Origin of the sequence: Martelella mangrovi (assembly GCF_040545495.1) — a bacterium.
Lineage (GTDB): Bacteria > Pseudomonadota > Alphaproteobacteria > Rhizobiales > Rhizobiaceae > Martelella > Martelella mangrovi.
In genome coordinates this window covers 400,664-457,834 of sequence record NZ_JBEPLY010000002.1, presented here as the reverse complement: position 1 = coordinate 457,834, position 57,171 = coordinate 400,664, and the positions used below count along the sequence as shown (strand labels likewise).

Below are 57,171 nucleotides of genomic sequence, written 5' to 3'. Positions count from 1 at the left end.
CGCCAGCGGCGCGTTCGTCGCGCGCTACGACAAGATCCATCTGTTCGACGTCGATCTGCCGGGCGAGATATCGCGGCGTGAGTCCGACCGTTACGCGCCGGGCGGCGAAGCCGTGCTGGCCGAAACGCCCTGGGGCCCGTTCGGCATGTCGGTCTGCTACGATGTGCGGTTCCCCCATCTGTACCGCGACTATGCCCATGCCGGCGCCAGGATCCTGTTCATCCCGTCAGCTTTCGCCATGTCGACGGGAGAGGCGCACTGGCCGACGCTTCTGCGAGCGCGCGCCATCGAAAACGGTTGCTATGTCGTGGCGGCAGCCCAGTGCGGCCATCACGATGACGGGCGGGACACCTGGGGGCAGTCGATGATCGTCGACCCGTGGGGCACGGTGGTCGAGGACATGGGCAAGCGCATCGGGCTTGCGGTCGCCGATCTCGATCTTGCGCGCGTCGAAAACACACGCCGCTCCATTCCCTCGCTCCTCAACGAGCGTGATTACAGCTTTGAACCGGGGGCAACGCACCGGAGGCGGCAAACCGCCTGAAGCGTTGCAACAACATCGTCATGCCAAAACCGGCGGGCCTGCCGCCCGTCGCAAGAAACGACTTTCAGAGGGATCGCATACCATGTTGAAACGAAGAACGCTTCTGACGTCCGCCATGCTTTTCCTGGGGGCAGGCGTATCGCCTCTGGCCACGGCGCCGGCTTTTGCGCAGGAAGACACAAGACCGGACTTTGCCTTTGCCGTCGACAATCTCTGGTCGACGCTCGACCCCGTGATCGGCCTTTCGACCACCGGCGGCCGGGTTTACGGCAATGTCTTCGATACGCTGGTGAAGCGGAACTATTTCGAGGACCCGGAAGGCAACACCATCATCCCCGGGCTCGCCACGAGCTGGGAACAGGTGACCCCGACCACCTGGCGGCTGCATCTGCGCGAAGGGGTGACGTTCCAGAACGGCGATCCGATGACCGCCGAAGACGTCGCCTTCTCGCTTTCCGAGGAGCGTCTGTGGGGCGACGAGCCGCTGGCGCCGCGTGGCAAGAATTATGCGCGCGGGCTTGTCGGCGTCACTGTCGTCGATGACTATACCGTCGACTTGGAAACCGCCTATCCCGACGCGACCTTCGTCAACCGCCTGACCACGCCCATTGGTTACGTGCTTCCGAAGGACTATTACGAAAGCGTCGGCACCGAGGCTTTCGGTCAGATGACGATCGGAACCGGACCTTACAGGATCACGGATTTCGATCCGTCCGACCACGCCATTGCCGAAGCCTATGACGACTACTGGGGCGGCACGCCGCCGCTGAAGAGCGTCATCTGGAAGATCGTTCCCGAATTTTCGACGCGCTATGCCGGTCTGGTGTCGGGCGATTATGACCTGATCATGAGCGTTCCCGTGGATCAGCTGGAATCCGTCGAAGCCACTGACGGGATCCACCTGATCACCGATCAGATCGGCAATTACCCGATGTTTGCTTTCAATACGCTCACCATTGAAGGTATGGACGACAATCCGCTGGTCGATGCCAATCTGCGCAAGGCGATGGTGATGGCGATCGACCGCGATGCCATTACCGAGGCGCTCTGGAACGGCATGACGTTCACGCCGACGCCATTCAATTTCCCGGAATACGGCCCCTATTTCGATCCTGACCGTAAGGCGACCTATGGTTACGACCCGGAACGGGCGGCCGAGTTTCTCGCAGAAAGCGATTATGACGGCCAGCCGCTGACCTGGAACATCGTGCGCGGGTTCTATCCGAATTACGAGGTGGCGGCCGAATATATGGTCGAGATGTGGCGCGACATGGGGATCAATGTCGAGCTCAATATCGTCGACAATTTCTCGCTCGCCTATCAGCGCCCGTTCCACATGCTCAACATGTCGATGTCGTCGGAGTTCACCGGAGACCCCTACCGACCGCTCTGGCTGGACTGGGGCCCATCGTCGAGCCGCGTCACCGCCGCCCACCGCACATGGACGCCGAGCGAGGCCTTCCTCGCCGATGGCGAACGCTTCGAGCGGGCGCAGACCTTCGACGACAAGAATGCCGCCTATCTCGATCTGGTGAAAGACTGGGAGGATGTCACGCCCGGCATGTACCTCTGGAGAAACGTTCAGACATTCGCCATGAGCGACAAATATGAATGGGATCCGGGGAGTTCGCAGCTGACCATCTTCAACAACGACTTCCTGACGATCGAGCCCTAGGAAAAGCCGGTGTCTGACAACCCGTCGGAACTGCTCGATATCCGGGGCCTGACGATCACCCTGCCGGAGGGGGCGGACCGCGACCATGCTGTCCGCAACCTCGACCTTTCGATCCGGCCGGGCGAATGCGTGTGTCTCGTCGGCGAAAGCGGCTCGGGCAAGTCGATCACCGCACAGGCCTTGCTGGACATGTTGCCGCGCGGCCTCAAAAAGGCCGCCGGCGAGATCATCTTCGAGGGCGCACCGCTGCCGGCCGGTGATCCCGCAGCCATGCGCAGGCTGAGGGGAGACCGGATCGGCCTGATCTTTCAGGAACCGGCGGCCACGCTTGACCCGGTGATGACGGTCGGAAGACAGATCGAGGAGATGCTTCTGGTTCACGGCATGCGTTCGGCGCGTGCGCGCCGGGCCCGCGCTCTCGACATGATCACGGCCGTTAGGCTGGCCGATCCCGAACGGATCCACAAATCCTACCCGCATCAGCTTTCCGGCGGTCAGGCCCAGCGGATCGCGATTGCCATGGCGCTGGCGCTCAAGCCGGCACTGCTGATTGCAGACGAGCCGACGACCGCGCTCGATGTCACGACACAGGCGGAAATCCTGGCGCTTATTCGCGACTTGCAGGAAGAATTCCAGGCCGGACTGCTGTTCATTACCCACGATCTTTCGGTCGTGGCCGATATTGCCGACCGCGTGATGGTCATGCGTGAGGGCGAGATCGTCGAAACCGGCAGCCGCGACGCGATTTTCGAGGCGCCGCGCCATCCCTATACCATCCGTCTGCTCGAGAGCCTGCCGAAGCCGGGCGCCCAAAGCAGCGCGGAACATGAAACGTCGGTGGTGCTGGAAGCGCGCGATATCGCCATCACCTATCATCAGCGTGACGGTCTTTTCGCAGACCGCGCCATCGAGGCGGTGCGCGGTGTTTCGCTTTCTCTGAAGCGCGGTGAGACCCATGGTCTGGTCGGTCAGAGCGGATCGGGCAAATCGTCGCTGGTGCGCGGTATTCTGCAGCTCGAACCGCTGACCGGCGGTACCGTGATCCTCGACGGCACGGATATAGGCCAGTTCGTGACCGGCATGCCGCGCGCCATGCGCAAGCGCATCCAGCTTGTGCAGCAGGACCCGTTCAGCGCGCTCAACCCGCGCCAGAAGGCCGGGTGGAGCGTTGCCGAAGGCGCCCTCATTCACGGTGCAACAAAACGGCAGGCCGCGGATCGCGCCCGTCAGATGCTCTCGCTCGTCGGACTGCCGGAACAGGCCTTCGATCGCTTCCCGCATGAATTTTCCGGCGGGCAGCGACAGCGGCTCTGCATTGCCCGCGCGCTGGTGGTCGAGCCGGAAATTCTGGTTGCCGACGAGGCGATCTCGGCGCTCGATGTCTCGATCCAGGCACAGATCCTGGCGCTGTTTGCAGCGCTTCAGGAAAAGCTCGGCTTCGCCATGCTGTTCGTGACCCACGACCTGCGCGTCGCCGCTTCGATCTGCGATGAGGTGACGGTGATGTATCGCGGCGAGGCGGTCGAGCAGGGCCCGGCTTCAAAAGTGCTGGTCACGCCGGCCCATGATTATACCCGAACGCTGCTCAATGCGGTTCCCGACAGGGCAGGGCGGGCGACCTCGTCGCTTTCGCGGGCCGGTCAGATCGCAGCCACGGGAGGCGACAGCATATGAGCCGGATCATCCTGTTTCGCATTCTCCGTTCGCTGGCGACATTGCTGATCGCGGTGACCATCGTGTTCTTCTTCATTCGCCTTTCGGGAGACCCGGCCCAGGCGCTGGCGCCACCGGACGCGCCGCCCGAGGTGGTGGAGGCCTACCGTGTCAAGCTGGGGCTCGACAAGCCGCTGCCGGTTCAATACGCCAATTACGTTCTCGGCTTGTTTCAGGGCGATTTCGGGTATTCGATCCACACCGGCAAATCATCGCTGACGCTGTTTCTCGAGCGGCTCCCGGCGACACTGATGCTTGGCGGAACGGCGCTTGCGATTGCTGTCGTCTTCGGCATCCTGATCGGCGCTGTCGCGGCGCTTAACCGCAACAGCTTTATCGACCGGCTGGTGATGGGCTTTTCCGTCTTTGCCTTCGCCATGCCGAACTTCTTTTTCGGTCTCGTCGTGATCCTGACGGGCGCGCTGGTCTTCGGCGTTTTCTTCGGCGCGGCGGCAAACGGCCAGATTTCGCTCTTTCTGCTGTTGCCGCCGGCGGCAACGCTGGGGCTTGCCTCGATGGGCGCCTTCGCGCGCTTCACGCGGTCATCGCTGCTGGAAACGATCAACCAACCCTTCATGATGGCGCTTGAGGCGCGCGGCGTGCCGGCAGCGCGGCGTCTGTGGCGACATGCGGCGCCCAATGCGGCCATCCCGATCGTCACCATGCTGGGCCTCAGTCTCGGCAGTCTCGTGGCCGGCGCGGTGGTGACCGAACAGGTCTTCGCATGGCCGGGTGTCGGGCAGTTGCTGGTGCGCTCGGTTGCCACCCGGGATATTGCCGTGGTGCAGTTTCTGGTGCTGGCCGTTACCTTCTCGATGACCTTCGCCAACCTTGCGGTCGATATTCTCTACGCGTTTCTCGACCCGCGCATCCGGAGGGCCGCGTCATGAGGTTTTCGTTTTTCCGCGAAATGCCGCTCGCCGTGCGCATCTCCATCGGCTTCGTCATCCTGTTCGTGCTGTTTGCCCTGTTCGGCGGTTTTCTCACACCCTATGATTTCCGTCAGACGTCGCTGCTCGACCGGTACGAACCTCCCGTCTTTCTCGGCGGATCGTGGGATCATGTGCTGGGCACGGACGGGCGCGGCCGCGATCTTCTGACACGCCTTGCCATGGGCGCGAAGGTGACGCTGCTGGTCGCTGTCTTCGGTACGCTGATCGGTGCCGTGTTCGGCTCGCTGCTCGGGCTGATTGCCGGCGGCAGGCGCGGCAAGACCGATACGCTGATCATGATGGCCGTCGATGTGCAGGCCTCTGTGCCGATCATCATTGTTGCGCTGTTCGTGCTGGCGCTGTTCAAGAGCAGCCTGCTGCTGATCGTGATCATGGTCGGCTTCAGCGGCTGGGAAAACTATGCGCGACTGGTGCGCGCCTCCACGCTTTCGGTGCGCGAACGCGGCTATGTCACGGCCGAGCGGGTTCTCGGCGCGTCGGCCACCCGGATTTACTTGCGCTATATCCTGCCCAATATCTTCAACGTCATCCTGGTGCAGTTCACCATCAACCTGCCGCTGACGGTGCTTCTTGAAACCGCGTTGAGCTTTCTCGGTCTTGGCGTGCAGCCGCCGATGACGAGCCTCGGCCAGATCATGAGCGACGGGCGCGACCGGCTGATGACCTCGTGGTGGCTCACCATGTTTCCCGGCGCCATCATCTTTTTCCTCGCCCTGTCGGTTTCCATCGTCGGCGACTGGCTGCGCGACCAGCTCGATCCGACGCTTCGCAATGCGGGCCGGCAGGGAACCTGACCTGTCGGCGCCGCTCTTTCCCTTTTCGACAACAAGATAGACCGAATGAAAGACCAAACCATGCTGATCGAAGCTCTTGCCACGGGCCGGAGCCTGCCCGCCATCGAACCGCAATCGTGGGACAATACAAGCCTGAGCGGTGTTTACCGTTCGCTGCATCCGCAGAGCTACTGGAGCAACGGCATGTTCCCGGCCGGTTTCCGCCTGACGCTGACCATGCGGTTTGAGGAGAATTTTCTGGCTTACGAAGGCCTCAACGACACCAATCCCGAAAAGCTTTATGTCAACAAGTTCGATGCGACGCTGGATGACAAGCCTGCACCGATTGCCGGCAACGCCCGCTACAACGAGGTGCGTATCCGCCAGTTGAGCGCCCGCGAATTCCAGGTGCTGGAACAGCTCGACGGCGATGTGATCATCGGCCAGTACTGGTGCTTCTCCGAGGACGCCTCGACCCTGATGCGCTGGGGCGTCGGCAAGGCCCCCGACGGCACATCGAAGGCGTTCTTCGAGACATTCGGCCGCGTAGAAGAATAACCTTGCAGCCTCGTGACGATGCGCTCCGGCCGCACCAGTTCAACGTTTCCTGCCGGGGCAGTGGCCGGCATGGACGTCGAAGTCGAGCGTTAAAGGGCTTTTGGCGGGGGCGCCGTCGACTGTCTGACGACCAGTTCGGTCGGCAGGGTGATCCGGTTGCTCGGGGCATCCAGGCCACCGATGCGGGCCAGCAGGGTGTTCGTGGCCGAGCGACCGATCTGGCGCAGCGGCTGACGGATCGTGGTCAGCGGCGGATGCATCTGCTGACAGATGGCGATGTCATCAAAACCGACCAGTGACATGTCCTCCGGGATACGGAGACCCTTTTCGCGCAAGGCCTGGCTGGCGCCAAGCGCACTGATGTCGTTGGCGGCAAAAATCGCGGTCGGGCGATCCTTGAGGGCCAAAAGCTGTTTGGCGGCGTCAAATCCGCTTTTCTGCAGGAAATCACCGGTGACAATCAGTTCGGGATCCCTGTCCAGACCGAACTGGGCAACGGAATCCCTGTATCCCGCCAGCCGCTCACGCGCTGAACGCAGCCGGTTGTCGCCGGTGATAAAACCGATACGCCGATGTCCGAGATCGGCCAGATGGCGAACGGCCAGCCTAGCCCCCTGATAGCTGTCGCCATCCACCGCCGGAAACGGCGGATCATCATACAGCGTGTCGATCGTCACCACCGGCAGGGTTTCGCTGGCAATCTGCTCCAGATAGCTCGCCTCGTAAGGCAGGATCGCAACAATGCCGCCGGCGATCTGTTGAAGCAGGCTGGCAACGCTGCTCGGTGCCGTGCTGTCGCGGTCGGGCAGCGAATAGACCAGCGCCTCGTAGCCGGCGCTTTTGGCCGCACCACTGATGCCCAGCACGATATCGCTGGTAAAGGGGGCATGCAGCTCGGCCATGACGCCGATGATGCGCGAACGGCCATTGGCCAGTTTCTGGGCGAACGGATTGACCGAATAGCCCATCTCATCGGCAATGCGCAGGATATCCTCTCGCGTTTCCGCCGACACGCCGGGTTGATTGTTCAGCGCGCGTGACGCCGTCATCCGGGAGACGCCGGCAACCTTCGCAATTTCGGCCAGTGTGGCCGCCCGTTTCTTCACCGCCACAGCGTTTCTCCCCGGCGCATTCTTATCGGCATCGCATTTCGGCCCCTCGGTAAAGAACACCAGCCGGCCAACGTTAAATTCGTTCTTTAAAGGCCCATGCGCCATAAGCCGCAAAGCGAAGCTCTGGCTAGCACAAATTTGTCACAATAGCGACAAAGGCGCTTGTTCCGTTGCTGTTTGCGATTGTCCGGCTGGCTCTCTGTTGGCTCGAATTGTCCTCGTTTTTTCCAAAGGGAAAGGCGATTGACACAATGTATCGTTACCGGTAACGTAACTCGTATCAACGGATTTGTCACTGTTTTGCTTGGGAGGATACAATGCAATTCAAATCATCCGGCGTTTTCGCACGCCTTTTAGGGTCCGCAGCCGTTGCGGCGCTCGTTCCGCTTGCCGCGCAGGCACAGGACACAACAACGATCACATCATGGGATTTGCGCTCGGACACGGCGACAGCCGGCATTGTTCGTGATGCGATGGATCGTTTCGAGGAAGCCAATCCCGGTTATGTGGTCGAGGATTCGCACTTTGCCAATGACGCCTACAAGACCAAGCTGAAGATCGCTTTCGGCGCCAATGAGCCGCCTTGCGTGTTTGCCTCCTGGGGCGGCGGCCCGTTGAAGGAATATGTCGATTCCGGTCAGGTCGCCGATCTGACGCCCTATCTCGATGCCAATCCGGAGTTCAAGGATCGCTTCGTGCCGGCCAGCTTCGGCCCGGTCACCTTCGATGGCAAGATCTACGGCTTGCCGGCGGAAAACACCGCCGTTGCCGTGGTCTTCTACAACACCGAAATCTTCGATGAGCTCGACCTGACGCCGCCCGAAACCTGGGACGAGCTGATGAACGTCATCAATGTGCTCAATGAAAACAACATCGCCCCGTTTGCGCTAGCCAACAAGAACAAATGGCCGGGCTCGATGTATTTCGTCCTGCTGGCAGACCGCATCGGCGGGCCGGAGGTTTTCCGCAAGGCCGCTGCCCGCGAAGAAGGCGGTTCGTTCGAGGATCCGGTCTTCATCGAAGCCGGCGAACGCCTTCAGGAACTTGTCGAGGCGAACGCCTTTGCCCGCGGCTATAACGGTCTGGATTACGATGTCGGCGGTTCCCGCCGCCTGCTTTACGCCGACCGCGCCGCCATGGAGCTGATGGGCAGCTGGGAAATGGCCTCGATCCGCAATGAAAACCCGGCCTTTGCCGAAAAGGTCGATTTCTTCACCTTCCCGTCGGTTCCCGATGGCAAGGGCGATCCGTCCAACGTTATCGGCACGCTCGGCGACAACTATGTCAGCGTCTCTGCCGCATGCCCCGAAAAGGACAAGGCCTTCGAGCTTTTGACCTATCTCACCAATGACGATGCCGCTGCCGCCCGTCTTGCCGACCAGCGCGTCATGCCGCTCAAGGACATCACCACGGACGACCCTTTCCTGAACAAGGTTCTCGGTGTTGTCGGCGATGCGGGCAGCGTTCAGCTCTGGTACGACCAGGAACTGCCGCCGGCCCTTGGTGAAGTCCACAAGGACACGGTCCAGCAGCTCTTCGGCATGTCGATCACGCCGGAAGAAGCCGCCGCCGAAATGGAACAGGCTGCCCAGGCCGAGGCCCGGCAATAAGGCCTGCGCCTTTCCTTAGCCCAAACCTCCGAGGCGTTTGTGTAACACGCGCCCCGCATCGGCCGCCGTCCCTCCCGGCGGCGGCCGAAATGCTGCGTGTGCCGTTTTTCCCGACCTTCTGGAAAACGCGCGAGAGAAAGGAAACACCATGTCCACGGCGATAACGCGGACGGCTGCCGACCGGCAAAGGCAGCGCAAGAAATGGGTCATGGCCCAAAAGGCAGCGCCCTTCGTCTTCATGGCGCCGGCGGTCATCTTCCTGGCTGTCTATCTGCTCTATCCCCTGATCTCCAGCTTCCGGCTTTCCTTTGTAAACTGGAACGGGCTTGGCGATACCGCCGAATTCGTCGGACTGGATAACTGGGTCCGGCTGATGCATGACAGCGTGTTCTGGCATTCCGCCTTGAACAACATCCTACTGGCGCTATTCTCGATCATCATTCAACTGCCGATCGCGCTGGTTCTCGCCGTCGTTCTGGATGAGGCGAGCAAGGGATCGCGGATCCTCAAGATCCTCTATTTCATCCCGCTTCTGATGTCCTCGGTGGCGCTGGGCGTGCTGTTCAAGAACATCTACGACCCGAATTTCGGCCCGATCAATTCCATTCTCGATGCCATGGGGCTTTACGGCTGGGCGCATGACTGGCTCGGCGATCCGCGCTATGCGCTGGGCTCGGTCATCGCGGTCGTGCTGTGGCAGAACATTCCTTTCTATATGGTGCTGTTTTTGGCCGGCCTCGCCTCCTTCCCGCGCGAGATCACCGAGGCCGCAAGGCTCGACGGCGCCACCCAGACGACCATTTTCTGGCGGCTGAAACTGCCACATCTGCAGGGCACGTTCCGCACCGCCGTGCTGCTCGCGACCATCGGTTCGATGCGCTATTTCGACCTGATCTACGTCATGACCGAAGGCGGGCCGGAAAATGCCTCGCAGGTGATGGCAAGCTATATGTACAAGCAGGTCTTCGCCTCCTTCGAACTCGGTTACGGCACCACGGTCGCCGCCGCCATGTTCATCATCATCACCGTGATTGCGGCAGTCGCCTTCCGCCTGTCCAAACGGTTCGAGACGGAGGTCTGATCCGATGAAAAAGAAACAAGGCTTCAAGGTCTCGCGCGTTGCCATTCCGGTGCTCGGCACGTTCTGGCTGGCGGTCACCACGCTGCCCTTCATCTTCGTGGCTTTCATGAGCCTGAAAACGCAGCAAGAGACTTTCGTCAACCCGGTCTGGGCGCTGCCGGAAAGCTTCAATCTTTCCAACTATATCGAGGTGCTCGAAGGCTCCTTCCTGATCTATCTCAGGAACAGCCTGTTCGTGATCTCGACCTCGGTGGTCATCATCGTGCTGTTTTCATCGATGGCGGCCTATGCGCTGGCGCGGCTGAAATTCAGGTTCTCCGACAGCCTGTTCGCGCTGATCGTTGCCGGCATGATTGTGCCGCTGCATGTCACCCTCGTACCGGTCTATCTGATGACCCGCTCGATGGGGCTCTATGACACGCCAGCCGGCCTGATCGGGCCTTATGTGGCAATCAGCCTGCCGATCTCGGTGTTCATCCTGACGGAATTCATGCGGCAGGTGCCGAAGGAACTCGAGGAAGCCGCCATGCTCGATGGCTGCGGTCCGTTCAAGATCTACTGGAAGATCTTCCTGCCGCTTGCCGGGCCCGGCATTTCCACGGTCGCCATCTATAACGGCATCATGCTGTGGAACGAGTTCGTGTTCGCCTATGTGCTGACGTCTTCTGCCGACAGGCGCACGCTGCCGCTGGCGGTCTGGGATTTTCAGGGTCAGTACGCATCGAATGTCCCCGCCATCATGGCCGTCGTCACGCTTTCCGCCCTGCCTTTGATCATCGTCTACGCCATCGGTCAGGAAAAGATCGTCAACGGCATGATGGCCGGCTCTCTCAAGGGCTGACGGAACCGGAGTAACAACAATGACACAGATCCTTCTCGAAAACGTCGAAAAGCGCTTCGGCAAGCTCACCGTCCTGCACGACATCAATCTGGACATCGAAAACGGCAAATTCTGCGTTTTCCTCGGGCCTTCGGGCTGCGGCAAGTCCACGCTTCTGCGCATGATCGCCGGCATCGAGGAAATCACCGAAGGCGACATCAGGATTGGCGGCGAGGTCATGAACGATGTGCCGCCGGCCGAACGCCGCGTGGCCATGGTGTTTCAGAACTACGCGCTCTATCCGCATATGAGCGTTTATGAAAACATGGCTTTCGGCCTGAAACAGGCCAAGACCCCGAAAGCGGACATCGAACGCCGCGTCAACGAGGCTGCGCGCATGCTGCAGATCGAGCCGTTGCTCGACCGCCGGCCGAAACAGCTTTCCGGTGGCCAGCGCCAGCGTGTCGCGATCGGCCGCGCCATCGTCCGCCAGCCCGCCGTCTTCCTGTTCGACGAACCACTGTCGAACCTCGATGCGGCGCTGCGCGTTCACATGCGTTCCGAAATCGCCAATCTGCACCGCGATTATCCCGAAGCCAGCATGATCTATGTGACCCACGACCAGACGGAAGCCATGGCGCTGGCCGACAAGATCGTGCTGCTGCGCGCTGGGCCGGATGTGACGAAGAAGGGCAGTATCGCCCAGGTCGGCGCGCCGCTGGAGCTTTATCACCGCCCGGCGAACCTTTTTGCCGCGGGCTTCCTCGGCTCGCCGTCGATGAACTTTCTCAAGGTGACGCTTGAGAATGCCGATGCCGACGGCGCCACGGTGAAGCTGGAAACCGCTGAGACATTGCAGGTGCCGGTATCGACCGAGGGCCTTTCGAACGGCGCCGAACTGACGCTCGGCGTGCGGCCTGAACACATGCATCCGGTTGAAGACGACACGACCGAGCAGGTGATCCGCCGAAAGGTGCGCGCCGTCGAAAACTTCGGCGAATACAGCCACCTCTATCTCAACGAAAGCACGGAAAAGCCGATGATCGCCAAGGTCGCGGAAGATGTGCTGAAGGTGCCGGAAAAGCCGATGGCCTTCTTCGTCAAGCCTGCGGCCTGCCATCTGTTTGATGCCGAAGGCGAGGCGCTGGATTATCTGCCAAGCGTACCCGGCCCGCATGAGCTTTCCGAATCCGACGCGGTTTGAACACGAAATACGGAAATAACAAAATGACCAACGAACAGAAAAATCCCGTCTACAAGGACGCCTCGCAGCCGATCGAAGCCCGTGTTTCAGACCTTCTCGGCCGCATGACCATCGAGGAAAAGATCGGCCAGTTGCATGCCGTCTGGCTGTTTCTGGCCGAAGATGGCAATCACCAGACGCGCTCCGACCAGTTCACCGGCGAGACCAATCCCGAGACGTTGAAGGCAATGCTGTCCTCCGGTCTGGGCCAGGTCACCCGGCCGCTCGGCACCCGCAGCATCGATCCGGCCGAAGGCGTGCGCGCGTTGAACGCGCTGCAGAAATTCATGGTCGAGGAAACCCGGCTAGGCATTCCCGTCATGTCACACGAGGAGTGCCTGTCCGGCCTGATGATCAAGGGCGCGACCCTGTTTCCGTCCTCGCTCTCCTTCGGCGCGACCTTCAACCCGGACCTGATCGAAAAGGTCGGCGCGGCCATCGGCCAGGAAGCGCGCGCCATCGGTTGCCATCAGGGGCTTGCGCCGGTGCTCGATGTCGCCCGTGATGCCCGCTGGGGCCGGACTGAGGAAAGCATCGGCGAGGACCCCTATCTCGCCGGCGTGATCGCCTCGGCTTATGTCAAGGGCCTGCAGGGCGAGGATCGCGGCGTGCTGGCCACGCTGAAGCATTATGCGGGCCATTCCGCCAGCGAAGGCGGCCGCAACCATGCCCCCGTCCATATGGGCTGGCGCGAATTGAACGACACCTTCATGCTGCCGTTCGAAATGGCGGTGAAGCTTGCCAATGCCGGCTCAGTCATGCCCGCCTATCACGATATCGACGGCGAGCCGGTTCACGCCTCGCACAACCTGATGACCCGCGTGCTGCGCGATGACTGGGGGTTCGATGGCCTGATCGTTGCCGACTATGTCGGCGTCAGCCTGCTTTACCAGCACCACGGCATTGCCGAAACACGGGCGGAAGCCGCAGCGCTTTCCTTCAATGCCGGCCTCGACATCGAGCTTCCCGGCGATGACTGCGCCAAGGATATGAAGGAAGCACTCGACCGCGGCCTGATCACGGAAGCGAAGATCGACGAGATCGTCGGCCGTGTGCTGAAAGAGAAATTCCGCCTCGGCCTGTTCGAAAAGCCCTATGCGGATGACGGCGGCATCGTGCTTCAGCGTCAGGAGTTTGCCGATATTGCCCGGCAGACGGCAGAAGAATCCATCACCATCCTCGACAATAACGGCATTCTGCCGCTCGCATCGGGCAAGAAAGTCGCCGTCATCGGCCCGACCGCCGATGATCCGTTGGCCCTTCTCGGCGACTACGCTTTCCCCGTCCACCTGATCCACAACGAGGCACAGGAAGAGGTCGAAAGCGTCATCACCCCGCTTGCCGGACTGAAGGCGAAGCTTGGCGCGGAAAACGTCGTCTACGCCCGCGGCTGCAACATCCTCGACGAGCGCAAGGCCGGCGCGCCGGTGTTCCCCGGCGATGTCGATGACAGCACGTCGCTGGAACAGGCCTCCTCGCTTTCATCCCGCCTCGACATGATCCCCGAAGCCGTGGAAGCGGCGAAGAATGCCGATATCGCCATCGTCTGCGTCGGCGATCTTTCCGGCATCTTCCAGACCGGCACGGTCGGCGAAGGCTCCGATGCCGACACGCTGGAGCTGCCTGGCGTACAGCAGAAACTGCTGGATGCCGTGATCGAAACCGGCAAGCCGGTGATCGTCGTCATCTCCTCCGGCCGTCCCTATAATCTCGGCGGTGCGGAAGACAGGATTGCCGCCCAGGTGATGACCTTCTTCTCCGGTCAGGAGGGCGGAACGGCGCTGGCCGACGTGCTGACCGGCATTGTCGAACCGTCCGGCCGTCTGACGCTCTCAATCCCGCACAATGTCGGAGCCGCGCCCTATTTCTATAACCACAGCTTCAAGAGCTCTGGCACGCCGATCGCCCGCCACTTTGGCAGCCGTTATCCCTTCGGCCATGGCCTTTCCTATACCACGTTCGACTATACCGACGTTGCACTGGAAGAAGACGCCGTGGATATCGAAACAGGCACCGTCAAGCTGTCGTTCACGGTGAAAAACACCGGCAACCGCGACGGCATTGCCGTGCCGCAGCTTTACGTCCGTGACGAGATCGCCACACTGGTGCGCCCGGTCAAGGAGCTGAAAGCCTTCGGCAAGATAGCGCTGAAGCCCGGCGAAAGCACCCGCGTAACCTTCGAGGTGCCCACCGACATGCTGAACTTTACCGGCTATGAGGGCCGCCGCATCGTCGAACCCGGCTTCTTCACGCTGATGGTCGGCGCATCGAGCGGTGACATCAGGCTGAAGACGCGGGTCGAGGTCACCGGTGAACGCCGGAAACTTCCTGCCGACTGGCGGATGCTGAGCGGCTTTGCTGCCGAAAAGGCGTAACCGGCCATCGATGCCCTTGATGGCGATCGTGTCAGCCTGGCTGTTCATGCCTGAAAGCAGGGAGAGCAGGCTTTCAGATCGCCTTCGGCATCAGGCCGCGCCGGTTTAAGCGTATCGTTTGCATGCGTTCTGATCATGTATTGCGAGAGAAATATCATTTTTCATCGGGCCTCATGCGTGTTTGGCTGCGCGCATGGTATCCATAATGACGAATACGCGGCAGGCGCGTCTTACCGGTATTGGCGCCATCACCGGCGCCGTGCTTCTGCTTTCGCTTTCCGATGCGCTGGTCAAGCTTTTCAGTGACGATGTCTCGCTGGGGCAGGTTCTTGTCCTGCGTTCGGCCGTTGCGGCCATTCTTCTTGCGATAATCTTCCGGCTGACCGCAAGGAACGGGCGCGCGCTTCTGACGGTAAATCCGTGGGTCTGGGCGCGCAGCCTCAGCCTGACGCTGATGTGGGCGAGCTACTATGCAGCTCTGCCATTCATGTCCTTTTCGCTTGCGGCGGCCTGCTATTACACATCGCCGATGTGGATGGCGGTTCTGTCGGCCATCCTGCTCAGGACGCACATTGGACGGCGCGGGGTTGTGGCGATAGCCCTTGGGCTTGCCGGCGTTCTGGTGATCCTCAGGCCGGGCCCGTCGGAAGTGTCTCCGGTCATGGTCCTGCCGCTGCTGGCAGCGTTTTTTTACGCGCTGGCCGCCGTCATCACCTATGGCCGCTGTCGCGATGTCCCGCCATTGTCGATGGCGTTGAATCTCAACCTTGTCCTTGCGGCGGCCGGTGCGGCCTATGTGATGGTTCTGCTGTTTTTCGGCGCGGGCAGCGATGCAGGCTTTCTGCTTTCCGCCTGGCCAAGGCTTGGTTCCTCGGGGTGGCAGATTCTGATGGGGCTCGGTGTTCTTCTTGCCGTTATCACCGCGGCAGTCGCACTGGCCTATCAACTGGCGCCGGCGCCGGTCATTGGTCTGTTCGATAACGGATATCTTGTGTTTGCGCTGGTGTGGAGCATTCTGCTCTTTGGCGACCGGCCGGGTCTTGTCGACCTGTCCGGTATCGCGCTGATCGGCGGCGGAGCGTTTCTGGCGTCGCTCACCCCGGTAGAGACGGAAACAAGGGCGGAGAGGAGCTAGAATGTCGTTGGAAAGCTGGGTTGCCTATCTGATCGCCTGCGTGGTGCTGACCGTCATCCCCGGCCCGAGCGTCATGCTCGTGATCGGGCAATCGCTGACAAGGGGCAGGGCGGCCGCCATGATGGGAGTCCTCGGCACTGTCGTCGGCTCCATTGCGCTTCTCGGCCTGTCATTTGCCGGTGTCGGTGCCGTTCTTGCGGCGTCGGCCCTGCTGTTTCAACTCGTCAAATGGGCCGGTGTCTTCTATCTGGCATGGCTGGGCATTGAGCAGATCAGGGCGGCGCGCGGGGAAGGGGCGGTCGTCGATCTGGCCCCGGAGCAGGACACCGCAGCCGCTTGGAGCTGTTTTCGTGCAGGCGCGCTCACCGCCGTTTTGAACCCCAAATCCATTGTCTTCTACATGGCGTTTCTCGCGCAGTTCATCGCGCCGGAGGGCAATCTTGCGCTTCAGCTTGCCTTGCTGACCCTGACCTCTAGCCTTGTCGTGGTGGTGGTCCTGGGGTGTTATGCGCTTGTCGCGGCCCGGATACGCACGCTTCTTGGCAGCCGCGCTGTGCGGAGGCGGGCAGGCTATGCCGGTGGCGGGTTCATGATCGGCGGCAGTGCCTTCATGGCGGTAACGCGATAGACGGCAAACGCGCAATCAGAAGAAGGGCAGTGGTCCGGGAAAACGGCCGACCGGCACCCAGTGTGTTGCAAGGCCGCCGCCTTTGCGCCAGTGGTGCAGAAGAAAGGCCGGCGGCTCGACGAAGGAAGCCGGTGATGCATCCTCCTCCAGTCTGAGAGCGATGGCTGTCGTGGTGCTCGGCGCCGTCATCAGCTGGCGACCGCCGAACCCGATCTGCATGAAGCGGTGAATGTGACCGCACAACACGCGCTCCACATTGTCATGCCGGGCGACCAGTGCCGCCAGTCGGTCGCCGCCGAAACATTTGTAGGTATCGATGAAGCCCATGCCGCTGTCCACGGGCGGCTGGTGCATCAAGAGCATTGTCGGCTGATCCGGGCGTTCGGCCAGTCTCTGCTCCAGCCATGCGAGTGACGCCTCAGTGATCTCGCCATAGTGCTGCCCGGGGACCGTCACATCGAAACCGATCACCCTGACGGGCCATTGCGCATGGGTGTCGAAATGCAGCGGCCCTTCATCGGGAAGCCGAACAAGGTCATGAAGACAACGGCGGAAGGTTTCGCGATCGTCATGGTTTCCGGGGATGACGAAGACGGGCTGGCCAAGGCGTTGCAGGGCGGTTCGCACCGTCTCGTATTCGGCTTCCGTGCCGCCATCGACAAGGTCGCCGCCGATAATCACCAGATCGGGCGCCGGGCGCAGTGCCAGAAGCGTATCGAGCGCGAGATCGAACATGGCGTTCGAATCGACCAGTCCCTGATAAAGCTCGCCTTTGGCGCGAAGGTGGGGATCGGAGAGGTGGGCGATCAGCATGGTTTCATCCTCAGGGTTTTCCGGCGGGCACGGTATGGGGCAGTCGCAGAGTGGCGCGCAGCGACAGGTAGATCAAGAGCCGGGCAGGCCGGCACGTGCCTCGAACGCCCGGATAACGGCGATCATGTCGTCCTCCGGGTTCCCCAAAACTTCCGTTTCCGCATAAAGCGCCACACACGCCTCCATCAGCGGAAAGGCGGTGCCTGCCGAACGCGCCGCGTCAGCCACCAGCCGGCTGTTTTTCAGGACATCGGAAATTGCGGCCTGACGGGTGAAATCGCGGTGGCGGAGCTTGTCGATCTTGACCTTCGAGACGTCGCTCGCCATCGGTCCGGCATTCAGGATTTCGGCAAACCGGTCCATGTCGAGCCCGTGCCGCGCCGCGAAGTGCCCGGCTTCCGCTAGCCCCGTGACCATGGTGATCAGGAAGGTGTTGACCGCAAGCTTCATCTGCAGCGCCGCAGGAACCGCGCCGCACTCGAAGACTTGCTTGCAAACCGGTGCGAGAAGGCTGTGCAGACATTTCAGATCTTCCGGCGCGCCCGCGAGCATGCCGACAAGCTGTCCGGCTTCTGCCGGTTTGCGCGAGCCGGAGACCGGTGCTTCCACATAGCGGCCGCCTGCTGCCGCGATTTCGTCAGAGAGTGTTCGGGAATACTCCGCCGAGACGGTGCCCATCGAGACGATGCAATGGCCGCCGACCCGTTCGGCGAAGCGGTCCGTTCCACGCCCGAGGACGGCATCTGTGGCGTGCTCGTTTTCGAGCATCAGAAGCACGGTTTCGCATCGGGAGAACAAGTCGTCTGCCGTTGGCGCAACGGCGGCGCCGGCCTTTTCCAGAGGCATGCAGCGTTCCGGCGTCCGGTTCCAGACGATAACCGGCATGCCGGCTTGAACGAGGTTCAGCGCCATGGGCGTTCCCATCGTGCCGAGGCCGATGAAACCTGTCGGTCTGCTTTGCGGTGCGGGCGCGTTCTGATTGGGCATGCGCGCAAGCGTAAGGCCGATTATCCAATCCGAAAAACGAAATTTATAAAAGTCATACATTTGAAAATCAGGTATGTGGCGTTTTTCGCAGCAGGCGTTGACAAGCTCGCGCATCCGGCGCAATTTTGGCGCGCTCACCCGGGGGGTCCCGACAAGGGGCTGAGATACTGTTGGCTTATGCAGCGCAGTGACCCGATGAACCTGATCCAGTTCACACTGGCGTAGGGATGGTGCATCGGCTGCGCGGGATAAGGCCCGCTGTTCCTTTCAGGCGCAATATGCGCGGCCTCCTCCATTCAACGTCGAACTGGGTCTCCAACGCCAAGAGCTATGGAGGCTCCGACCGATGAAAGATATTTCTCCGACCGTCACCACAGGCCCGCTGCCGGCATCCCGCCGCGTCTGGCACAAGGGCATGCTGCATCCCGAGATCCGCATCCCCATGCGCGAGATCGATGTGCACCCGAGCGCCGGCGAACCGCCTGTCACGGTCTATGACAGTTCCGGGCCGTACACCGACCCGCGGGCCGATATCGCCATCGAAAGCGGCCTGCCGCGCCTGCGCGAGGGCTGGTTGGCCGCGCGTGGCGACACGCATGCCTATGATGGACGCCATGTGAAGCCGGAGGATAACGGCTTTGCCGAGGGCAAGCGGCTGGTGCCGGAATTTCCCGTGCGCCATCAGCCGCGCCGGGCAAGGGATGGCAAGGCCGTGACCCAGATGGCCTATGCCCGCGCCGGCATCGTGACGCCTGAAATGGAGTTTGTCGCCATCCGCGAAAATCTCGGGCGAAAGGCGGCGAAACAGGCGTTGATGCGCGATGGCGAGAGTTTTGGCGCCGAAATCCCCGATTTCATCACGCCGGAATTTGTCCGCGACGAGGTGGCGAAGGGCAGGGCAATCATCCCCGCCAATATCAACCATCCCGAGGCCGAGCCGATGGCGATCGGGCGGAGTTTTCTGGTGAAGATCAATGCCAATATCGGCAATTCCGCGGTGACCTCATCCATGGCCGAGGAAGCGGAAAAGATGGTCTGGGCCACGCGCTGGGGCGCCGATACGGTTATGGACCTGTCCACCGGCCGCAATATCCACAATATCCGCGACTGGATCATCCGCAATTCGCCGGTTCCGATCGGCACCGTGCCGCTTTATCAGGCGCTGGAAAAGGTCGGCGGCATTGCCGAGGACCTGTCATGGGAGGTGTTTCGCGACACGCTGATCGAGCAGGCCGAGCAGGGGGTGGACTATTTCACTATCCACGCAGGTGTACGGCTGCACATGATCCCGATGACGGTGGGCCGGGTGACCGGCATCGTTTCGCGCGGCGGCTCGATCATGGCCAAATGGTGCCTTCATCATCATCGCGAGAGCTTCCTCTACGAGCATTTTGACGAGATCTGCGATATCGCCCGCGCCTATGACGTGTCGTTCTCGCTCGGCGATGGCCTGCGCCCCGGCTCGATTGCCGATGCCAATGACGAGGCGCAATTCGCCGAGCTGGAAACACTGGGCGAACTGACCCAGATCGCCTGGGCGAAAGACTGCCAGGTGATGATCGAGGGCCCCGGCCATGTGCCGATGCACAAGATCAAGGCGAACATGGACAAGCAGCTTGCCACCTGCGGTGAGGCGCCGTTCTACACGCTCGGGCCGCTGACCACGGATATCGCGCCGGGTTACGATCACATCACCTCCGGTATCGGCGCGGCGATGATCGGCTGGTTCGGCACGGCGATGCTCTGCTATGTGACGCCGAAGGAACATCTCGGCCTGCCCGACCGCGATGACGTCAAGACCGGGGTGATCACCTACAAGATCGCCGCCCACGCGGCCGATCTCGCCAAGGGGCATCCGGCCGCCCGCATCCGGGACGATGCACTGTCGCGCGCGCGCTTCGAATTCCGCTGGGAGGACCAGTTCAACCTGTCGCTCGATCCGGAAACCGCACGTTCCATGCATGACGAGACCCTGCCGAAGGAGGCGCACAAGGTCGCGCATTTCTGTTCAATGTGCGGGCCGAAATTCTGCTCGATGCGCATCTCGCACGATATCCGCGCCGAGGCCCAGAAAGAGGGCATGGCGAAGATGGCGGAAAAATTCCGCGAGGGCGGGGCGCTTTACCTTCCGCTTGAAAGCGAAGAGGAGGCTTGAGCCATCTCGAAGCAGTTGCCGGGGAATGACTTATGCAGGTTCGGCGTGCGGCTCTGTGTCAGCCGTTGGCGTCACCTTGCTCAGCGTTTCCCGGCGCAGCACCTCGGCCAGCCGGTCGGCAATGCCTGAAATGTTCGGCGCACGCAGGAGGCGCAGTTCGATTGACGGCAGTTGCGGCAGACCAAAATCCTGCCCCACGCTGATGATATCCGCGGGCCTGCCGTGATCCGTGCGCACCGCGATGCCCAGACCCGACCGCAGCGCTGACCAGACGGCCGGGAGGCTTGGCGTCGTCAGTGCGGCGCGCCAGCGCGTCCGGCTGTCATCCAAAGCCGCCAGAGCGGCCTGCCGGAACAGGCAGGGATGGCTGAACAGCACGAGCGGAACAGGATCGCGCGACAGCGTCGCCATGACATCCTCCGTTGCCAGCCAGCGCATCGGCAGCCGGCACAGCGTTTCGCCCTCGGCGGGGCTGTCGGCGCGGAAGAAGGCGATGGCGGCATCCAGACGACCTGCGCGCACTTCCTCCGCCAGGTTATGGTTTTCGCCCGCCCGGATATCGACATGCACATTGTCGCAATTCTGCCGGAACGCCCGGAGCGTTGCGGGCATCACATCGTCGAAGAAATCCTGCGGCAGACCCAGCCGGACAGAGGCCGTCGTGGCGGCGGCGCCAACCGATAACGCGGCTTCATCGTTGAGGGCGATGATCCGGCGCGCATAGGCGATAAAGGCCTCGCCCGCCTCGGTCGGCACAAGGCCGCGGCCGTTGCGCCTGAAAAGCACGGTCCCTGTCTGCTGCTCCAGCTTCTTCAGATGCATGCTGACGGCCGACTGGGAGCGTCCAAGCTGCACCGCCGCACGCGCGAAACTGCCAAGGTCGGTTCCCACCACGATGGTTCTGAGCGCGTCCATATCAAAAGTCGTCAACATTTCCGAATTTCGCAATCGAGTTCTATGATGTATTCGATATTGAAAAGTTTATGCAGGAAATGCCTCGGGATCAAGACGGTGCTTTGCCGGGCGTCTCTGGACCTTTCGTGCGGCCGCGATTATCTATGATCCATGCCGAACACCAAATCAGAACCTGTCGCCACACGGATCAGTCGCGAACTGGCCGGTCGCATTATCTCCGGCGAGATTGCGGCGGGGACCCGTTTGCGCCAGGACCAGATTGCCGAGACCTTCAAGGCCAGCCATGTTCCGGTGCGCGAGGCTTTTCGGCGGCTGGAAGCGCAGGGGCTGGTCGAAAGCGAGCCGCGCCGCGGGGTGCGGGTTGCCGCTTTCAGCCTCGATGATCTGCGCGAAGTGGCGCAGATGCGTTCCGTGCTCGAGGTGCTGGCTTTGCGCAACGCCGCGCCGCATCTGACCACCTCCATTCTGGATGAAGCCGAAGAGGCGACGCGGGCAGGGGACCACGCACGCGATGTTCAGGTGTGGGAAGAAGCGAACCGCCGGTTTCACAGGCTGATCCTGACGCCATGCGGCATGCCGCGTCTGCTGCGGACCATCGACGATCTTCATGCGGCCAGCGCGCGCTTTTTGTTCTCCGGCTGGCGTGCGGAATGGGAGACGCCGACCGATCGCGATCATCGCGCGATCCTCTCGGCGCTGCGTGCGGGCCATATCGACACGGCCGCGGCCCTGCTTGCCCGGCACGTGACCTGGATCGGACAAAACCCGATCTGAAGCACTGCGGTCCAGAGCGCATCATCTGCCCCATTCAAGACAGACTCGCGATTGCATCCGCATCGCGCAGCCCCTTCTGCGCGGCGTTCTTGCAATGATGACGAAAGTCAGAAACAATATTAGAGATAATGAGTCGAAATTATCTATAATTTTTTGAAGGAGACTTTCATGCCCATGTCGAGCGCCGGTGCCACCGGAAAACAATCCGTCATGATCGACCTGCAGAACCGTCCGCTTGCCTGGAAAATCGGGGCTGTGTTTGTCGGTACGCTGTTTCTCGCGCTGTCCTCCTATATCGAAGTCCCGATGGTACCCGTTCCGGTGACCTTGCAGACCTTCGCCGTGGCCCTCGTCGGCGCGCTTTACGGCTGGCGGCTCGGTGGCGTCACGATCACGGCGTGGCTTGTTGAAGGGGCCCTGGGGCTGCCGGTTCTGGCCGGCGGGGCTGCCGGCATCCATCACTTCATCGGGCCGACGGGCGGATATCTGTTTGCCTTCCCGATTGCGGGCATGGTCATGGGCTTTCTGGCCGAGCGCGGATGGAACGGGCAGCGGATGGTGCTCGCCTTTGCCGGCATGCTTGCCAGCAATATCCTGTGCCTGGTGCTCGGGGCCGCATGGCTGGCTGTGCTTGTCGGCGCCGAACAGGCGATCATGCTGGGCGTGGTTCCGTTTCTTCTCGGCGCAGTCCTGAAATCCGCACTCGGGGCTGCTGTTTTGAAACTGGTTTCGGGCCGGACGGCGCGCCTTCCCGGATGACGGTAAGGCTGCGTCCGCATCATCTGTTGTGTATTCTGACCTTTGTCGGCAAGGGCTACACGCCCGCGTTCACGGCCAATATGGCGGTGATCGTGGGGCGTCTTGCCGAAGGCGAGGAAATCGAGATCATCGAGGGGCCGGATGCGATCTGCGCGCCGCTCCTCGATGAGGCAGCGCCCCACTGCCATCGCGAAAGTGTCGTCGAGCGCGACCTTGCCGCGGCGGCGGATGTCGGCGGTCTGCTGGCGCTGACCATCAAACCCGGAACACGGTTCGTGCTGGATGAAGCGCGCATTCGCCAGCTCCGTCACGCCTTTGCCAAGGGACGCACACGGTCGGCCTGTGCCGGATGCGACTGGCGTGAACTGTGTGGCGCGGTGGCTGCATCGGGATATGCCGGCTCAGCCTTTTCCTGAGCCGCCGGCCTGCACCGCGGCGGTTTGGGCAGGTCGCGACCGCTCGGGGCAGTTCCTGCCGAAGAGGGGGAACCGCCGCCGATCGGCGACCACGCAAATTTCGCGGTAGGGTTTCGCATCGACGCAAAACAGACGAGCCGACCCCTTCCGATATCCAAAGTGAATGTTGTTCAGAACTATTCGACGGTGAGCAGTCCTTGCCGTGAAAATCAGCGTGTGCTGCGTCGTGCCGCAAGCCAGGCATTGGCGTCTTCGATTTCCATAGGCTTGCCGAACAGATAACCCTGACCAAGCTGGACCCCGAGCTGGCGGAGCGTTTCGCATTCGGCTGTCGTTTCCACGCCTTCGGCAATCGTGGTGGCGCCGGTCTGGTTGGCGAAATGGACCATGCCGAGCACCAGTGCCTGTTTGGCCGGGTTGGTGTCGATATCGCGGATCAGCTCGATGTCGAGTTTCAGAATGTGCGGTTTCATCCGCAAAAGCGCGACAAGGCCCGAAAAACCGGCCCCGACATCGTCCACGGCGGTTCTCACGCCAAGCGCCTTCAGCCGGTCAAGCTCAAGGCTCAGCCGGTCATGATCCTCGACCACATCATGTTCGGTGACTTCGACAACGACCCGCGCGGGGTCGGATGTCTGGATGATATCGGCCAGAATGCCGGTCGCAATCGTTTCCGGCGCGGCGTTGACGCCTACCGTCATGTCGGGCGGGAGCTGGTCGAGAAGCGCCAGGGCCTTTGAGATCGACAGCGATTCCAGATCCACTTGCCGTCCGATGGCGCGGGCCTCCTCATACCACAGGTTCGGCGGCCGGTATGGCTCTCCGGAAAAGCGTGACAGCGCCTCGAACTTGATCGGCGCACCGTTCTGTAGCGAAACGATCGGCTGGAGCACCATGTGCAGACTGTCGCCGGTGATCGCGCTGTCAATGCGGGCCGCAGCGGCAGCCGCCTCGCTGCGTTGCCGCAAGCCGGCAGTGATCTGCTTTTTGGCAAGGTCGGCGAAGGTTTCCATGACCTTGAGGTCGCATTCGCCAAGCGCGGGATTGGGCGTTGTGCGCAGGCAGCAGAACATGCCGAAAACCGTACCGTCATCCCTGTAGACGGGAACGCTCAGATGACTGCCGATCGGTATGTTTGTTGTAATCGGCATGGAGACGGCCAGCGGATGCTCGCTCGTGTCTGCCATCACGCGCGGCAGTCTGCCATCCAGAATATGCTGGCAGTAAACTTCCTGCAGGCTGAGAACGGCACCGGGAAAGGCGATTGCTTCGAACCCCGGCGCACTGACGGCGAGGAACACGGAATTGCCGTTGATGATTTCCGACAGATAGGCGACCTGCATATCGAAATGCGTGCGTACGGTCTCGAGGATGAGGTCGAGCATATCCCAGTGTTCACTCGGGTCATCAATGTCGCGCTTCAGGGGCAGGCGGCTCATCCTGGCTGACCTTCGTACATGTGCCGGCGGTTACTGCTTGGCGGAAAGCAGCATGTCCGGCCCTCCTCCTCGATGAACCGTCTGGACAAGCACCGCTTTTGCCGGGCGGCGAATGTGTTCCGGTTCTGTTGCGGATTGATTATAGGGGACCGGAAGCGGGCGTCCAGCACCATTCCTGGTAAAACGGTGACCGCACGGATAGCGTCGATCCACTATCGGCGGCAGAAAGCCGCAATCGGATAAACAGAACTGTTTCCATTTCAGTCTGAAACGCTCTAGAAGGGCTCGGACGACAGGGTAGCAGACAGTTTCGCGTAAAAGCCGGAATTGCGGCAATGCTCTGTGCGCGATGATGACGGATGAACTGATGACGATCTTGCTGGCTGCAGCTTCTGTTCTTGCGCGGGGCAATGGCCCGGTGCTGGCGATCGGCCGGTGGACGGGCGCCGTGCTGATGGGGCTGATGGTCGTTGTCATCCTGATCCAGGTGTTTTTCCGTTATGTGCTCAATGATGCGCTGGCCTGGACGGAAGAACTGGCGCGCTTCCTGATGTTGTGGATGGTCAGCCTGATGGCGCCGACAGCCTTCCGGCATGGCGGCTTCGTCAGCATTGACACAATCAAGCGTTTTCTGCCGAAAAAGCCGGCCGCCGTGCTCAATCTGGCACTGCTTGTTATCTCCTGCGTGGTGTTATGGTGGGCGGTCAATATCGGCTGGCGCGAGGTGACCGGTATCGGCGGGCGGTTCACCATGCCGTCGCTGATGATCCCGACGGCGTTTGATTTCTCATCATGGATGAAGGTTCCGCGCGCCTGGATGATGGCCTCGCTGGCAACCGGCGTCACCATGATGCTTTCCGTCAATATCGAGCTGCTGCTGCGGCTCGTGGCCGAGCTTCTGGGCGCCGGCGACCGGCTGAAGCCGCTGCCGGTCGTCTCCGGGCTGGAGAGGGAGTGATGCTGAGCCTGTTCCTGCCTCTGTTTCTGGTCTTCCTGTTTTGCGGCCTGCCGATCCTGTTTGCGCTGATCGCGTCTCCGGCGCTGCTCCTGTGGTTCAACGGGCAGGAGCGCGACATCGTCCTGCTTTACCGCAATGTCTATAACGGCATGGACTCGTTTCCGCTGATGGCGGTGCCGTTCTTCCTGCTGGCCGGCGAGTTGATGAACCGGGCCGGCATCACAGAGCGGCTGGTGGAGTTTTCGCAGGCCGTCATCGGCCATTTCCGTGCCGGGCTTGCCCATGTGAATATTCTGTCTTCCATGCTGTTTGCGGGGCTTTCCGGCTCTGCCGTGGCCGATGTTTCGGCACTCGGGGCGATGATGATCCCGGCCATGGAAAAACAGGGATATTCCCGCAAATTCGCCGCCGCCATCACCGCCGCGTCGTCGATCATCGGACCGATCATCCCACCGTCGGGCATCATGATTATCTATGCCTATGTGATGGGGGAAAGCGTTGCCGCGCTGTTTCTGGCGGGCATTGTGCCGGGTGTTCTGATCGGCGTTTCGCTGATGGTGCTGGTGCGCGTGATGGCGGACCGCGAAGGACTTCCTGCGGCCACCGAAAAGGCAGGCTGGAAGACGCGCGGCAATGCCAGCCTGAAAGCCTTCTGGCCGCTGCTCACACCAATCATCATCATGGGCGGTATTCTCGGCGGCGTGTTCACGCCGACGGAGGCGTCGGCGATTGCCGTTGCCTATGCCTTCTTCATCGGCTTTTTCGTTCTGCGCACGCTTCATGCGCGCGACGTGCCGGGGATTTTGATGCGCGCCGGGCTGACATCCTCGGTCGTGCTGCTTCTGGTGGGCGCGGCCATGGCCTTCAAGACGGTGGCCTCGCTCTCGCACACGCCGGAGCTTCTGGCTTCCTTCATGCTGGGATTGACGGAAAATCCGCTGATCCTGCTGTTCTTGATCAACATCCTGCTGTTTGTCGTCGGCATGTTTCTCGATGCGGGGCCGGCAATCATCATTCTGGGCCCGATCCTGGGTCCGATCTTTCTCAAGATGGGCGTCGACCCGGTGCATTTCGCCATCATCATGGCGGTCAATCTCACGGTCGGCCTGTTGACGCCGCCCATGGGACTGGTGCTGTTTGTCACCTCCTCGGTTTCGCGCCTCAGCGTGGAAACCGTGGCGCGGGCGGTACTGCCGTTTCTCGCCGTCGAGGCGGCGATTATTTTCCTGATCACCTATGTTCCCGCGATCAGCCTCACCTTGCCGCGGCTGTTCGGATTTCTGGAGTAAACATGCAATATAACAAGAGCAAAGGGAGGACTGACATGCTCAAGACCATGATGAAAACGGCGCTGGTCGCCGGTGTGCTTGCCGTTTCGGCGGGCCAACTGGCGGCGGCTGCCGATATCACGCTGCGCGCCACAGCCAATTCCAACGAGAATGACGAGGACTATGACGGTCTTGTCGTCTTCAAGAACTATATCGAAAACGCCTCCAACGGCACGATGGCGGTCGATATCTTCATGGGAACCCAGATCTGCGCCACAGGTGAGGAATGCCTGCAGGGCATCGCCGACGGCACGATCGACATTTACATGTCGACCTCCGGCGGCGCGGCAGGGCTGTTTCCCTATCTGCAGATCCTCGATCTGCCCTATCTGATGAATGATGACCGTGTGGCCGAGGAAGTGCTCTCCGGCCCGTTTACCGCCGAACTGCGCGACCTGGCGCTTGCCGACAGCGGCGACACCATCCGCCTGATGACCATCGGCAATACCGGCGGCTGGCGCAACTTCGCCAATACCGAACACACCATCAAGACGCCGGCCGATATGGACGGCATGAAGCTGCGGACTGTGCCGGCGGAACTGCCGCAGGAATTGGTGCGTTCGCTCGGTGCGTCCCCGACGCCGATCGCCTGGCCGGAACTGTTCACCTCGCTGCAAACCGGCGTGGTGCAGGGCACGGCCAACGGCATCACCGACATCATGAACATGAAGTTCACCGATGCCGGGCTGAAATTCATCACGCTCGACCGTCATTCCTACATGGCCGCCTTCTGGTGGATGTCGAATGAGCGGTTCAGTGGCCTTTCGGAAGACCAGAAGAAGATCGTCGTCGATGCCTTCTACGCGTTGCAGCAGGCGACCTTTGCCAGCCCCAAGCGCAAGGAGATCGCCGCCTATCAGGATTTCGTGGAGGCCGGCGGTGAAATCTATGTGCCGACCGACGCCGAAAAGGCCGAGTTCAAGGCCGCTGTCGAGCCGGTCTTCGAATGGTTCAAATCGTCCGTACCGGGCGGCGAGGATATTTTCGCAAGCTTCACCGCTGCCGTGGAAGAGGCGGAAGCGACGGTGAATGAACAGCGCGCGGTGGAAGTCGCGAACTGATTTTTGCTGAAAATGACGCTCCGGCCTTTCGATCGGGGCGTTTATACCAAGAGTCAATGATTAGAACCCATATGACCGGAGCGATTTTGAAAGCCGGCTAGGCGAAAACCGCAGTCGTAGCCATAGCTACGGCGAGGATTTTCAACGACGCGGGCTTTCAAAAGCGCCCGGCCCTGAAAGGGTGCGGCTGGAATGGCCACCGAGGGCGTCAAAATCCTCGCGCGATGCTCCGGCATCGCTCTGCGGTATTTTCTTACTCGGACGACCATTCCAGCGCGCATCGTATGAGTCCTAATCATTGACTCTTGGTATTACTCATCCAGTGGAAACAGATGTACCTTTTCGGGCGCAAAGACGAGGGTGATTTCGCTGCCGGTTTCAAGCGGCCGGTCCTCGGCAAGGGCTGCGACGATGCGCCCGCCCCGGCTGAGTTCGACATTGATAACGGTTTCCGTGCCGAGGCGTTCGACCAGAGACACGGTGCCGTGCAGACCACCCGCCGTGCCGTCCTCGACGACATCGAGATATTGCGGGCGCAGGCCGAGCCGGGCCTTTGACGTCGTGGAGAAATCAAACCGCGTCTTGGGAATGGCAACCGGATCGAGCGCATCTGATTTGACAGTGATCGTATCACCCGCCCTTTCGACGATATCGACATCCATGAAATTCATCGACGGCGAGCCGATGAAACCGGCAACGAAGAGGTTGGCCGGTTCGTGGTAAAGCTCCATCGGGCTTCCCACCTGCTGCACCGCGCCGTCCTTCAGCACCACGATCCGGTCGGCAAGCGTCATCGCCTCGACCTGGTCATGGGTCACATAAATCATCGTCGCGCCGAGCTGATTGTGCAGCTTACCGATTTCCATGCGCATATCCATCCTCAGTGCGGCATCGAGGTTGGAGAGCGGTTCATCGAACAGAAAGACGCTGGGATTGCGGACAATCGCCCGACCGATGGCGACGCGCTGGCGCTGGCCGCCGGAAAGCTGCGAGGGACGGCGGTCGAGCAGATGCTCCATCTGCAAGATGCGCGCGGCGCGATTGACCGCCTCTTCCTTTTCCTTCTTCCCCACGCCGGCAATCGTCAGCCCGAAGGCGACGTTTTCGCGCACCGACATATGCGGAAAAATGGCATAGGTCTGGAACACCATGGCAATGCCGCGTTCCTTCGGCTGCAGATCGTTGACCCGCTCGCCGCCGATTTCAAGCGTACCGTCGGTGATGTCTTCCAGCCCGGCAATCATGCGCAGCAGCGTCGATTTCCCACAGCCGGAGGGGCCGACGAAAACCACGAACTCGCCGTCTTTGATATCGAGGTTCACGCCCTTGATGACCTCGACCTTCCCGAAGGATTTGCGGATGTCCCTGAGTGCCAGTTCAGCCATGTTTCCTCTCCTCAGCCCTTCACGCCCGTCGAGGCGATGGATGCGATGAAGGCGCGCTGCAGCACCAGATAGAACACCAGAACCGGCACGGTGATCATCGAAAGATAGGCCATCACCTCGCCCCACGGCACGTTGAGCTGGAAGAAATAGCCAAGCCCGACCATGATCGGCCGGTGCGCCTCGTCCTGCACCACGATCAGCGGCCACAGATATTGTTCATTATACATTTTCAACGCTTTCAGAATGGCGGCCGTTGCGATCACCGGGCCTGAAAGCGGCATCACCACGCGGCGGTAGATCTGCCACCAGCTTGCCCCTTCGGCCCGCGCCGCCTCGATCAGTTCGCGCGGCAGGTCCTTGAAATACTGAACGAACAGAAAGACGGTCAGCGCATCGGCAATCCACGGGATGATCTGCACCCGGTAGGTGTTGAGCCAGCCCCATGTGAGCCCGTCGAGGCCAAGCCATGGCAGTCGCGAGACGAACAGCAGCAGCGGAATGGCAATGGTCTCGAAGGGAATGATGAGGGTGGCCAGCACGATGGAAAGCACCACCGCATTGCCGCGCCAGCGCACGAAGGTGAAGGAAAACGCGCCGAGCGAGCACAAAAACAGCGATGCCAGCACGGTCAACGTCGTCACCATCACCGAGTTGAACACGAACAGGCCGATCGGCGCGCGCGCAAATGCACCGGCATAATTTTCAAGGCTGATATCGCCGACCGGCAGGAAGGCGCGCAAGGACGATGTGTCGCTCAGGAGCTGGGCATTGGGCTTGAGCGACGACATCACCATGAACAGAAGCGGCAGCAGAAAGACCAGCGCCACCAGCACCAGAACAAGGTAGCGCGTGAACAGCCTGAGGCCGTGATTATCGCCGGAAATGACCGCCATGGCTCAGTTCCTTTCCCGGGTGAAATAGCGTTGCGCCAGCGAGATCGCGAGCACCAGCACGAACAGCACGACCGAAATCGTCGAGCCACCGGAGATATCCTGGCGCCCGTAGCCGCGTTCGACCGCCTGATAGACAAGGGTTTGCGTGGAATCGAGCGGCCCGCCCTTGGTCATCACGTCGATCTGGGCGAAGACGGCGAAACACTGCATGGTGATGACCACCAGCACCAGAACGGCCGTATTACGCAGACCCGGCCATGTGACATAGCGAAAGGTCTGCCATTTCGAGGAACCTTCGATGGCGGCGGCCTCATAAAGCGTCGGCGATATGGTCTGAAGGCCGGAAAGCCAGATGACCATGTGAAAACCGACCGCCTGCCAGATCGACATGGCGATGATCGAACCGAGTGCCGTATGGGTATTGCCAAGCCAGTCGACCGGCTGGAGCAGGCCGAAGGTCATCCCGGAAAGAAGCGCGTTCAAAAGCCCGTCATTGCCGTCATAGATGAACCGCCAAAGCAGCGACACGACGACGATGGAGACCACGACCGGCATGAAGAATACGGCGCGAAAGACATTCACCCCGCGAAGCCGCTGATTGATCAGCAAGGCCAGACAAAGCGCCAGCCCCGCCTGCACCGGCGCCGTGACCGCGACAAATACGAGCGTATTGGTCAGCGCCTTCATGAACACGACATCGCGCGCCACCACCACATAGGCCGTATTGCCGGCATTGATGCGGAACCATTCGCGCATGCCGCGATATTGCGGATAGTCGTCGGAGCGGGTGAAGGAGCGAACGCGCGGATATTCGAGCGCGCCGTCATCATCGCGCACCAACACGCCGCTGTCATCGCGTTCGGGCGCGATCGCGATGACGTTGAGGCCGAGCAGGTCGCGGTAGTTTTCCATGCCGACATAGCGTGTCGGGTTGGGCGAGATCAGCCGTTGGTCGGTGAGTGAAAAGGCAATCGCCAGAAAGAAGGGCAGGATGATGAACAGGCCGATGAGCAGAACGGACGGCGCGGCAAAGGCCCAGCCCGCCCCGTTATTCTCCGTCAGTTTCCGACTCATATGCGTGTTTCCTTGTTGTCAGTTCCGGCAAGCTGCAACACCTCTCTTTCCGCGTCATGCTCGGGCTTGACCCGAGCATCCATCAGCACCCGTATGTGGACCCTCGGGTCATGCCCGAGGGTGACGCAGAGCAAAAGCGGGTATGCTCGAAGAGAAGGGACCGGCCGAAGCCGGCCCCCAGGCCCCCGCCTGATCAGTTGTGGCCATAGCCCTGATTACGCTCGATATCGGTGTCGATCTCATCGACCGCGCCGTCGAGCGTGTCGGCGACATCCGCGCCGTTGGCCATATCGGAAAGCGCCTTCTGGAACACGCTGGTTTCAACCACATAGCCCGGCGTCACCGGCCGCAACGTGCCTTGCGCATCGGAAAGACCGTAGAACACGGCCAGCGGTGCGCCTTCCTTGTAATATTCCGACATGTCGGCAGCGCCCTGCGTTGCCGGAACCAGGCCGATGGCGTTGGAGAATTCCGCCAGATATTTGTCCTGAATGGCGTATTCGATGAAGGCTGCCGCCCCTTCGGGATGTTCGGACGCGGCTGAAACGCCGAGCTGCCAGCTTGCCGCGCCGATTTTCGGGCCATTGCCGAAATCAGGCGCCGGCAGGAAGACGACATCGTCATAGGCGTCAAGCTTGGCGCGCGCCGTCCAGTTGCCGTTCCAGTCGATGGCATAATCGCCGGCGATAAAGCCGTTCTCGTGGTCGGCGGGGTCCTGGCTGGTGCCGGGCACCAGGTCACGGTCGAACAGTGACTGCCACCACTCGCCGAATGCAATCGCATCATCGCCGTTCAGAACGCCTTCGGCCGTCTGGTAATCCGAACGGTCGACCAGATCGCCGCCGAAAGACTGCAGGAAGGGCAGGAAAGCATAGGTGTACCATTCGCCCTGATCGGCCATGCCGAGGTTCAGCGGATAGTCGAAATCGCCACTGTCCTTGAGCTTGACGAGGATTTCGTCGAATTCTTCAGCCGTCCACGGCTCTTCCAGCGTTGGTTTGCGGATATCGTATTTTTCGAGGTAGGACTGGCGCGTCATCATCGCCAATGCTGCGTCCCACAGGCCGACGGAATAGATCTGGTCATCCCATCGGCCGATGGCGCCGGGCAGGAAGCCTTCAAGCGCGCTTTCGTCAATCGGCAGCGGCTGCATGTAACCGGCCCATGCCCAGTTCGGCATGATCGGCCCGTCGACATCGATAATATCCGGCAGGTTGCCCGCAAGAGCCGCCGCCGTTACGGAATCATTGTAGCTGTCTTCCGGAAAGCTTTCGAGCACGACCTCCCAGTCGTCCTGGCTGTCGTTGAAATCGGAAACGATCCCTTCAAGAATGCCCGATTCCGTCGGGTTGCCCGCGCCGTGATACCACATGGTCAGTTCCGTCGCGGCAAAAGCGCCGGCCGGCAGCGCGGTCGTTGCCATCAGCGTCGCGATTGCAATGGTCATCTTGTTCATTCTCAGTCCTCCGCTTTGAACACATGGCTTTCGCTCCAGAGCCAGTGCCTGAAGCGCGAACAGCACCGCCGCCCGCAAAAAATGCGTGTGGGGAGGGATTTGAACTGATAACAGGCCGATAGACGGCGTGAACCGGAAAGCCTGCCGGACCGGAAGGGGCAAAATGCCGGACGGGATGAAACCGGTCCTGTAGAACGGGAAAAAACGGCCCGCATTAAACTGGCGGGGGCCATCCGCCGCGCAGGACTGTCGCGTCCGCGCAAACCGGAATTGCCGCTATACCCTCCCCGTACAGGACAAAAATGGCCTCCCCGCCGTGTCCCTCATAGAGGGGACACAACTCTAGATTAACGTGGTGTTAACACATAAGTTCCGTTCTGCTCAACAGGCGGCATGAAATTGGCGACTGCGTGCCCGCGTTCTTACTGACAGCGGGCGACGGAGCGCATAGCATGTCAGCGGGCAGACGGAGGACGATATGGGAAGCGAAGATGCGATCCCGACCATCACCGGGACGATTGAGCGTTCGCCGGAAATCGATGCGCTTTATCTGAGCGGCAGTTTTGCGGTCGGCCTTGAAGACGAATACAGCGACATCGACTTTGTTCTCGTTGCCGGGGAAGGCGCGAGCGACGCGGTGGCCGCACTCTGGCGAAAGGCCGTGGAAGCGGTGGGAGAGCCTGTCTTGTGGCGGGACAGAGTGACGTTTCCCTCACTCATCAATGCCGTGACCGAAGACTGGCTGCGCATCGACGTCATCATTCTCAAACCTGAACAACTGAAGACCCGTTACAGGAACGAGCTTCGCGTATTGTTCGACAGGGCAGGGCTCCGGGACACGCTGGCAGACCGCCCGGAACAGCCTCAGCCGGACCCGAAACGCCTGAAATACCAGTTCGAGGAATTTATCCGCATTCTCGGGCTTCTCGATGTTGCGGCAGGACGCGGAGAATATATCAACGGCGTGACCGGCATTTTCCATCTGCGCAATCTTCTCGTCGATCTGCTGATACAGGAAACCGCCGCGCCCCATCGCGGCGGGGCGCTGCATCTCAACCGGCTGATCACGGAAGAACAGAAGGCGCTTATGAGGTCTCTTCCGTCACCGGCCGCCACGCGTGAAGCGATGATCGATGTGCATCTGGCCTATGCCAGGGCCTATCTGCCGCGGGCGCGCAGATTGGCAACGCGCCGGGGCGTGGAATGGCCGGAACGGTTTGAGGCCGCGACGTGGAAACATCTCCACGACCGGCTTCGGATTGAGAGGCCTTACGACCCGGCCTGATGCCATCGGGAGCAGAGACCGCCGCGCCGTTGATAGCACGGCGGGAAAGGTGTCAGCTGAAGCCGACGACCCGGTGCGGAATATAGGGCGCTTCGAGTTTTTCGATTTCGGAGTCCGTCAGTTCCAGCGCCAGCGCGGCCTGGGCATCATCGAGATGATGCGGCTTGGAGGCGCCGATGATCGGGGCCGAGACCACCGGTTTCGACAGCACCCATGCGAGCGCCACACGGGCCATCGGCACGCCGCGCTCATTGGCGATTTTGGCCACCGCATCGACCACCTTGCGGTCCGAGGCGGCCGTTTCGGCGTAAAGCGTCTTGCCGAATTCGTCGGTTTCGGAGCGCTCCGTCGTCGTATCCCACGGCCGCGTCAGCCGGCCGCGCGCCATCGGGCTCCACGGAATGACGCCGATGCCTTCGGCTGCGCAAAGCGGCAGCATCTCGCGTTCTTCCTCGCGGTAGAGCAGGTTCACATAGTTCTGCATGGTCACGAATTTCGCCCAGCCATTGGCCTTCTGGGTGGCAAGCATGGTGGCGAACTGCCAAGCATACATGGAGGACGCGCCAATATAACGCGCCTTGCCGGCCTTCACCACATCATGCAGCGCTTCCAGCGTTTCCTCGATCGGCGTATTATAGTCGAAGCGGTGGATCTGGTAGAGATCGACATAATCTGTGCCGAGCCGTTTCAGCGAATTGTCGATTTCCTGCATGATCGCCTTGCGCGAAAGCCCGGCGCCGTTCGGGCCTTCATGCATGCGGTTCATCACCTTGGTGGCCAGCACGATTTCGTCGCGGCGGGTAAATTCCTTCAGCGCGCTGCCGACGATCTCCTCCGAGGAGCCGGCGGAATAGACATTGGCCGTGTCGAAGAAATTGATGCCGTCCTCGACAGCCTTGCGGATGAATGGCCGGCTCTGTTCTTCGGTAAGCGACCAGGGGTGAGTGCCGCGTTCGGGCTGGCCATAGGTCATGCAGCCAAGGCAAAGCCGCGAAACATCAAGGCCGGTGCGGCCGAGTTTTACATATTCCATTTTTCGGATCCTCAGTTTGCGGGCTGGCCCCGAAGGTGACGCCACCGCGGCATCCTGTCAAAGAAAAATGCTGCCGGAAGTGCGGCGGGGCGGACTGTCGGCAAAGCCTTCCCTTTTTACGAGCGTCGTCCTCGGGCTTGACCCGAGGATCCAATCACGCAACCGAGCAAGCGGGGCCGGCGTGTTATAAGGAGTTGCTTCATCTGGTATTTACCCAGATCCGCCTGTCGTGCCGAGGCTTGGTTGGACCCTCGGGTCAAGCCCGAGGGTGACGCAAGAGAATTGGGTGGGCTTTGTCAACAAGCGCACGCCGCCGGAAGTGCGGCGGCGTCACTTTATCAGGCAGCCTTTGCGGCAAAGGCCTTTTTGCCTTCTTCATCGAGTGCGGCGAAATCCGCATCGGAAAGCGCGATATCGGCCGCGGCGACATTTTCCTTCAGATGCGCCACTTTCGATGTGCCGGGGATCGGCAGCATGACAGGGCTTTTCTTCAGCACCCAGGAAAGCGCAATCTGGCTCGGGGCCGCATCGTGTTTCTTGGCGATTTCGTCCAGCAGCGAGCCGGGCCGGGCGAGATCGCCGGCGGCCAGCGGGAACCACGGAATGAAGCCGATGCCGTTTGCCGTGCAGTAATCCAGAACGTCCTCGCTGGTGCGGTCGACAAGGTTGTAGCGGTTCTGCACCGTCGCAACGGGGAACACCTTGCGGGCCGCCTCGATATCGGCAACGGAAACCTCCGAAAGCCCCGCATGGGCGATCAGCCCCTCATCAAGGAATTCCTTGATCGCGCCGAACTGCTCGTCGGCGGGAACCTTGGCATCGATGCGATGAAGCTGCCACAGGTCGATCTGCTCGACGCCGAGATTGCGCAGGCTCTTGTGCACCTGCTGGCGCAGATATTCCGGCCGGCCAACCGGCAGCCAGATTTCCGGGCCGGTGCGCGCCAGTCCGCCCTTGGTGGCAATCTTCACATTGCCATAGGGATGAAGCGCTTCCTTGATGAGCCATTCGGACACATCCGGGCCATAGCTGTCGGCGGTATCGATGAAATCGATCCCGAGGTCCGGCAGCGCGGCAAGCGTTTCAAGAGCGCCGGCCCGGTCCGCCGGTTCGCCCCAGATGCCTTTCCCGGTGACCCGCATTGCCCCGAAGCCGAGCCGCGTGACCTCAAGGTCGCCGCCAATCGCAAAGGTGCCCGCCTTATCAGCAAGTGTATGAGCCATGGTAACCTCCCATGTTTGGTGATCAAAATGATGGAAAAATATGGACGCCGCCCTGCGGAAACGGGCTGCGCCTGAATGGCCGTTATTGGTGTCCCATCTGACATGGGCTGCTTTCGCGCCGGTTTCAATGCGCGGGAGAAAAATTCGGCGGGTCGCGGAAAACACCCGCGATCCGCCATCTGCAGACTGTCAGGGAAGGTGGAACATCTTCTTAAGCGGGACCTCCACCGGCGCATTGTCCGGCTTCGTCTTCATGATATCGGCCATGAAATCCCACCAGCGGCGGACGATCTCGTTATCCGGGATGCGGTCCATGCTGTGGTCGTCACTGCGTTTGAGCACCGCAAACAGATGGTGCGTTTCCTCGTCCAGCCAGATCGAGTAATCCGAAACGCCGGCCTGTTTGAGAACCGTTGCCAGCTCCGGCCAGATTTCGTCGTGCCTGCGTTTGTATTCCTCGGCCGCCCCACGGTTAAGGTTCATGCGGAAAGCAACGGTTTCCATCGGTTTCCTCCCTGTCCCGACCGTCAGACGATGCCGCCGCCGGCGCCGCTGACGGCCGGTCGTTCACCGGAAACCTTCCGGCGGTAGCCGGCTGCCCGGTACGCCGCAATCGGGGCGACCGCGCCGCCGGCGTTTTTGCGCGCCATGGCGAGGATCGGGCCGACATCGGTGCGAAAGGCGTCTTTCAGCGTTTCCGAGGCCATCATCGGATCGTTTTCCTGCTGGTAGGCGGACAATGCCGCGCGGTCGACCAGAAGCGCCTGGGCATAGGCGCGCGTAACTTCCACCGCCGAGCGCATCAGGCTTTCGATCGGGTCGGTGACATTGTGCGACTGGTCGAGCATATGGGCCGGATTGAAGTTTTCCGCGCCTTCCGCATCCACCAGTTCATTGAAGACCAGGAACAGCCGGAAGGGATCGATGGAGCCGGTGTCGAGATCGTCATCGCCATATTTGCTGTCGTTGAAATGGAAGCCGCCAAGCTTGCCGAACTGGATCAGGCGGGCGACGATCATCTCGATATTGACGTTGGGCGCATGGTGGCCGAGGTCGACGAGGCAGAAGGCCTTGGGGCCGAGTTCCTTGGCAATCAGATAGTTCGTGCCCCAATCCTGCACCACGGTGGAGTAGAACGCCGGTTCGAAAATCTTGTGTTCCGAAAAGATGCGCCAGTCATCGGGAAGGGCGGCGTAGATGCTCTTCATCGCATCGAGATAGCGCTCGAACTGTTTTGTGAAATGGCTTTGGCCGGGAAAGTTCGAGCCGTCGCCAATCCATACTGTCAGCGCCTTTGATCCGAGGGCCTTGCCGATCTCGATGCACTCGATGTTGTGGTCGATCGCCTGCTGGCGCGTTGCCGCATCGGTGTGCGAAAGCGAGCCATATTTGTAGGAATGGTCCTGACCGTCCTGATCCTGGAACGTGTTCGAGTTCATGGCGTCGAAGCCGAGGCCGAGCGCTGTGCCGCGCTCCTTCAGTTCCGTCAGATCGTCCACCTTGTCCCACGGGATATGGAGTGAAACCGTCGGTGTGGCGCGGGTCAACTGCTGGATGACGGCGCAGTCTTCCAGCTTGTCGAAGATATGGCGCGGCTCGCCGGAGCCGGGAAAGCGGGCAAAGCGCGTGCCGCCGGTGCCTACCCCCCAGGAGGGAACCGCCACGCCATAGGCCGCAACCTTGGCCGTGACGTCGTCAATGTTGACGCCGTTGCGGGCAAGCTTTTCGCCAAGCGCCGCATAGTCGGCCTCAAGGTCCTTGGCGCGCTTGTCGTTTTCGGCGGAAAGCACGCCGCTGTCGATCATCTGTTCCATCGTTTCCTCCCGTTGCAGGCAATGCCTGCTGAATTGGTTTGTTGCCGGGGTCGTCACCCCTCCACCTGCGTCATGCTCGGGCTTGACCCGAGCATCCAATCCCGTCTGTCGCGCGCGGAGCCGGCGGATGTCGCCGGGCTTCCCGCGATTGCGGCCCATGCCTGTCGCAGGGAAAGATGCCTGGATCCTCGGGTCAAGCCCGAGGATGACGCCTTTTGTATGGATGGGCAGAAGCGGGGCCCGCAGGCCCCGCAACGCACATTCTACCGCGTGAACGACTGGGCGTTGCCCGCATCCACGTTGATGATGTTGCCGGTCGACTTCGCCGACATGTCGGAGGCGAGGAAGTAGATCGCTTCTGCAATATCTTCCGGGAACACCGAGCGCTTCAGCATCGAACGGTCGCGGTAATGGGCTTCCAGCTCGTCGGTCGACATCTTGTAGGCGGCGGCGCGCTGTTCCTTCCACTCGCCGGTCCAGATTTTCGAACCGCGCAGCACGGCATCCGGATTGACGGTGTTGACGCGGATCTGGGCGCTCGCACCTTCGAGCGCCAGGCAGCGGGCGAGATGGATTTCGGCTGCCTTGGCGGTGCAGTAGGCAGACGCGCCGGGCGATGCCGCAAGACCGTTTTTCGACGAGACGAAGACCACATTGCCGCCGGCATTCTGGTAGCGGAACAGGCGGAAGGCCTCGCGCGACACCAGGAAATAGCCGGTCGCCAGAATGGCGATGTTCTTGTCCCAGAGATCGAGCGTTGTCTCCTCGATGGGGGCGGAGGAGGCAAGGCCGGCATTGGAAACGAGAATGTCGAGCCCGCCGAATTCGACTACCGCGTCGGAAAAGCCCTTGGCGACTTCCGCCTCGCTGGTGACATTCAGGTGCACGCCACGCACGATATCCTTGCTGAAGACGGATGACAGTTCCGCCTTCGCCGTTTCAAGTGCTTCGTCATCGATATCGGCCAGCACCACGCAGGCGCCTTCGCCCGCCAGCCGGAAGGCGGTTGCCTTGCCGATGCCGCCGGCGCCGCCGGTGACCAGTGCAATCTTGCCGGCAAGCGGTTTTGGTTTCGGCATGCGCTGCAGCTTGGCCTCTTCCAGAAGCCAGTATTCGATATCGAAAGCTTCCTGCTCGGAAAGGCCCTGATAGGTGGAGACAGACGAGGCGCCGCGCATGACATTGATGGCGTTGACGTAGAATTCGGCCGAAATGCGCGCCGTCGCCTTGTCCTTGGCGAAGGAAATCATGCCGACGCCGGGCACCAGATAGATGACCGCGTTCGGGTCGCGCATGCCGGGCGAATTGTCGCGCTTGCAGCGCTCGTAATAGGCGGCGTAGTCGTCGCGATAGGCGGCAATGGCATCTTCAAGCCCGGCAACCGTCTTGTCGATATCCGGGTTTTCCGGGTCGAAATCGATCACCAGCGGGCGGATCTTGGTGCGGAGAAAATGGTCGGGGCAGGAGGTGCCCAGCGCCGCCAGTTCCGCAAGCCGGTTGGAGCCGACGAATTCCAGAACGGCGGGCTGATCGTCGAAATGGCCGAGCTTGCCTTCGGTTTCCGAAATCATGCCGCGGATCTTCGGCATCAGCTTTTCGGCAACGGCGCGGCGCTCTTCGGCCGGCAAGGTTTTCACCTTCACGCCACCGAAGACATCGCCATCGATCTTGGCATCGAGCCAGGCCATCGCCTTGTTGATGATCTCCAGCGTCGTCTCGTAGCTTTCCTTCGCCGTGTCGCCCCAGGTAAACAGGCCGTGGCTTTCCAGGATCACGCCGCGCGCATCCGGGTTTTCTTCGCAGAATTTGCCGAGCCACAGGCCCAGTTCATAACCGGGCCGCTTCCAGGGCAGCCAGCCGATTTCGCCGCCGAAAATCTCCTGCGTCAGCGCCCTGGAGTCGCTCGAAGCGGCAATGGCGATAATCGCGTCAGGGTGCATGTGGTCGACATGTTTCTTCGGCACATAGGCGTGCAGCGGCGTATCGATCGAGGCGGCGCGGCTGTTCAGGTTGAAGGTGCAGTGGGGGAGGTAGCCCACCATTTCGTCCTCGTGCTCGATGCCGCGATAAAGACCCTTCAGCGCATTGAGCTTTTCCATGTAGAGGGTCGCGAAACCGTCCATCTTGATGGTGCCGACATCGCCGCCGGAGCCCTTGACCCACAGTACCTCGACCTGCTGGCCGGTCAACGGGTCCTTCTCCATCACCTTGGCCGAGGTGTTGCCGCCGCCGTAATTGGTGATGCGCTTGTCGGAGCCCAGAAGGTTCGAACGGTAGAGCAGAAGCTCGGATTCGCTCATCCCGGCAGTCTTGCCGTCATCCCACAGGTTCTCGAGCCGGGCGGCCCGGGTTTCATTCGCCATTGTTTCCTCCTTCGGGGCCTTTCGGCCGGGTTCTTCCCGGGCAAAATCTATCCGAAAGTCGGGATTGTCAATCACAAACAATCAAGTTCAATCATATTTTGCATTTTTGCAGTGCAGCATGACTATTTTTGATTGACAGTGATGGCGTTTAGCTGAAATCTGTCAAAAAGGAGGCCCCATGCACGAAAAAGAGCGACATCGCATCATCCTGTCGGCAGTACAGGAAAAACCGGTTGCGACCGTGGCGGAGCTTGTCGATCTGACGGAGAGTTCCGAGGCGACGATCCGGCGCGATATCGCGGCACTTCATGTGCAAAAGCGCCTGCGTCGCGTGCGCGGCGGTGCGGAAGCGCTGAGCCCGCCGCAATTCGTGGGCCTTGCGGGGCGTCCGTTCAGCGTCAACGAGATGATGAATGCCCGGCAGAAACAGGCGATCTCGAAGGCGGCGGTGGCGCTGTGCGAAGATGGCGATTCCATCATCGTCAACGGCGGCACCACCACGTTTCAGATGGTCCATCATCTCGCCAATCGCCGGCTGCAGATCTTCACCAATTCCTTTCCCATCGCCGAACACTTGTTGAAGCATTCCAAGAATACGGTGATGCTGTCCGGCGGCGTCATCTATCGCGAGCAGAATGTGATCCTGAGCCCGTTCGAAAACGATGTGACCCGTAATTTCTGGGCAAAACGGATGTTCATGGGCGCGCAGGGCATCGGCCCGCTCGGGCTGATGGAGGCCGATCCGCTGCTGATCCAGGCCGAACAGAAACTGATCGATCAGGCCGAGGAACTGGTGGTTCTGGTCGATTCATCGAAATTCAAACAACGGTCGAGCCTGATCCTTTGCGATCTGAAACGGATTTCGACCGTGATTACCGATTCCGGGCTGCAGGCATCCGATGCCCGCATGCTGGAGGAGGCCGGCGTTTCGGTGATCATCGCCGATACGCAGGCAATGGAGGAAACCGGTTCCGGCTGAGCTTTGAGGAAAGCCAGACGAAACCCCGTTCATCAACTGGAGGAGCAAGATGAGCATTTTGAAGAAAGCTATCGTAGGTGCGCTGATCTCGACCGCGCTTTTGGCGCAGGGGGCACAGGCCGCCGACAAGAAGATCGCGCTGGTGGTCAAGGCGCTCGGCATCGGCTTTTTCGAGGCCGCCGCCGACGGCGCCGAGGAAGCCGCCAAGGAAATTGGCGATGTCGAGCTGATCTATACCGGCCCGACCGACACCACCGCTGAAGGCCAGATCGACGTGATCAATTCGCTGATCGCGCAGAAGGTCGATGCCATCGCGATTTCGGCCAATGACCCGGATGCGCTGGTGCCCGCCCTCAAGCGCGCCATGCAGCGCGGCATCAAGGTGGTTTCGTGGGATTCCGGCGTCGCGCCGGAGGGCCGCATGGTCCACCTCAACCCGTCGTCCAATCCGCTGATCGGCAACATGATCATCAAGCTTGCCGCCGACAACCTGCCCGATGGCGGCGATGTTGCCGTGCTCTCGGCATCCGCCACGGCCACGAACCAGAACATCTGGATCGAGGAAATGAACAAGGTGAAGGGCGATTATCCGGGCGTCGAAGTCGTGGCCACGGTCTATGGCGACGATCTGTTCGACAAGTCCTATCGCGAGACCCAGGGGCTGATCCAGTCCTATCCAGACCTGAAGGCGATCATCGCACCGACCTCGGTCGGCGTCGTGGCCGCAGCCCAGGCCGTCACCGACGAGGGTAAGATCGGCGAGATCAACGTTACCGGCCTCGGCCTGCCGTCCGAAATGGCGGCCTATGTCGAAAACGGCGCGTCGAAATCCTTCGCCATCTGGAACCCGATCGATCTCGGCTATGCGGCGGTGATGCTGTCGAACGACCTGATCGAGGGCGCCGAAGCCGAACCGGGCGCGGAGCTTTCCATGGGACGTCTCGGCATGCTGACGCTTGACGACGACAATGCCGGCGCCATGGCCGATCCCTTTGTCTACGACAAGTCGAACATCGATCAGTTCAAGGACATTTTCTGATAACTCCCGGGACGGGGCTGCCGCTTGGCGTCCCCTTCTCCCCCCTTTCTGCGTCATGCTCGGGCTTGACCCGAGCATCCATCCACGCCCGTCGCGGGGAAAGGTGCATGGATCCTCGGGTCAAGCCCGAGGATGACGCCGGAGGAAGTGGGGTCGGGGCCAATGCGGCAGCCCGCCGCCGAAGCCGGCCGGATCGCCCCACAAAAAAGGGGCGGTTCGCAACCATAACCAAGGCAGAAGAACCGCAGGCCGCCGATGCCAGATGCACACAAGAAAGCCGCCATCGCCCTTGACGGCATTACCAAGACATTTCCCGGCGTCCGCGCCCTCTCGGAAGTCTCGCTCACGCTTTACCCGGGCGAGGTGACCGCGCTTGTCGGCGAAAACGGCGCGGGCAAATCGACACTCGTGAAAATCCTGACGGGGATCTACCAGCCCGACGGCGGCGAAATCACCATGGACGGCGAAACGGTCGCCTTTCCCACGGCGGAAGCGGCCAGCGAGCATGGCGTTACCGCCATTCATCAGGAAACCGTGCTGTTCGATGCGCTAACGGTCGCCGAAAACATCTTCATCGGTCATGCGCCGACAAACCGGTTCGGGATGATTGACTGGAAACGGATCTACGCCCGCGCCCGCGATATTCTCGACAGTATCGACGCACGCATCGATCCGCGCCATCGCCTCTCCGAACTCGGTATTGCCAACAGGCATATGGTGGCCGTTGCCCGCGCGCTGTCCGTCGATGCGAAGGTCGTCATCATGGACGAGCCAACGGCGGCACTCTCGCAAAAGGAAATCGAGGAACTTTACGAACTGGTCGAGGCGCTGAAAGCCGATGGCAAGGCGATCCTGTTCATCTCCCACAAATTCGACGAGATTTTCCGCATTGCCGATCGCTATACCGTGTTTCGTGACGGCGAGATGGTCGGCGAGGGGACAATCACCGATACCGACGAGAATGCGCTGGTGGAACTGATGGTCGGCCGTCCGGTCGATCAGGTGTTTCCCAAACAGGATGTCGAAATCGGCGATCCCGTGCTGACGGTCTCCGGCTATCGCCATCCGACCGAATTCGAGGATATCGGCTTCACGCTGCGCCGTGGCGAGATTCTGGGCTTTTACGGTCTTGTCGGCGCCGGGCGGTCGGAATTCATGCAGGCGCTTTTCGGCATTACCAAGCCTTCGGCCGGTGCGGTGCGCATCGATGACGAAATCGCCGTTATCCGTTCACCCTCCGAAGCGGTGAAACAGGGCATTGTCTATGTGCCGGAGGAACGCGGCACGCAAGGGGCGATCACCGCCATGCCGATCTTCGAGAATGTTACGCTGCCGTCGCTTGCCAAGGTCTCGCACAAGGGATTTGTGCGCATGGCCGAGGAATTCGCGCTGGCGCGGGAATATACCGAGCGGCTGGATCTGCGCGCCGCCGCCCTCGATCAGCCGGTCGGCAATCTGTCGGGCGGCAATCAGCAGAAGGTGGTGATTGCCAAATGGCTGGCGACCGAGCCGAAGGTGATCATTCTAGACGAGCCGACCAAGGGCATCGATATCGGTTCGAAATCCGCCGTTCATGCTTTCATGGGCGAGCTTGCGGGCAGGGGGCTTTCCATCATCATGGTATCATCTGAAATTCCGGAAATTCTCGGCATGTCCGACCGGGTCATCGTCATGCGCGAAGGGCGGATCGCCGCCGAATTTTCACGCGCCGAAATGTCGGCGGAAAAGCTGGTGCGCGCCGCCGCCGGCATCGGGGTGGCGGCATGATGGCGCGCATCTTCAAACATCGCGAAATGCTGCTGCTTGTCGCGATCCTGCTGCTTGTCGGCGCTATCGAGCTGCGCTTTCCGGGCTTCGTCGCCCCGCGCAATCTCGTCTCGATCTATAACGACACGGCGATCCTGATCATCCTGGCGCTCGGGCAGGCGGCCGTTATTCTCTCGCGCGGCATCGACCTTTCGATTGCCGCCAACCTGGCGCTGTCCGGCACGATTGCCGCCCTGCTGAATGTCGCCTTTCCCGATCTGCCGGTGATCTTCCTGTTGTTGGCAGCCACCTTCAGCGGCACGGTCCTCGGGGCCATCAACGGGCTTCTGGTCTGGCGTCTGTCGATCCCGCCGATCGTGGTCACACTTGGCACGATGACGATCTATCGCGGCATCATCTTCCTTTTGACCGGCGGAGCCTGGGTCAATGCCCACGAGATGACCGATGCCTTCAAGGCGGTGCCGCGCGCCGTCTTCCTTGGAATACCGGTGCTCGCCTGGTTCTCGCTCGCCGTCATCGCGCTGATGCTGGTGCTGTTCATCAAGACCCGGCTCGGCCGCGCCTTTTATGCTGTCGGCGGCAATCCGCATGCAGCCGTCTATACCGGCATTTCGGTCGGCCGCACGCATTTCTTCGCCTATCTGATTGCAGGCGCGCTGGCTGGCCTCGCCGGTTATCTGTGGACCGCGCGTTATGCCGTTGCCTATGTCGATATCGCCAATGGTTTCGAACTCGACGTGGTCGCGGCTTGCGTCATCGGCGGCATCTCGATTGCCGGCGGCGCGGGCACGGCCATCGGCGCGGTGCTCGGCGCGCTGTTTCTCGGCATCATCAAGAATGCGCTGCCGGTCATCGATATTTCGCCGTTCTGGCAGATGGCGATTTCGGGCGCGGTCATCATCATCGCCGTTGCCGTCAATGCCCGTTCGGCACGCGTGAAGGGCCGGGTCATCCTCAAGAAAGCGGAGCATGCGCTATGAGTGTCAGCGAGACGCGCCATGTGCCGGACCGTCTGCACGGCCGCGCCTACCGGATGACGAGAAGCTGGGAGAGCCTGCTGATTGTGGTGGTGATTGCGATTTTCATCATCAACAGCTTTGCCTCGCCCTATTTTCTCGATGCGTGGAACCTGTCGGACGCGACCTTCAACTTCACCGAAAAGGCGCTGATCGCCTTTGCCATGGCGCTGGTGATCATATCGGGCGAGATCGATCTTTCGGTTGCCGCCATCATCGCGCTGGCCTCGACCGCCATGGGCTATGCCGCCCAGGTCGGTGCGGGAACGCCGGAACTGGTGGCCATCGGCCTTGGCGTCGGGCTGTTGTGCGGGGCTTTCAACGGTTTTCTGATTACCGGGCTGGGCCTGCCGTCGATTGTCGTCACCATCGGTACGATGAGCCTGTTTCGCGGGCTGTCCTATGTGGTGCTCGGCGACAAGGCATTTACGAATTACCCGCCCGGTTTTGCCTATTTCGGCCAGGGCTATGTGTTTTCGATGATCTCCTTCGAACTGGTGCTGTTTGCCGTGATGGCGGTGGTTTTCGGCATTCTGCTGCATCTGACCAGCTTCGGCCGGATGGTCTATGCTGTCGGCAACAATGCCACCGCCGCGCGCTTTTCCGGCATCAGGGTCGGGCGGGTTAAGTTCCTGCTGTTTTTGATGACGGGGGCAATGTCGGGCATGGCGGCGATCTGCCTGACCTCCCGGCTTGGCTCGACACGGCCGTCGATTGCGTTTGGATGGGAGCTTGAGATCGTCACCATGGTCGTGCTCGGCGGTATCAATATTCTGGGCGGCGCGGGCACGATTGTCGGCGTGGTGCTGGCGGCCCTGATCATGGGGCTTGTCACCTTCGGCTTCGGGCTGATGAATGTGCCGGGGATCGTGATGTCGATCTTCATCGGCCTGCTGCTGATCGGCGTGATCGCCCTGCCGGTGCTTTATACCAGGATCATCCGGCGGTTCAGACGGGAACAGGTGCAATGAGTGCAATCCGCAAGGTCGCGGTCATCGATATCGGTAAGACCAATGCCAAGGTCATTCTCTACGATCTGGAGGAGGGCCGGGAGGTCGATACACGCTCGAAACGCAACGCGGTGACCGGACATTCGCCCTATCCGCATTTCGAGGTGGACGACCTCTTCGATTTCATTCTGGACGCCTTTGGCGCGTTTCAGAAGGCGCACGGCGTCGACGCGATTTCGGTGACCACCCACGGCGCGACGGCCGCCCTTTTGAAGCGTGACGGATCGCTGGTCCTGCCGGTGCTCGATTATGAGCATACCGGGCCGGAGGAGACACGCGCCGAATATGAAAAGATCCGCCCGCCCTTTGCCGAAACCGGCTCGCCGCGCCTGTCCATGGGGCTCAATATCGGCGCCCAGCTTTTCTGGCAGAAGACCCGGTTTCCCGACGAATTCGCGCAGATCGACTGTGTCCTGCCCTATCCGCAATACTGGGGTTTCCGGCTGACCGGGCGGCGCGCCGGCGAAGCAACGAGCTGGGGCTGCCACACCGATCTGTGGTCGCCGCGCTCGAAAACCTTCTCCTCGCTGGTGAGCGAACTCGGGCTTTTCGGCAAGATGGGCGAGACCGTGCGGGCCGACGACCGGCTGGGCGAGGTGCTGCCGGAGATCGCCGAAAAAACCGGCCTGTCGCCGGATTGTCCGGTGTTTGCCGGCATCCATGATTCCAACGCCTCGCTGCTGCCGCATCTGTGGTCGCGCGCCCAGCCGTTTTCGGTGATTTCAACCGGCACCTGGGTGATTGCCATGGCTGTTGGCGGTCGTCCGCCGGCGCTTGATGAAAGCCGGGACACGCTGATCAACGTCAACGCCTATGGCGACCCGGTACCGTCCGCCCGATTCATGGGCGGGCGCGTCTTCGAGGTGGCGGCGCCCGGCGGCGATGTCGCCGTCACCGAGGACGACCGCAAGGCAATGCTGAAGAACCGGATCATGATGATGCCTTCGGTGCTTGGCGATACCGGGCCGTTTCAGGGCATTATCGGCGGCTGGACGGTGGATGAACATCACCTGACCCCCGGCATGCGGCTTGTCGGCGTGTCCTGGTATCTGGCGCTGATGACGGCGATCTGCCTTGATCTGACCGGCGCGTCAGGTCCGGTGATCGTCGAGGGGCCGTTTGCCGAAAACCACGACTACCTCTCCATGCTGTCGGCCACCACCGGCAGGCCGGTGGAAAAGAGCCCGGGCAGCGGCACCAGCACGGGTGCGGCGGGCCTTGCCGTCGGCGGCGTCAAGCTTTCCGCCTTCACGCCCCATCCCGAAACGCTTTCCGGCCTTGCCGAACTCAACGCCTATGCGGAAATCTGGCGCGAGCGGCTGCCGGAACCCGCGTGAGAAATGTCAGTCGGGATCGTCAGGCCTGCCGATCCCGTCTCCCAGCAATTCCTCGACAAACCAGGCGGCAAACTGGGCGCGGCCCGAAACGCCTGCCTTGGCGTATATTCGCGCCATCTGTGCGCGGACGGTGCCCTGGGCTGCGCCGCGAAGCCGGGCGATCTCGGCGATATCCAGCCCCTTGAGCGCCAGTAGCCCGACTTCACGCTCAGCAGGCGTCAGAGCCCAGGCATCAAACTGAGTCTCGATGATGCGGACGAAGTCGCCGCGCGCCGTGTCGAGTGCCCGTTCCTGGATACGCATACGCTCAAGCGTGAGGCGAAGCTGCCAACCGGCGAGAAAAATGCCGGCTACGAGCGTGCCGGCGATCAGCGCCTCGATGATGGAATGCGCGCCGGGTGGTTGTTCAAACAGGTCACGGGCCGCGTCAGCAACGAAAAACACGGCAGCGACGCTCTGCAGCAGCATGAACGCCGCAAGGGCGACCGTCTGGGATCGCTCTGTTCTCCGTGTTTCAGTCCTGTTCTTCACTTCGGCGGCCCCTTGATCATCGGACGGACGAGATTGCGGCGCAGCGCATGGCTTTCGACTGCAACGCCCGCCACATGTATCAGCGCCAGAATGAGCATCAGGTTGGCGGCGGCTTCATGCACGTCCTTGACGATATCGCTCTGGCTGAGACTGTTGCCACTATCGCCTTCGGAGGCGGTGTTCACAAGGGCCGACCAGTCGCCTTGCGCCACGGCCGCGCGTTCCTCGGCGATCGTGATCGGGCTTTTGGCGTCGGTCATGATCAGACCTGTGGCAATCACGATGGCGAGCATGGCCCAAAGCGCATAGACCATCATAGCGCCAGCAGGATTATGCGATGGATATTCGCGCGGCTTGCCCCGGATGACGGATATCAGATGGGAGACCGCCGCCTTCGGATCCGGCGGAAAGGCGGAAAAACGCGCCTCGCGGGGGCCGAGGAGCCCCCAGCCCAGCCGGATCGCCAGAACTGACATGGCGATCCAGCCGACCCAGACATGGATGGTGCCGCCGGGCTTGGACAACAGCCCGTTGATGATGACGGCGGCGGCGATGGTCCAGTGGGTGATCCGGACCAGCGGGTCCCAGGGATCGGGAGGGGCGATATCCGCCCCTCGTTCACGTCGGAAATGTCGGGACATCTCAGTCCTTCCCGGAGATTTTCTTCACCGCGCCGGAGGCCAGATCGATATAGACTTCCCACAGCCTGTTGGCCTCATCGGTGCACTTGGCTTCGATCATGCCGCCTTCGGCCTCGAAATCCCTGACGGAACAACCCGCCTTTTCAAGGGCGGCCGTGGCGTCCTGCGGATTGGTGCCGACGACGTCACCGACAGCCGGCATGGCAAGAGCGGAAAGCGGTGCGGCAAGCACGAGGGTGGTGAGGATGGCAATGCGTTTCATGTCTGCTCCTTTTCGGGGGAGCCGCCTTGATGAGCGGCACGCCCGACCTGAGCGCCGGAGCCCGGCATCGTCTATGGTGCAAGTGCTGAAACGCAGGCGCATAAGCGGTTGCTTATGGCCTGGATGTGAAGCCTGGGAAGGTTATTCCGGCCAAGGGCAGCGCTATCGCAGATAGCTATGCCGCATAGCCCCCAGGTTTTTTCGCCCCGGAGGGGAGAGATGTCGCGACAGCGACAGTGAGGGGGGAACGTATCCACGCGGACGCCCTCACAGATTGAAATGCTGCTTCACCCTCACTGCCCCTTTTGGGGCATCTCTCCCGCAAGCGGGAGAGAGTATTGGGAGCCAGATCCAAGGCCTTTTGTAATAGCCACCCGGTCAAGGCGAGGCGACCTCTTGAGGCTACACAGCTAGAAGCTTGGGCGCGTGATGAGTTCAGGCGCGATAAGATCGTGCCGGGGCGTGGTTCTGCCCTTGATGCGGGTCAGCAGCTGGTCGGCGGCGGTTGCGCCGAGCCTGCCGGGGGTCTGGTCGACGCTGGCAAGCTCGATCAGCGGCAGGGCGGCGGCTGCGGTGTTGTCGAAACTGATCAGGCCTAGGTCTCCGGGAATGTTCAGGCCTTTGCGGCGCGCCAGGTTGATCAGCGGAACGCCGTGAATGTCGCTCCAGCAGAAAAACGCTTCCGGCAGGTCCGGGCGCGCCAGCAGCGACAGAAGTTCGGCCTGCATGTCATCCGGCCGTTCGGTGATGCGGAAGCTTCTTGCGGATTTCTTCAGGCCGGCCTCGGCAAGGGCGGCGCGATAGCCCTTTTCGCGCTCATACCAGACTTCCCCCTCCTTGCGCCTGTTGTCGGTCAGACAGAGCATGGCGATATCGCGATAGCCCTTGTCGATCAGGGCGCGGGTGGCAAGCCGCCCGCCTTCGAAGTCATTGGTATTGGCGGTATCGAAACCCGTGGCGCCGGCTTCGTGATGGCCGATGACGGCAATCGGCACCTGATCTGCATACTTGTTCAGCGCCTCGCCGCTGATCCGCGGGCCGATCAGCAGAAGGCCGTCGATGCGCATGTCGATCATCGACTCGATCAGCGCCGTTTCGACATGGGTGCGCGCCTCGCCAACGCCGATCAGGGTCTTGTAACCGGCCTTGCCCATGGCGTGTTTGAAGCCATCGACCAGCGGCGGCAGAAACGGATTGTCCATGCCGACAAGCAGGACGCCGACGGAGAATGTGCGCCCGCGCATGCCCCGTGCCGCCGTGCTTGGCCGGTAGCCGAGTTTTTCGATCGATTGCAGGACCTTTTCGCGTAAATTGTCGCTGACGCCATAGGCATTGCGCAGCACTTTCGAAACGGCAGCGACCGAGACGCCGGCATCGGCTGCCACTGTGCGGATCGTCACGCGGCCTGTGCGCGCCGGTTTGTCCATGAAATTTCCTTCGATATCAGATCGGTGCGAAAAATAGACCGATTTGCTCTTGCAAAGCAAACCAATTTGTAGAACAGTCTACGTGTAACGGTCTACAACTTTATTGAGGCAGGCCTGTTTATGGGAGGAGAGACATGAATATTGCGACCAGTGTCCATGCGGACACCGGCCTTGTCAGGCGTACGTGGCAGGCGGATATGATCGCGCCGACGGTCGATCAGGGGCAGGGCACGCGGCAGAGCTTTGTTGCTGCCTCCTTTACCGCTTCAGCCGGCGCCAGACCGAAACTCTTCATCTCCGCGCTCGGGCTTTATCGCGCCTTCATCAATGGAAAGCGTGTCGGCGATGATCTGCTGACGCCGGGCTGGACCTGTTATGACGACCGTATTGCCTATCAGGCCTATGACCTCTCCAACCTGGTTGAAGAGGGCGAAAACCGCATCGAGATCTGGCTCGGTGACGGCTGGTATCGTTCGCAGATGATGTGGAAACATCAGATGGTCCTCAATTGCTGGGGCGAGCGTATCGCTGCGATTGCCGAAATCGTCGATGGTTCGGATGTCATCCTCAAGACCGATGCCGCCTGGAAAAGCGGTCTCTCGCCGGTGACCCGTTCGGGCATTTATTATGGCGAGGATTATGACGCGCGGCTCGAGACGCTTGAAGAGACTGGCAGTGTCGATGTGCTCGATTTCGATACCGATACGCTTGTCGCCCACGAAACCTTTCCGGTGCGCGCGCTGCAATCCAACGATCCCGTTGAAAGCTGGAGGGACAGCGACGGCCGCAACATCTACGATTTCGGGCAGAATGCCGGCGGTTATGTCCGCATCACCGTGCGCGGCAGCGCCGGCGCTTGCGTCTATGTCGATCATGCCGAGGTGCTTGGGCCCGAAAAGGCCTTCGACAAACGCAATTACCGCAGCGCGCGGGCGGCCATGCGCTATACGCTGAAAGGCGAGGGCACGGAAATCTATGCGCCGCTCTTTACCTTTACCGGCTTCCGCTATGCCCGCACCGCCATTGAGGGCGAGGCGGAAATTCTGGCAATCGAGCAGGTTCCGATTTCCTCGATCCGCGAGGTTGCCGGCGGGTTTGAATGCGGCGAGTCGGCCGTCAACCGGCTGGTGCTCAATACGCTCTGGTCGCAGCGCGCCAATTTCATCGAAGTGCCGACGGACTGCCCCCAGCGCGACGAACGCCTCGGCTGGACCGGTGACGCGCAGGTCTTTGCCGGAACAGCATGCTGGCTCGGCGATTGCCGCACCTTTCTGGAGAAATATCTGCGCGATGTGATGCACGATCAGCGGGAAAACGGTGCCGTGCCGCATTTCTCTCCCGATCCGACGCGCCTTCACCGCGATATCTTTCCCGATGACTGGGCCGGTTCGACCGGCTGGGGCGATGCCATCGTCACTATCCCCTGGCAGCTTTACCTGCATTATGGCGACCGGGACATTCTTCAGGAATGTTTTCCTGCAATGCTGCGCTGGCTCGATTATCTGTGGTCGATATCGGATGGCCCGATCATTCATCCGACCCGCGCCTGGATGGGCGACGGCTTTTCCTTCGGCGACTGGCTGCAGCCGGTGGGCGACAACCGCAAGCCGCGCCCGACAATCGGGGACGATTGCGCGGCGACGCTCTATCATTTCATCTCGAACGAACTGACGGCGAAGATTGCCGGTGTCCTGGGAGACGATGCCCAGCGGCAGCGGCTTTTGGAACGCGCCGAAACGATCCGCGCGGCCTTCGTGCGCGAATATTTCAGCCAGACCGGGCGTCTGGCGCATAACGACCAGACATCCTATGCGCTCGCCTTCCTTTATGACCTCGTGCCCGCAGACCATTTCGAAGCGGCGAAAGCCTATTTCCGCTCGGTCATCGAGGAGGCGGACTATCTGATCGGAACCGGTTTCATCGGCACGCCGGCGCTGCTGCCGGCGCTATCGAAGCTCGGCATGAACGATCTGGCGGAAAAGGTCTTTCTCAACCGCAAGGTACCCGGCTGGCTCTATCAGGTGGAGCGTGGCGCCACCACGATCTGGGAGCGCTGGGATGCGATCGGCGAAGATGGCACGATCTACGACCCGGACATGAACAGCTACAATCACTACGCTTATGGCGCGGTTTGCCAGTGGCTGTTCGAGGATGTTGCAGGCGTGCAGCCGGACCCTGACGCGCCGGGCTTTGCGCGCGTCAGACTGAACCCGGCCATTCTGCCGGCGCTGGGCCATGTCGCGATGTGGCACGAGACCGGCCATGGCCGGATTGACGCCGGCTGGCGCATCGAGGGCGGCCGGGCGATTTATACCGTTACCATTCCCGATGGCGTCGAGGCATTTTTACCGCTCGCCGGACGGACAAATCTTGAAATCGATGGCCATCCCGCCGAAACGGGACAGGCGGAGATTGTTCTCGCCGCCGGCCGGCATAATATCGGTTTCGACGTGAGCGGAGACTAGTTTTCCGCGTTTTCGCCCCCGGCAGTGGAGGCCGGGCAATTGGGAGGAGAAGTCATGAAAATGAAGTACCTTGCAACAACGGCCATCGTCGGCGTCGCCGGCCTTGCCGGCGGTCAGGCCGTGGCTGAGGAACTGAGCGTCCTGTCCGGGAACAATATTGAATCGATTGCCATTTCGGAAGCGCTCACCGACGCCTACACGGCCATGCATCCCGACGTGACGTTTTCGATTGAAATCCGCCCCGGCGGGACCGAGGGTGACAACATCATCAAGACCCGTCTGGCCACCGGCGAGATGCCGGATATCTTTCTCTATAATGCCGGCTCGCTTCTGCAGACGCTGAGGCCGTCGAGAACGCTCGTTCCGCTGAACGATCTTCCGAATATCGGCGACGTTCTGGAAAGCTTCACCAGCACCGTTTCCGACAGCGACGGCAATATTTACGGCATTCCTTCGCAGCCGGCGGTGGTTGGCGGGTTCTTCTACAATGTCCCGACCTATGAAGAGCTTGGTCTTGAGGTTCCCAAGACCTGGGATGCCTTCATGGCCAACAATGCGGAGATTGCGGAAAAGACCGACAAGGCCCCGCTTATTCAGACCTACCGTGACACCTGGACATCGCAGATCATGGTGCTTGCGGACTATTACAACGTTCATACGCAAAATCCCGACTTTGCCGAGAAATATACGGCCAACGAGGCCAAATTCGCTGACACGCCGGCGGCCAAAAAAGGGTTCGAACGGCTTCAGGAGGCCTATGAAGCCGGTTATTTCAACGAGGATTTCGGCGCGGCCACCTATAATGACGGCCTGCGCATGGTGGCGACGGGCGAAGGGGTTCACTATCCGATGCTGACCTCGGCGATTTCCGCAATCCAGCAGAACCATCCCGATCAGCTCAATGATGTCGGCTTTTTCGCCCAGCCCGGCGACGATGCCGAGCACAACGGCGTGACCGTCTGGATGCCGACGGCGTTCTACATCCCGAAAGACAGCGATCATATCGATACCGCCAAGGACTTCCTCAATTTCGTCGCCACACCGGAAGCCTGCGATATCATCACCGATGCCGTCGGCGCGTCCGGTCCCTATCTGGTCAAGGGCTGCACGCTGCCCGACGATGTGCCGCGCGCGGTTTCCGACATGCTGCCCTATTTCGAAGAGGACGGCCGGACAGCGCCCGCGCTCGAATTCCTGTCGCCGGTGAAGGGACCGGGACTGGAGCAGATCACGGTCGAGGTCGGAACCGGCATTCGCGATGCCGACAGCGCCGCCGAACTTTATGACCGCGATGTCGAAAAACAGGCCAAGCAGCTGCGCCTGCCGAACTGGTAAGACGCGGCCGGACCGGGGGTAACCGGTCTGCCTGAAAAAAGATGGGCTTGATCGGGCCGCGCGCAATTGCGGCCCGGCGCCCGCGCCCCGCATCTGCCTGCATCGGAGCCATCACAAATGCAGATGAAATCACCCTATCCCTACTGGTTTCTGGCGCCGGCGGCCGTGGTGTTCACGGTCATGTTTCTGGTGCCGACCGCAGCATCCTTCTGGTTCAGTCTGACCAACTGGGATCTGTTCGGTTTCCAGTTCATCGGGTTTGAAAATTTCGTCGATTTCTTCCATGAGCCTTTCCTGATCAAGGGCATGACCAACACGATCGTCTTCGCGCTTCTGACATCGGGGGCCAAGACGGTGCTCGGCCTGCTGCTTGCGGTGCTGCTGACATCGGGGCTTTTCGGGCAGGGGCTGCTGCGCTCGATCGTGTTCTTTCCGGTTCTGGTGTCGACCATCGGCGTCGGCATCCTGTTTTCGGAAATGATGCATCCGACACATGGCGCCATCAATGTCGCGCTCGCCTTCTTCGGCATTGACGGGCCGGGCTGGCTCACCAATCCGAAACTGGCGCTCTATTCGGTCGCACTCGTCGATATCTGGCGCGGCGTGGGGCTGGCAACGCTGATCTATATCGCCGGCCTTGCCGCCATCGGCAACGAATATTACGAGGCCGCGCGCATCGATGGCGCGACGCGGTTTCAGCTTTTCTGGCGCGTGACCGTGCCGCTGGTGCGCCCGGCAACGACGACGGTGGTGATCCTGTCGCTGATTGGTGGTTTGCGCCTTTTCGATCTGATCTGGGCGATGACCCGCGGTGGGCCGGGCTTTTCCTCCGATGTGCTCGCATCGGTCATCTACAAGCAGTATCAGGCCGGCTTCTACGGTCTTTCCACAGCGGGCAATGTCATCCTGTTCCTGCTGATTGCCTGCATCATCGCGCCGCTTGCCTGGTGGTTCAACCGCAAGGAGCTGGATCTGTGAGCCTCAAAACAAGACGTCAACGCAAGTTCATTCACGGCATCATCGCGCTGGCGATTGCCTTCGTGATCTTTGTCATTCCGTTCATCTTCGTGCTGATCAACGCGGCAAAGACATCGGCGGAATCGGCAAGCCCGAGTTTCACACTGCCGATCGAATGGCATCTCTGGCAAAACCTCGTCGCCGTGGTCGAGGCGCGCGACTACATGCTGCTGCTTGCCTATTTCAACTCGATCGTGATCACCGTTGGCGCCATTGTGCTGCTGGTGATCTTCGGCGCCATGGTCGGCTATGTGCTGCAGCGGCGGCCGTCGAAATTCAACCGTGTGATCTATGGTTTCGTGCTGGCCGGCCTGATGATCCCGCCGGCGGTGGTGCCGACAATCTGGGTGCTGCAGGGCCTTGGCTTGTTCAAGACGCTGCACGGCATGATCCTGATCCAGTTTGCCTACGGCCTGTCATTTACCGTGCTGCTTTACCGCGCGTTCATAGCCACCATTCCGCGCGATCTGGACGAGGCGGCGCTGATCGACGGGGCGAAACCGTGGCAGATCTTCTTCCGGGTGGTGCTGCCGCTGTTGAAACCGGTGACGGTGACGATCATCGTCGTTCAGTCGATCACCATCTTCAACGATTTCACCCACCCGCTCTATTACCTGCCGGGCAGCGAGAATGTGACGGTGCAGATCACGCTCTACAATTTCCAGAGCCAGTTCGTCAGCCAGATGAACCTGTTGTTCATGAACATTCTTCTGGTGACGATCCCGCCGCTTCTCGTCTTCATCTTCTTCAACCGACAGATCGTTGCCGGCATGACGTCGGGCGCTGTGAAAGGATAGATCATGGCCGATGTTCTTCTCAAAGAGGTTCGCAAATCATTCGGTGCGCTCGAGGTTATCCAGGGGATCGATCTTGCGGTCGAGGCCGGGGAATTCTGTGTTTTCGTCGGGCCTTCCGGCTGCGGAAAGTCCACGCTGCTGAGGATGATCGCCGGGCTTGAGGAAGTGACCGCCGGCGCAATCGAAATCGCCGGCAAGGATGTCACCTATGAGGAACCGTCAAAGCGCGGCATCGCCATGGTGTTCCAGTCCTATGCGCTCTATCCGCACCTGACGGTCGGCGAAAATATCGGCTTCGGCCTGTCGCTGGCGCGCACGCCGAAGGCGGAGATCAGATCGAGAGTCGAGGCGGTTGCGAAAGTGCTGCAGCTCGAAGCGCTTCTCGACCGCAAGCCGAAGGCGCTTTCCGGCGGCCAGCGTCAGCGCGTCGCCATCGGCCGCGCCATCATTCGCGATCCGCACGTGTTCCTGTTCGACGAGCCGCTCTCCAATCTCGATGCGGCACTGAGAGCGCAGATGCGCATCGAACTGACCGATCTGCATGCAAAGCTCGGCAATACCATGATCTATGTGACGCATGACCAGGTCGAGGCGATGACCATGGCTGATCGGATCGTGGTGCTGAACGGCGGCCGTATCGAGCAGGTCGGCACGCCGATGGACCTCTACGACAATCCGGCAACGCCCTTCGTCGCCGGCTTCATCGGCTCGCCCAAGATGAACCTTTATGAGGGCGAGATCGCACAAAGGAAGGGGTGCGCTACCTACGGCATCCGTCCCGAACATGTGCTGGTCGATGACACGGAAGGCGAGTGGAAGGGCACAGTGCGCCATGTCGAACGGCTCGGCGCGGATACCATCGTGCACATCGAGACGCCCGAACTCGGCATGCTCGTGGCCCGCACCTCCGGCGAACGCAGCTTTTCCAGCGGCCAGAACGTTTTCGCCAGCCCGATGGACGGCAAGGCATTTTGCTACAGTGAAACGGCCTGACGTGTCCTGATCTTCGCCGCACGGATACACGGAAAAAAGTACGGCGCGGGCCTTTCGGTCCGCGCCGTCATTGTCTGGAGGTTTTGCCTCAGAGGTATTTCAGCAGGTCGTTGACGCGGTTCTGCATGTCGGCAAGCGCATCGTCGATGCTTTTCTGGCCGGTCATGGCGGCGTTCATTTCCTGGCCGATAATGTCCTGGATGG

The 57,171-nt window shown here is 61.0% G+C and carries 51 protein-coding genes and 1 riboswitch (2 of these 52 only partly in view); of the genes, 32 read left to right on the top strand and 19 right to left on the bottom strand.

What is annotated here, in order from left to right:
* The 6 genes from ABID12_RS04420 to ABID12_RS04395 form a co-directional block, all read left to right on the top strand.
* Positions 1-544, top strand: the 3' portion of a protein-coding gene (locus ABID12_RS04420; protein WP_354433256.1) for a carbon-nitrogen hydrolase family protein. 350 nt of this gene lie to the left of the window's left edge; 544 of the gene's 894 nt are visible here — the last part of the coding sequence; its start codon lies off the left edge, out of view; it ends in the stop codon at positions 542-544.
* An 82-nt stretch (positions 545-626) separates the two neighbouring features.
* Positions 627-2,219 (top strand): ABC transporter substrate-binding protein, encoded by a 1,593-nt coding sequence (locus ABID12_RS04415; protein WP_354433255.1) that lies wholly within the window; start codon positions 627-629, stop codon positions 2,217-2,219.
* A 9-nt stretch (positions 2,220-2,228) separates the two neighbouring features.
* A complete protein-coding gene (locus ABID12_RS04410; RefSeq protein ID WP_354433254.1) occupies positions 2,229-3,893 on the top strand; it encodes a dipeptide ABC transporter ATP-binding protein in 1,665 nt (554 codons plus the stop codon).
* On the top strand, positions 3,890-4,822 hold the full coding sequence (locus ABID12_RS04405; protein ID WP_106303722.1) for an ABC transporter permease: 933 nt from the start codon (positions 3,890-3,892) through the stop codon (positions 4,820-4,822). Before ABID12_RS04410 ends, ABID12_RS04405 begins: the two co-directional genes overlap by 4 nt.
* A complete protein-coding gene (locus ABID12_RS04400) occupies positions 4,819-5,679 on the top strand; it encodes an ABC transporter permease (RefSeq protein ID WP_354433253.1) in 861 nt (286 codons plus the stop codon). Before ABID12_RS04405 ends, ABID12_RS04400 begins: the two co-directional genes overlap by 4 nt.
* Before the next feature lie 45 nt (positions 5,680-5,724).
* Entirely contained in the window at positions 5,725-6,216 is a 492-nt protein-coding gene (locus tag ABID12_RS04395; RefSeq protein ID WP_354433252.1) for a hypothetical protein, read from the top strand.
* 89 nt (positions 6,217-6,305) lie between these two features.
* Here ABID12_RS04395 and ABID12_RS04390 read toward each other — a convergent pair whose 3' ends face one another.
* The gene (locus tag ABID12_RS04390) at positions 6,306-7,328 is read right to left on the bottom strand and encodes a LacI family DNA-binding transcriptional regulator (protein WP_227023579.1); all 1,023 of its coding nucleotides are present in this window, start codon (positions 7,326-7,328) and stop codon (positions 6,306-6,308) included.
* Positions 7,329-7,645: 317 nt separating this feature from the next.
* Between ABID12_RS04390 and ABID12_RS04385 the strand changes: the two genes are divergently transcribed.
* The 7 genes from ABID12_RS04385 (at position 7,646) to ABID12_RS04355 (ending at position 16,220) form a co-directional block, all read left to right on the top strand.
* Positions 7,646-8,938 carry an extracellular solute-binding protein gene (locus ABID12_RS04385; protein WP_354433251.1) on the top strand — a complete coding sequence of 431 codons (1,293 nt, stop codon included), beginning with the start codon at positions 7,646-7,648 and terminating at the stop codon, positions 8,936-8,938.
* Between the two features lie 148 nt (positions 8,939-9,086).
* A complete protein-coding gene (locus ABID12_RS04380; protein WP_319519159.1) occupies positions 9,087-10,019 on the top strand; it encodes a carbohydrate ABC transporter permease in 933 nt (310 codons plus the stop codon).
* A 4-nt stretch (positions 10,020-10,023) separates the two neighbouring features.
* The gene (locus ABID12_RS04375) at positions 10,024-10,860 is read left to right on the top strand and encodes a carbohydrate ABC transporter permease (protein WP_354433250.1); all 837 of its coding nucleotides are present in this window, start codon (positions 10,024-10,026) and stop codon (positions 10,858-10,860) included.
* 19 nt (positions 10,861-10,879) lie between these two features.
* Complete coding sequence (locus tag ABID12_RS04370) at positions 10,880-12,043, top strand: ABC transporter ATP-binding protein (protein ID WP_354433249.1); 1,164 nt, start codon at positions 10,880-10,882, stop codon at positions 12,041-12,043.
* A 23-nt stretch (positions 12,044-12,066) separates the two neighbouring features.
* Positions 12,067-14,457 (top strand): glycoside hydrolase family 3 N-terminal domain-containing protein, encoded by a 2,391-nt coding sequence (locus ABID12_RS04365; protein WP_354433248.1) that lies wholly within the window; start codon positions 12,067-12,069, stop codon positions 14,455-14,457.
* A 205-nt stretch (positions 14,458-14,662) separates the two neighbouring features.
* Positions 14,663-15,592, top strand: coding sequence for a DMT family transporter (locus ABID12_RS04360; protein WP_354433247.1), 930 nt, complete (start codon positions 14,663-14,665; stop codon positions 15,590-15,592).
* Position 15,593: 1 nt separating this feature from the next.
* The gene (locus ABID12_RS04355; RefSeq protein WP_354433246.1) at positions 15,594-16,220 is read left to right on the top strand and encodes a LysE family translocator; all 627 of its coding nucleotides are present in this window, start codon (positions 15,594-15,596) and stop codon (positions 16,218-16,220) included.
* A 15-nt stretch (positions 16,221-16,235) separates the two neighbouring features.
* On the opposite strand, the gene ABID12_RS04350 is transcribed toward ABID12_RS04355, so the two are convergent.
* Positions 16,236-17,033: a phosphodiesterase gene (locus ABID12_RS04350; RefSeq protein WP_354433245.1), complete on the bottom strand. Its 798-nt coding sequence runs from the start codon at positions 17,031-17,033 to the stop codon at positions 16,236-16,238.
* A gap of 72 nt (positions 17,034-17,105) precedes the next feature.
* On the bottom strand, positions 17,106-18,020 hold the full coding sequence (locus tag ABID12_RS04345; RefSeq protein WP_354433244.1) for an NAD(P)-dependent oxidoreductase: 915 nt from the start codon (positions 18,018-18,020) through the stop codon (positions 17,106-17,108).
* A 129-nt stretch (positions 18,021-18,149) separates the two neighbouring features.
* Positions 18,150-18,266, top strand: a riboswitch (TPP riboswitch).
* Positions 18,267-18,366: 100 nt separating this feature from the next.
* Between ABID12_RS04345 and thiC the strand changes: the two genes are divergently transcribed.
* The gene (thiC, locus tag ABID12_RS04340) at positions 18,367-20,175 is read left to right on the top strand and encodes a phosphomethylpyrimidine synthase ThiC (protein ID WP_354433243.1); all 1,809 of its coding nucleotides are present in this window, start codon (positions 18,367-18,369) and stop codon (positions 20,173-20,175) included.
* Between the two features lie 30 nt (positions 20,176-20,205).
* Here the strand turns inward: thiC and ABID12_RS04335 are convergent, their stop codons facing one another.
* Positions 20,206-21,108 carry a LysR substrate-binding domain-containing protein gene (locus ABID12_RS04335; RefSeq protein ID WP_354433242.1) on the bottom strand — a complete coding sequence of 301 codons (903 nt, stop codon included), beginning with the start codon at positions 21,106-21,108 and terminating at the stop codon, positions 20,206-20,208.
* Positions 21,109-21,240: 132 nt separating this feature from the next.
* On the opposite strand from ABID12_RS04335, the gene ABID12_RS04330 reads away from it, so the two are divergent.
* The 3 genes from ABID12_RS04330 (at position 21,241) to ABID12_RS04320 (ending at position 23,039) form a co-directional block, all read left to right on the top strand.
* On the top strand, positions 21,241-21,864 hold the full coding sequence (locus ABID12_RS04330) for a GntR family transcriptional regulator (protein WP_106303687.1): 624 nt from the start codon (positions 21,241-21,243) through the stop codon (positions 21,862-21,864).
* A 168-nt stretch (positions 21,865-22,032) separates the two neighbouring features.
* Positions 22,033-22,623 carry a biotin transporter BioY gene (locus ABID12_RS04325; RefSeq protein ID WP_435528161.1) on the top strand — a complete coding sequence of 197 codons (591 nt, stop codon included), beginning with the start codon at positions 22,033-22,035 and terminating at the stop codon, positions 22,621-22,623.
* Positions 22,620-23,039 carry a DUF1284 domain-containing protein gene (locus tag ABID12_RS04320; protein WP_354433241.1) on the top strand — a complete coding sequence of 140 codons (420 nt, stop codon included), beginning with the start codon at positions 22,620-22,622 and terminating at the stop codon, positions 23,037-23,039. Before ABID12_RS04325 ends, ABID12_RS04320 begins: the two co-directional genes overlap by 4 nt.
* A gap of 209 nt (positions 23,040-23,248) precedes the next feature.
* Here the strand turns inward: ABID12_RS04320 and ABID12_RS04315 are convergent, their stop codons facing one another.
* On the bottom strand, positions 23,249-24,478 hold the full coding sequence (locus ABID12_RS04315; protein ID WP_354433240.1) for a sensor domain-containing phosphodiesterase: 1,230 nt from the start codon (positions 24,476-24,478) through the stop codon (positions 23,249-23,251).
* A gap of 367 nt (positions 24,479-24,845) precedes the next feature.
* Between ABID12_RS04315 and ABID12_RS04310 the strand changes: the two genes are divergently transcribed.
* Genes ABID12_RS04310 through ABID12_RS04300 form a run of 3 tightly spaced genes read left to right on the top strand, consistent with a single transcriptional unit; the run spans position 24,846 to position 27,825 of the window.
* Positions 24,846-25,436, top strand: a complete 591-nt coding sequence (locus tag ABID12_RS04310) for a TRAP transporter small permease (protein ID WP_354433239.1) — start codon at positions 24,846-24,848, stop codon at positions 25,434-25,436.
* Positions 25,436-26,725, top strand: a complete 1,290-nt coding sequence (locus ABID12_RS04305; protein WP_319519175.1) for a TRAP transporter large permease — start codon at positions 25,436-25,438, stop codon at positions 26,723-26,725. Before ABID12_RS04310 ends, ABID12_RS04305 begins: the two co-directional genes overlap by 1 nt.
* A gap of 35 nt (positions 26,726-26,760) precedes the next feature.
* Positions 26,761-27,825, top strand: coding sequence for a TRAP transporter substrate-binding protein (locus tag ABID12_RS04300; RefSeq protein WP_354433238.1), 1,065 nt, complete (start codon positions 26,761-26,763; stop codon positions 27,823-27,825).
* 311 nt (positions 27,826-28,136) lie between these two features.
* Here ABID12_RS04300 and ABID12_RS04295 read toward each other — a convergent pair whose 3' ends face one another.
* The 4 genes from ABID12_RS04295 to ABID12_RS04280 form a co-directional block, all read right to left on the bottom strand.
* Positions 28,137-29,210, bottom strand: coding sequence for an ABC transporter ATP-binding protein (locus ABID12_RS04295; RefSeq protein WP_354433237.1), 1,074 nt, complete (start codon positions 29,208-29,210; stop codon positions 28,137-28,139).
* Between the two features lie 11 nt (positions 29,211-29,221).
* Positions 29,222-30,103, bottom strand: a complete 882-nt coding sequence (locus ABID12_RS04290; protein ID WP_319519178.1) for a carbohydrate ABC transporter permease — start codon at positions 30,101-30,103, stop codon at positions 29,222-29,224.
* A gap of 3 nt (positions 30,104-30,106) precedes the next feature.
* The gene (locus ABID12_RS04285) at positions 30,107-31,177 is read right to left on the bottom strand and encodes a carbohydrate ABC transporter permease (RefSeq protein WP_354433236.1); all 1,071 of its coding nucleotides are present in this window, start codon (positions 31,175-31,177) and stop codon (positions 30,107-30,109) included.
* 193 nt (positions 31,178-31,370) lie between these two features.
* Positions 31,371-32,633, bottom strand: coding sequence for an extracellular solute-binding protein (locus ABID12_RS04280; protein WP_354433235.1), 1,263 nt, complete (start codon positions 32,631-32,633; stop codon positions 31,371-31,373).
* Positions 32,634-33,111: 478 nt separating this feature from the next.
* Between ABID12_RS04280 and ABID12_RS04275 the strand changes: the two genes are divergently transcribed.
* Complete coding sequence (locus ABID12_RS04275; RefSeq protein WP_354433234.1) at positions 33,112-33,918, top strand: nucleotidyltransferase domain-containing protein; 807 nt, start codon at positions 33,112-33,114, stop codon at positions 33,916-33,918.
* 52 nt (positions 33,919-33,970) lie between these two features.
* Here the strand turns inward: ABID12_RS04275 and ABID12_RS04270 are convergent, their stop codons facing one another.
* From ABID12_RS04270 to ABID12_RS04250, 5 genes are all read right to left on the bottom strand, one after another.
* Positions 33,971-34,951 carry an aldo/keto reductase gene (locus ABID12_RS04270; protein ID WP_354433233.1) on the bottom strand — a complete coding sequence of 327 codons (981 nt, stop codon included), beginning with the start codon at positions 34,949-34,951 and terminating at the stop codon, positions 33,971-33,973.
* Positions 34,952-35,289: 338 nt separating this feature from the next.
* Entirely contained in the window at positions 35,290-36,174 is an 885-nt protein-coding gene (locus tag ABID12_RS04265; RefSeq protein ID WP_354433232.1) for an aldo/keto reductase, read from the bottom strand.
* Between the two features lie 189 nt (positions 36,175-36,363).
* A complete protein-coding gene (rhaM, locus tag ABID12_RS04260; protein ID WP_354433231.1) occupies positions 36,364-36,678 on the bottom strand; it encodes an L-rhamnose mutarotase in 315 nt (104 codons plus the stop codon).
* Between the two features lie 23 nt (positions 36,679-36,701).
* Positions 36,702-37,988 (bottom strand): L-rhamnose catabolism isomerase, encoded by a 1,287-nt coding sequence (gene rhaI, locus ABID12_RS04255; protein ID WP_354433230.1) that lies wholly within the window; start codon positions 37,986-37,988, stop codon positions 36,702-36,704.
* 263 nt (positions 37,989-38,251) lie between these two features.
* A complete protein-coding gene (locus ABID12_RS04250; RefSeq protein ID WP_354433229.1) occupies positions 38,252-40,351 on the bottom strand; it encodes a bifunctional rhamnulose-1-phosphate aldolase/short-chain dehydrogenase in 2,100 nt (699 codons plus the stop codon).
* Between the two features lie 178 nt (positions 40,352-40,529).
* Between ABID12_RS04250 and ABID12_RS04245 the strand changes: the two genes are divergently transcribed.
* From ABID12_RS04245 to ABID12_RS04220, 6 genes are all read left to right on the top strand, one after another.
* Positions 40,530-41,330 carry a DeoR/GlpR family DNA-binding transcription regulator gene (locus ABID12_RS04245; protein ID WP_319519187.1) on the top strand — a complete coding sequence of 267 codons (801 nt, stop codon included), beginning with the start codon at positions 40,530-40,532 and terminating at the stop codon, positions 41,328-41,330.
* Positions 41,331-41,379: 49 nt separating this feature from the next.
* Positions 41,380-42,369: a rhamnose ABC transporter substrate-binding protein gene (gene rhaS, locus ABID12_RS04240; RefSeq protein ID WP_106303642.1), complete on the top strand. Its 990-nt coding sequence runs from the start codon at positions 41,380-41,382 to the stop codon at positions 42,367-42,369.
* A gap of 255 nt (positions 42,370-42,624) precedes the next feature.
* Positions 42,625-44,136, top strand: a complete 1,512-nt coding sequence (locus tag ABID12_RS04235) for a sugar ABC transporter ATP-binding protein (RefSeq protein WP_354433228.1) — start codon at positions 42,625-42,627, stop codon at positions 44,134-44,136.
* A complete protein-coding gene (locus tag ABID12_RS04230) occupies positions 44,133-45,116 on the top strand; it encodes an ABC transporter permease (RefSeq protein ID WP_106303636.1) in 984 nt (327 codons plus the stop codon). Before ABID12_RS04235 ends, ABID12_RS04230 begins: the two co-directional genes overlap by 4 nt.
* Entirely contained in the window at positions 45,113-46,123 is a 1,011-nt protein-coding gene (locus ABID12_RS04225; RefSeq protein ID WP_354433227.1) for an ABC transporter permease, read from the top strand. Before ABID12_RS04230 ends, ABID12_RS04225 begins: the two co-directional genes overlap by 4 nt.
* Entirely contained in the window at positions 46,120-47,499 is a 1,380-nt protein-coding gene (locus ABID12_RS04220; RefSeq protein WP_354433226.1) for an FGGY-family carbohydrate kinase, read from the top strand. The genes ABID12_RS04225 and ABID12_RS04220 overlap by 4 nt, the downstream gene beginning before the upstream one ends.
* 6 nt (positions 47,500-47,505) lie before the next feature.
* Here ABID12_RS04220 and ABID12_RS04215 read toward each other — a convergent pair whose 3' ends face one another.
* From ABID12_RS04215 to ABID12_RS04200, 4 genes are all read right to left on the bottom strand, one after another.
* Positions 47,506-48,030, bottom strand: a complete 525-nt coding sequence (locus ABID12_RS04215) for a helix-turn-helix transcriptional regulator (RefSeq protein WP_354433225.1) — start codon at positions 48,028-48,030, stop codon at positions 47,506-47,508.
* A complete protein-coding gene (locus tag ABID12_RS04210; RefSeq protein WP_354433224.1) occupies positions 48,027-48,671 on the bottom strand; it encodes a cytochrome b/b6 domain-containing protein in 645 nt (214 codons plus the stop codon). The genes ABID12_RS04215 and ABID12_RS04210 overlap by 4 nt, the downstream gene beginning before the upstream one ends.
* A 1-nt stretch (position 48,672) precedes the next feature.
* On the bottom strand, positions 48,673-48,933 hold the full coding sequence (locus ABID12_RS04205) for a PepSY domain-containing protein (RefSeq protein ID WP_354433223.1): 261 nt from the start codon (positions 48,931-48,933) through the stop codon (positions 48,673-48,675).
* Positions 48,934-49,343: 410 nt separating this feature from the next.
* The gene (locus ABID12_RS04200; protein WP_354433222.1) at positions 49,344-50,360 is read right to left on the bottom strand and encodes a LacI family DNA-binding transcriptional regulator; all 1,017 of its coding nucleotides are present in this window, start codon (positions 50,358-50,360) and stop codon (positions 49,344-49,346) included.
* 134 nt (positions 50,361-50,494) lie between these two features.
* On the opposite strand from ABID12_RS04200, the gene ABID12_RS04195 reads away from it, so the two are divergent.
* The 5 genes from ABID12_RS04195 (at position 50,495) to ABID12_RS04175 (ending at position 56,967) form a co-directional block, all read left to right on the top strand.
* Positions 50,495-52,825: a family 78 glycoside hydrolase catalytic domain gene (locus ABID12_RS04195; protein ID WP_354433221.1), complete on the top strand. Its 2,331-nt coding sequence runs from the start codon at positions 50,495-50,497 to the stop codon at positions 52,823-52,825.
* 54 nt (positions 52,826-52,879) lie between these two features.
* Positions 52,880-54,160, top strand: a complete 1,281-nt coding sequence (locus ABID12_RS04190; RefSeq protein ID WP_435528160.1) for an ABC transporter substrate-binding protein — start codon at positions 52,880-52,882, stop codon at positions 54,158-54,160.
* Positions 54,161-54,277: 117 nt separating this feature from the next.
* On the top strand, positions 54,278-55,138 hold the full coding sequence (locus ABID12_RS04185) for a carbohydrate ABC transporter permease (protein ID WP_354433220.1): 861 nt from the start codon (positions 54,278-54,280) through the stop codon (positions 55,136-55,138).
* A gap of 29 nt (positions 55,139-55,167) precedes the next feature.
* Positions 55,168-55,974: a carbohydrate ABC transporter permease gene (locus ABID12_RS04180; protein ID WP_106304262.1), complete on the top strand. Its 807-nt coding sequence runs from the start codon at positions 55,168-55,170 to the stop codon at positions 55,972-55,974.
* A 3-nt stretch (positions 55,975-55,977) separates the two neighbouring features.
* Entirely contained in the window at positions 55,978-56,967 is a 990-nt protein-coding gene (locus ABID12_RS04175; RefSeq protein ID WP_354433219.1) for an ABC transporter ATP-binding protein, read from the top strand.
* A gap of 88 nt (positions 56,968-57,055) precedes the next feature.
* Here ABID12_RS04175 and ABID12_RS04170 read toward each other — a convergent pair whose 3' ends face one another.
* On the bottom strand, positions 57,056-57,171 hold the end of the coding sequence (locus tag ABID12_RS04170) for an extracellular solute-binding protein (RefSeq protein ID WP_354433218.1). It continues 1,210 nt past the right edge of the window; 116 of the gene's 1,326 nt are visible here — the last part of the coding sequence; its start codon lies beyond the right edge, outside the window; the stop codon is at positions 57,056-57,058.

Excerpts from the sequence above, each read along its gene's own strand:
- ABID12_RS04415 (WP_354433255.1), top strand. The coding sequence starts at position 627 with ATGTTGAAACGAAGAACGCTTCTGACGTCCGCCATGCTTTTCCTGGGG.
- ABID12_RS04405 (WP_106303722.1), top strand. The coding sequence starts at position 3,890 with ATGAGCCGGATCATCCTGTTTCGCATTCTCCGTTCGCTGGCGACATTG.
- ABID12_RS04400 (WP_354433253.1), top strand. The coding sequence starts at position 4,819 with ATGAGGTTTTCGTTTTTCCGCGAAATGCCGCTCGCCGTGCGCATCTCC.
- ABID12_RS04395 (WP_354433252.1), top strand. The coding sequence starts at position 5,725 with ATGAAAGACCAAACCATGCTGATCGAAGCTCTTGCCACGGGCCGGAGC.
- ABID12_RS04385 (WP_354433251.1), top strand. The coding sequence starts at position 7,646 with ATGCAATTCAAATCATCCGGCGTTTTCGCACGCCTTTTAGGGTCCGCA.
- ABID12_RS04380 (WP_319519159.1), top strand. The coding sequence starts at position 9,087 with ATGTCCACGGCGATAACGCGGACGGCTGCCGACCGGCAAAGGCAGCGC.
- ABID12_RS04375 (WP_354433250.1), top strand. The coding sequence starts at position 10,024 with ATGAAAAAGAAACAAGGCTTCAAGGTCTCGCGCGTTGCCATTCCGGTG.
- ABID12_RS04370 (WP_354433249.1), top strand. The coding sequence starts at position 10,880 with ATGACACAGATCCTTCTCGAAAACGTCGAAAAGCGCTTCGGCAAGCTC.
- ABID12_RS04365 (WP_354433248.1), top strand. The coding sequence starts at position 12,067 with ATGACCAACGAACAGAAAAATCCCGTCTACAAGGACGCCTCGCAGCCG.
- ABID12_RS04360 (WP_354433247.1), top strand. The coding sequence starts at position 14,663 with ATGACGAATACGCGGCAGGCGCGTCTTACCGGTATTGGCGCCATCACC.
- ABID12_RS04355 (WP_354433246.1), top strand. The coding sequence starts at position 15,594 with ATGTCGTTGGAAAGCTGGGTTGCCTATCTGATCGCCTGCGTGGTGCTG.
- ABID12_RS04350 (WP_354433245.1), bottom strand. The coding sequence starts at position 17,033 with ATGCTGATCGCCCACCTCTCCGATCCCCACCTTCGCGCCAAAGGCGAG.
- ABID12_RS04345 (WP_354433244.1), bottom strand. The coding sequence starts at position 18,020 with ATGCCCAATCAGAACGCGCCCGCACCGCAAAGCAGACCGACAGGTTTC.
- thiC (WP_354433243.1), top strand. The coding sequence starts at position 18,367 with ATGAAAGATATTTCTCCGACCGTCACCACAGGCCCGCTGCCGGCATCC.
- ABID12_RS04335 (WP_354433242.1), bottom strand. The coding sequence starts at position 21,108 with ATGTTGACGACTTTTGATATGGACGCGCTCAGAACCATCGTGGTGGGA.
- ABID12_RS04330 (WP_106303687.1), top strand. The coding sequence starts at position 21,241 with ATGCCGAACACCAAATCAGAACCTGTCGCCACACGGATCAGTCGCGAA.
- ABID12_RS04325 (WP_435528161.1), top strand. The coding sequence starts at position 22,033 with ATGCCCATGTCGAGCGCCGGTGCCACCGGAAAACAATCCGTCATGATC.
- ABID12_RS04320 (WP_354433241.1), top strand. The coding sequence starts at position 22,620 with ATGACGGTAAGGCTGCGTCCGCATCATCTGTTGTGTATTCTGACCTTT.
- ABID12_RS04315 (WP_354433240.1), bottom strand. The coding sequence starts at position 24,478 with ATGAGCCGCCTGCCCCTGAAGCGCGACATTGATGACCCGAGTGAACAC.
- ABID12_RS04310 (WP_354433239.1), top strand. The coding sequence starts at position 24,846 with ATGACGATCTTGCTGGCTGCAGCTTCTGTTCTTGCGCGGGGCAATGGC.
- ABID12_RS04305 (WP_319519175.1), top strand. The coding sequence starts at position 25,436 with ATGCTGAGCCTGTTCCTGCCTCTGTTTCTGGTCTTCCTGTTTTGCGGC.
- ABID12_RS04300 (WP_354433238.1), top strand. The coding sequence starts at position 26,761 with ATGCTCAAGACCATGATGAAAACGGCGCTGGTCGCCGGTGTGCTTGCC.
- ABID12_RS04295 (WP_354433237.1), bottom strand. The coding sequence starts at position 29,210 with ATGGCTGAACTGGCACTCAGGGACATCCGCAAATCCTTCGGGAAGGTC.
- ABID12_RS04290 (WP_319519178.1), bottom strand. The coding sequence starts at position 30,103 with ATGGCGGTCATTTCCGGCGATAATCACGGCCTCAGGCTGTTCACGCGC.
- ABID12_RS04285 (WP_354433236.1), bottom strand. The coding sequence starts at position 31,177 with ATGAGTCGGAAACTGACGGAGAATAACGGGGCGGGCTGGGCCTTTGCC.
- ABID12_RS04280 (WP_354433235.1), bottom strand. The coding sequence starts at position 32,633 with ATGAACAAGATGACCATTGCAATCGCGACGCTGATGGCAACGACCGCG.
- ABID12_RS04275 (WP_354433234.1), top strand. The coding sequence starts at position 33,112 with ATGGGAAGCGAAGATGCGATCCCGACCATCACCGGGACGATTGAGCGT.
- ABID12_RS04270 (WP_354433233.1), bottom strand. The coding sequence starts at position 34,951 with ATGGAATATGTAAAACTCGGCCGCACCGGCCTTGATGTTTCGCGGCTT.
- ABID12_RS04265 (WP_354433232.1), bottom strand. The coding sequence starts at position 36,174 with ATGGCTCATACACTTGCTGATAAGGCGGGCACCTTTGCGATTGGCGGC.
- rhaM (WP_354433231.1), bottom strand. The coding sequence starts at position 36,678 with ATGGAAACCGTTGCTTTCCGCATGAACCTTAACCGTGGGGCGGCCGAG.
- rhaI (WP_354433230.1), bottom strand. The coding sequence starts at position 37,988 with ATGGAACAGATGATCGACAGCGGCGTGCTTTCCGCCGAAAACGACAAG.
- ABID12_RS04250 (WP_354433229.1), bottom strand. The coding sequence starts at position 40,351 with ATGGCGAATGAAACCCGGGCCGCCCGGCTCGAGAACCTGTGGGATGAC.
- ABID12_RS04245 (WP_319519187.1), top strand. The coding sequence starts at position 40,530 with ATGCACGAAAAAGAGCGACATCGCATCATCCTGTCGGCAGTACAGGAA.
- rhaS (WP_106303642.1), top strand. The coding sequence starts at position 41,380 with ATGAGCATTTTGAAGAAAGCTATCGTAGGTGCGCTGATCTCGACCGCG.
- ABID12_RS04235 (WP_354433228.1), top strand. The coding sequence starts at position 42,625 with ATGCCAGATGCACACAAGAAAGCCGCCATCGCCCTTGACGGCATTACC.
- ABID12_RS04230 (WP_106303636.1), top strand. The coding sequence starts at position 44,133 with ATGATGGCGCGCATCTTCAAACATCGCGAAATGCTGCTGCTTGTCGCG.
- ABID12_RS04225 (WP_354433227.1), top strand. The coding sequence starts at position 45,113 with ATGAGTGTCAGCGAGACGCGCCATGTGCCGGACCGTCTGCACGGCCGC.
- ABID12_RS04220 (WP_354433226.1), top strand. The coding sequence starts at position 46,120 with ATGAGTGCAATCCGCAAGGTCGCGGTCATCGATATCGGTAAGACCAAT.
- ABID12_RS04210 (WP_354433224.1), bottom strand. The coding sequence starts at position 48,671 with ATGTCCCGACATTTCCGACGTGAACGAGGGGCGGATATCGCCCCTCCC.
- ABID12_RS04205 (WP_354433223.1), bottom strand. The coding sequence starts at position 48,933 with ATGAAACGCATTGCCATCCTCACCACCCTCGTGCTTGCCGCACCGCTT.
- ABID12_RS04200 (WP_354433222.1), bottom strand. The coding sequence starts at position 50,360 with ATGGACAAACCGGCGCGCACAGGCCGCGTGACGATCCGCACAGTGGCA.
- ABID12_RS04195 (WP_354433221.1), top strand. The coding sequence starts at position 50,495 with ATGAATATTGCGACCAGTGTCCATGCGGACACCGGCCTTGTCAGGCGT.
- ABID12_RS04190 (WP_435528160.1), top strand. The coding sequence starts at position 52,880 with ATGAAAATGAAGTACCTTGCAACAACGGCCATCGTCGGCGTCGCCGGC.
- ABID12_RS04185 (WP_354433220.1), top strand. The coding sequence starts at position 54,278 with ATGCAGATGAAATCACCCTATCCCTACTGGTTTCTGGCGCCGGCGGCC.
- ABID12_RS04175 (WP_354433219.1), top strand. The coding sequence starts at position 55,978 with ATGGCCGATGTTCTTCTCAAAGAGGTTCGCAAATCATTCGGTGCGCTC.